General features: G+C 70.1%; 48 protein-coding genes and 1 pseudogene (2 of these 49 running past the window's edge). 30 read left to right on the forward strand and 19 right to left on the reverse strand.

The window, feature by feature from the left end; translation table 11 throughout:
• The 3 genes from ACIQBL_RS15535 to ACIQBL_RS15545 form a co-directional block, all read left to right on the forward strand.
• Positions 1-1,487: the 3' portion of a SpoIIE family protein phosphatase gene (locus ACIQBL_RS15535; protein ID WP_401941453.1), read on the forward strand. It extends 409 nt beyond the left edge of the window; the window shows 1,487 of its 1,896 coding nt (coding positions 410-1,896); the start codon falls outside the window, past its left edge; the stop codon is at positions 1,485-1,487.
• A gap of 160 nt (positions 1,488-1,647) precedes the next feature.
• Entirely contained in the window at positions 1,648-4,611 is a 2,964-nt protein-coding gene (locus tag ACIQBL_RS15540) for an SdrD B-like domain-containing protein (protein ID WP_401941456.1), read from the forward strand.
• Between the two features lie 34 nt (positions 4,612-4,645).
• Entirely contained in the window at positions 4,646-5,308 is a 663-nt protein-coding gene (locus tag ACIQBL_RS15545) for a DUF4232 domain-containing protein (protein WP_401941459.1), read from the forward strand.
• 3 nt (positions 5,309-5,311) lie between these two features.
• Here the strand turns inward: ACIQBL_RS15545 and ACIQBL_RS15550 are convergent, their stop codons facing one another.
• The 5 genes from ACIQBL_RS15550 to ACIQBL_RS15570 all read right to left on the reverse strand — a co-directional run bounded on the left by ACIQBL_RS15550 (position 5,312) and on the right by ACIQBL_RS15570 (position 11,956).
• Positions 5,312-6,688: an alpha-amylase family protein gene (locus tag ACIQBL_RS15550; protein WP_401941461.1), complete on the reverse strand. Its 1,377-nt coding sequence runs from the start codon at positions 6,686-6,688 to the stop codon at positions 5,312-5,314.
• Positions 6,689-6,828: 140 nt separating this feature from the next.
• On the reverse strand, positions 6,829-8,508 hold the full coding sequence (locus ACIQBL_RS15555) for a glycoside hydrolase family 13 protein (protein WP_401942514.1): 1,680 nt from the start codon (positions 8,506-8,508) through the stop codon (positions 6,829-6,831).
• A 174-nt stretch (positions 8,509-8,682) separates the two neighbouring features.
• Positions 8,683-9,555, reverse strand: a complete 873-nt coding sequence (locus ACIQBL_RS15560; protein WP_401941464.1) for a sugar ABC transporter permease — start codon at positions 9,553-9,555, stop codon at positions 8,683-8,685.
• A gap of 13 nt (positions 9,556-9,568) precedes the next feature.
• Positions 9,569-10,573 (reverse strand): carbohydrate ABC transporter permease, encoded by a 1,005-nt coding sequence (locus ACIQBL_RS15565; RefSeq protein ID WP_401941467.1) that lies wholly within the window; start codon positions 10,571-10,573, stop codon positions 9,569-9,571.
• Positions 10,574-10,681: 108 nt separating this feature from the next.
• Complete coding sequence (locus ACIQBL_RS15570) at positions 10,682-11,956, reverse strand: extracellular solute-binding protein (protein ID WP_401941470.1); 1,275 nt, start codon at positions 11,954-11,956, stop codon at positions 10,682-10,684.
• Between the two features lie 385 nt (positions 11,957-12,341).
• Between ACIQBL_RS15570 and ACIQBL_RS15575 the strand changes: the two genes are divergently transcribed.
• Both ACIQBL_RS15575 and ACIQBL_RS15580 read left to right on the forward strand, forming a co-directional pair.
• Complete coding sequence (locus tag ACIQBL_RS15575) at positions 12,342-13,376, forward strand: LacI family DNA-binding transcriptional regulator (protein WP_401941473.1); 1,035 nt, start codon at positions 12,342-12,344, stop codon at positions 13,374-13,376.
• A gap of 131 nt (positions 13,377-13,507) precedes the next feature.
• Positions 13,508-14,368 (forward strand): phosphatase PAP2 family protein, encoded by an 861-nt coding sequence (locus ACIQBL_RS15580; protein WP_401941476.1) that lies wholly within the window; start codon positions 13,508-13,510, stop codon positions 14,366-14,368.
• Between the two features lie 107 nt (positions 14,369-14,475).
• Here ACIQBL_RS15580 and ACIQBL_RS15585 read toward each other — a convergent pair whose 3' ends face one another.
• Positions 14,476-17,475, reverse strand: coding sequence for a bifunctional [glutamine synthetase] adenylyltransferase/[glutamine synthetase]-adenylyl-L-tyrosine phosphorylase (locus tag ACIQBL_RS15585; RefSeq protein ID WP_401941478.1), 3,000 nt, complete (start codon positions 17,473-17,475; stop codon positions 14,476-14,478).
• Positions 17,476-17,683: 208 nt separating this feature from the next.
• On the opposite strand from ACIQBL_RS15585, the gene ACIQBL_RS15590 reads away from it, so the two are divergent.
• The 5 genes from ACIQBL_RS15590 (at position 17,684) to ACIQBL_RS15610 (ending at position 21,995) form a co-directional block, all read left to right on the forward strand.
• Positions 17,684-18,196, forward strand: coding sequence for a pyridoxamine 5'-phosphate oxidase family protein (locus tag ACIQBL_RS15590; RefSeq protein WP_401941481.1), 513 nt, complete (start codon positions 17,684-17,686; stop codon positions 18,194-18,196).
• Between the two features lie 42 nt (positions 18,197-18,238).
• Complete coding sequence (locus ACIQBL_RS15595) at positions 18,239-18,598, forward strand: VOC family protein (RefSeq protein ID WP_401941484.1); 360 nt, start codon at positions 18,239-18,241, stop codon at positions 18,596-18,598.
• 145 nt (positions 18,599-18,743) lie between these two features.
• Positions 18,744-19,634, forward strand: a complete 891-nt coding sequence (locus ACIQBL_RS15600; protein ID WP_401941487.1) for an alkaline phosphatase family protein — start codon at positions 18,744-18,746, stop codon at positions 19,632-19,634.
• A 1-nt stretch (position 19,635) separates the two neighbouring features.
• Positions 19,636-20,979, forward strand: coding sequence for an MFS transporter (locus ACIQBL_RS15605; RefSeq protein WP_401941490.1), 1,344 nt, complete (start codon positions 19,636-19,638; stop codon positions 20,977-20,979).
• Positions 20,976-21,995 (forward strand): TolB family protein, encoded by a 1,020-nt coding sequence (locus ACIQBL_RS15610; RefSeq protein WP_401941492.1) that lies wholly within the window; start codon positions 20,976-20,978, stop codon positions 21,993-21,995. Before ACIQBL_RS15605 ends, ACIQBL_RS15610 begins: the two co-directional genes overlap by 4 nt.
• Positions 21,996-22,056: 61 nt before the next feature.
• Here the strand turns inward: ACIQBL_RS15610 and glnA are convergent, their stop codons facing one another.
• Positions 22,057-23,418, reverse strand: a complete 1,362-nt coding sequence (gene glnA, locus ACIQBL_RS15615; protein ID WP_043682384.1) for a type I glutamate--ammonia ligase — start codon at positions 23,416-23,418, stop codon at positions 22,057-22,059.
• Between the two features lie 352 nt (positions 23,419-23,770).
• On the opposite strand from glnA, the gene ACIQBL_RS15620 reads away from it, so the two are divergent.
• From ACIQBL_RS15620 to ACIQBL_RS15635, 4 genes are all read left to right on the forward strand, one after another.
• Positions 23,771-24,442, forward strand: coding sequence for a DUF3105 domain-containing protein (locus ACIQBL_RS15620; protein ID WP_401941494.1), 672 nt, complete (start codon positions 23,771-23,773; stop codon positions 24,440-24,442).
• Entirely contained in the window at positions 24,439-25,068 is a 630-nt protein-coding gene (locus tag ACIQBL_RS15625; protein ID WP_401941497.1) for a DUF305 domain-containing protein, read from the forward strand. The genes ACIQBL_RS15620 and ACIQBL_RS15625 overlap by 4 nt, the downstream gene beginning before the upstream one ends.
• A gap of 267 nt (positions 25,069-25,335) precedes the next feature.
• Complete coding sequence (locus ACIQBL_RS15630) at positions 25,336-27,249, forward strand: protease pro-enzyme activation domain-containing protein (RefSeq protein ID WP_401942515.1); 1,914 nt, start codon at positions 25,336-25,338, stop codon at positions 27,247-27,249.
• A 101-nt stretch (positions 27,250-27,350) separates the two neighbouring features.
• The gene (locus ACIQBL_RS15635) at positions 27,351-29,387 is read left to right on the forward strand and encodes an NAD(+) synthase (RefSeq protein ID WP_401941500.1); all 2,037 of its coding nucleotides are present in this window, start codon (positions 27,351-27,353) and stop codon (positions 29,385-29,387) included.
• A gap of 139 nt (positions 29,388-29,526) precedes the next feature.
• Here the strand turns inward: ACIQBL_RS15635 and ACIQBL_RS15640 are convergent, their stop codons facing one another.
• The 4 genes from ACIQBL_RS15640 to ACIQBL_RS15655 all read right to left on the reverse strand — a co-directional run bounded on the left by ACIQBL_RS15640 (position 29,527) and on the right by ACIQBL_RS15655 (position 34,372).
• Complete coding sequence (locus ACIQBL_RS15640) at positions 29,527-30,747, reverse strand: MFS transporter (RefSeq protein ID WP_401941501.1); 1,221 nt, start codon at positions 30,745-30,747, stop codon at positions 29,527-29,529.
• Positions 30,748-30,850: 103 nt separating this feature from the next.
• A complete protein-coding gene (locus ACIQBL_RS15645; protein WP_401941504.1) occupies positions 30,851-31,903 on the reverse strand; it encodes an endonuclease/exonuclease/phosphatase family protein in 1,053 nt (350 codons plus the stop codon).
• A 188-nt stretch (positions 31,904-32,091) separates the two neighbouring features.
• Positions 32,092-32,730 (reverse strand): TetR/AcrR family transcriptional regulator, encoded by a 639-nt coding sequence (locus ACIQBL_RS15650; RefSeq protein WP_401941506.1) that lies wholly within the window; start codon positions 32,728-32,730, stop codon positions 32,092-32,094.
• A gap of 52 nt (positions 32,731-32,782) precedes the next feature.
• Positions 32,783-34,372 (reverse strand): MFS transporter, encoded by a 1,590-nt coding sequence (locus ACIQBL_RS15655; RefSeq protein ID WP_401941508.1) that lies wholly within the window; start codon positions 34,370-34,372, stop codon positions 32,783-32,785.
• Positions 34,373-34,562: 190 nt separating this feature from the next.
• On the opposite strand from ACIQBL_RS15655, the gene panB reads away from it, so the two are divergent.
• The 3 genes from panB (at position 34,563) to ACIQBL_RS15670 (ending at position 37,476) form a co-directional block, all read left to right on the forward strand.
• Positions 34,563-35,438, forward strand: a complete 876-nt coding sequence (gene panB / locus ACIQBL_RS15660; protein WP_401941511.1) for a 3-methyl-2-oxobutanoate hydroxymethyltransferase — start codon at positions 34,563-34,565, stop codon at positions 35,436-35,438.
• A gap of 200 nt (positions 35,439-35,638) precedes the next feature.
• Positions 35,639-36,658 carry an ATP-binding cassette domain-containing protein gene (locus tag ACIQBL_RS15665; RefSeq protein WP_401941514.1) on the forward strand — a complete coding sequence of 340 codons (1,020 nt, stop codon included), beginning with the start codon at positions 35,639-35,641 and terminating at the stop codon, positions 36,656-36,658.
• A complete protein-coding gene (locus ACIQBL_RS15670) occupies positions 36,655-37,476 on the forward strand; it encodes an ABC transporter permease (protein ID WP_401941517.1) in 822 nt (273 codons plus the stop codon). Before ACIQBL_RS15665 ends, ACIQBL_RS15670 begins: the two co-directional genes overlap by 4 nt.
• Positions 37,477-37,675: 199 nt before the next feature.
• Here ACIQBL_RS15670 and ACIQBL_RS15675 read toward each other — a convergent pair whose 3' ends face one another.
• Complete coding sequence (locus tag ACIQBL_RS15675) at positions 37,676-41,479, reverse strand: AfsR/SARP family transcriptional regulator (RefSeq protein WP_401941519.1); 3,804 nt, start codon at positions 41,477-41,479, stop codon at positions 37,676-37,678.
• A 223-nt stretch (positions 41,480-41,702) separates the two neighbouring features.
• Between ACIQBL_RS15675 and ACIQBL_RS15680 the strand changes: the two genes are divergently transcribed.
• Positions 41,703-42,503, forward strand: a complete 801-nt coding sequence (locus tag ACIQBL_RS15680) for a site-2 protease family protein (protein ID WP_401941520.1) — start codon at positions 41,703-41,705, stop codon at positions 42,501-42,503.
• On the opposite strand, the gene ACIQBL_RS15685 is transcribed toward ACIQBL_RS15680, so the two are convergent.
• From ACIQBL_RS15685 to ACIQBL_RS15695, 3 genes are all read right to left on the reverse strand, one after another.
• Entirely contained in the window at positions 42,493-42,663 is a 171-nt protein-coding gene (locus ACIQBL_RS15685; protein WP_401941523.1) for a hypothetical protein, read from the reverse strand. The genes ACIQBL_RS15680 and ACIQBL_RS15685 overlap by 11 nt on opposite strands.
• A 91-nt stretch (positions 42,664-42,754) precedes the next feature.
• Positions 42,755-43,495, reverse strand: a complete 741-nt coding sequence (gene npdG / locus ACIQBL_RS15690) for an NADPH-dependent F420 reductase (RefSeq protein ID WP_401941526.1) — start codon at positions 43,493-43,495, stop codon at positions 42,755-42,757.
• A gap of 79 nt (positions 43,496-43,574) precedes the next feature.
• On the reverse strand, positions 43,575-44,648 hold the full coding sequence (locus ACIQBL_RS15695) for an exo-alpha-sialidase (RefSeq protein WP_401941529.1): 1,074 nt from the start codon (positions 44,646-44,648) through the stop codon (positions 43,575-43,577).
• A gap of 117 nt (positions 44,649-44,765) precedes the next feature.
• On the opposite strand from ACIQBL_RS15695, the gene ACIQBL_RS15700 reads away from it, so the two are divergent.
• Together ACIQBL_RS15700 and ACIQBL_RS15705 are read left to right on the forward strand one after the other, a co-directional pair.
• Positions 44,766-45,368 (forward strand): hypothetical protein, encoded by a 603-nt coding sequence (locus tag ACIQBL_RS15700; RefSeq protein ID WP_401941532.1) that lies wholly within the window; start codon positions 44,766-44,768, stop codon positions 45,366-45,368.
• A gap of 90 nt (positions 45,369-45,458) precedes the next feature.
• Complete coding sequence (locus ACIQBL_RS15705; RefSeq protein ID WP_401941533.1) at positions 45,459-46,769, forward strand: MFS transporter; 1,311 nt, start codon at positions 45,459-45,461, stop codon at positions 46,767-46,769.
• Positions 46,770-46,787: 18 nt separating this feature from the next.
• Here ACIQBL_RS15705 and ACIQBL_RS15710 read toward each other — a convergent pair whose 3' ends face one another.
• Positions 46,788-47,018: a hypothetical protein gene (locus tag ACIQBL_RS15710; protein ID WP_200691625.1), complete on the reverse strand. Its 231-nt coding sequence runs from the start codon at positions 47,016-47,018 to the stop codon at positions 46,788-46,790.
• Between the two features lie 58 nt (positions 47,019-47,076).
• Between ACIQBL_RS15710 and map the strand changes: the two genes are divergently transcribed.
• The 3 genes from map to ACIQBL_RS15725 all read left to right on the forward strand — a co-directional run bounded on the left by map (position 47,077) and on the right by ACIQBL_RS15725 (position 49,346).
• Positions 47,077-47,934: a type I methionyl aminopeptidase gene (gene map / locus ACIQBL_RS15715; RefSeq protein WP_401941536.1), complete on the forward strand. Its 858-nt coding sequence runs from the start codon at positions 47,077-47,079 to the stop codon at positions 47,932-47,934.
• A 111-nt stretch (positions 47,935-48,045) separates the two neighbouring features.
• Complete coding sequence (locus ACIQBL_RS15720) at positions 48,046-48,693, forward strand: heme oxygenase (biliverdin-producing) (RefSeq protein WP_401941539.1); 648 nt, start codon at positions 48,046-48,048, stop codon at positions 48,691-48,693.
• Positions 48,694-48,740: 47 nt separating this feature from the next.
• Positions 48,741-49,346 carry a hypothetical protein gene (locus tag ACIQBL_RS15725; RefSeq protein ID WP_401941541.1) on the forward strand — a complete coding sequence of 202 codons (606 nt, stop codon included), beginning with the start codon at positions 48,741-48,743 and terminating at the stop codon, positions 49,344-49,346.
• Here the strand turns inward: ACIQBL_RS15725 and ACIQBL_RS15730 are convergent.
• The gene (locus ACIQBL_RS15730; RefSeq protein WP_401941544.1) at positions 49,333-49,971 is read right to left on the reverse strand and encodes a TetR/AcrR family transcriptional regulator; all 639 of its coding nucleotides are present in this window, start codon (positions 49,969-49,971) and stop codon (positions 49,333-49,335) included. The two genes, ACIQBL_RS15725 and ACIQBL_RS15730, sit on opposite strands and share 14 nt — an antisense overlap.
• 285 nt (positions 49,972-50,256) lie before the next feature.
• On the opposite strand from ACIQBL_RS15730, the gene ACIQBL_RS15735 reads away from it, so the two are divergent.
• Complete coding sequence (locus ACIQBL_RS15735; protein WP_401941547.1) at positions 50,257-50,562, forward strand: hypothetical protein; 306 nt, start codon at positions 50,257-50,259, stop codon at positions 50,560-50,562.
• A gap of 253 nt (positions 50,563-50,815) precedes the next feature.
• Here ACIQBL_RS15735 and ACIQBL_RS15740 read toward each other — a convergent pair whose 3' ends face one another.
• Entirely contained in the window at positions 50,816-51,496 is a 681-nt protein-coding gene (locus tag ACIQBL_RS15740) for an ATP-binding protein (RefSeq protein ID WP_401941549.1), read from the reverse strand.
• 26 nt (positions 51,497-51,522) lie between these two features.
• Here ACIQBL_RS15740 and ACIQBL_RS15745 point away from each other — a divergent pair, with 26 nt between their 5' ends.
• Both ACIQBL_RS15745 and ACIQBL_RS15750 read left to right on the forward strand, forming a co-directional pair.
• The gene (locus ACIQBL_RS15745; RefSeq protein ID WP_401942518.1) at positions 51,523-52,371 is read left to right on the forward strand and encodes a helix-turn-helix domain-containing protein; all 849 of its coding nucleotides are present in this window, start codon (positions 51,523-51,525) and stop codon (positions 52,369-52,371) included.
• Positions 52,295-52,480: a DUF397 domain-containing protein gene (locus ACIQBL_RS15750; protein ID WP_401941552.1), complete on the forward strand. Its 186-nt coding sequence runs from the start codon at positions 52,295-52,297 to the stop codon at positions 52,478-52,480. The genes ACIQBL_RS15745 and ACIQBL_RS15750 overlap by 77 nt, the downstream gene beginning before the upstream one ends.
• 18 nt (positions 52,481-52,498) lie before the next feature.
• Here ACIQBL_RS15750 and ACIQBL_RS15755 read toward each other — a convergent pair whose 3' ends face one another.
• A complete protein-coding gene (locus tag ACIQBL_RS15755; RefSeq protein WP_401941555.1) occupies positions 52,499-53,143 on the reverse strand; it encodes a PhzF family phenazine biosynthesis protein in 645 nt (214 codons plus the stop codon).
• A 215-nt stretch (positions 53,144-53,358) separates the two neighbouring features.
• Here ACIQBL_RS15755 and ACIQBL_RS15760 point away from each other — a divergent pair.
• The 4 genes and pseudogenes from ACIQBL_RS15760 to efeU all read left to right on the forward strand — a co-directional run.
• Positions 53,359-53,499: pseudogene (locus ACIQBL_RS15760) on the forward strand (hemin ABC transporter ATP-binding protein); the annotation flags it as partial.
• Positions 53,500-53,673: 174 nt separating this feature from the next.
• Entirely contained in the window at positions 53,674-54,810 is a 1,137-nt protein-coding gene (gene efeO, locus ACIQBL_RS15765) for an iron uptake system protein EfeO (protein ID WP_401941556.1), read from the forward strand.
• Positions 54,811-54,817: 7 nt separating this feature from the next.
• The gene (efeB, locus tag ACIQBL_RS15770; RefSeq protein WP_401941559.1) at positions 54,818-56,104 is read left to right on the forward strand and encodes an iron uptake transporter deferrochelatase/peroxidase subunit; all 1,287 of its coding nucleotides are present in this window, start codon (positions 54,818-54,820) and stop codon (positions 56,102-56,104) included.
• A gap of 3 nt (positions 56,105-56,107) precedes the next feature.
• Positions 56,108-56,791, forward strand: the 5' portion of a protein-coding gene (efeU, locus tag ACIQBL_RS15775) for an iron uptake transporter permease EfeU (RefSeq protein ID WP_401941561.1). Its footprint extends 189 nt past the window's final position; only the first 684 of its 873 coding nucleotides appear in the window; the start codon lies at positions 56,108-56,110; the stop codon falls past the right edge of the window.

The following is a 56,791-nucleotide window of genomic DNA, read 5'->3' on the forward strand; positions in this document are numbered from 1 at the left end:
TCGTCTCCACCCTCGCCGAGGCCTGGGGTGTCACCTACCGCACCGGCACCAAGACCGTGTGGGCCCGCCTGCCCGCCAACGGCACTCCGGCCGCCGAGGAGTTGGAGACCTACGCCGTGGAGCGCGGCCTCCGCGTCGCCGAGATCCTGGCCCCCGAACCGCAGCGCGCCGAACGCGACCGGGACTGGCTGGGCCGCGGCGCCCTCTCCTTCCTCGCCGAGGCCTCCGACCTTCTCGCCGGACAGCTCGACGAGGACCTCGTCGCCGCGCTCGCCGGACAGCTGATCGTGCCGAGACTGGCCGACTGGTGCGCCGTATGGCTGGAGGACGAGGCGATGGGCCGCGGCGGAGGCTGGGGCGAGAGCGCCGGGGCCGGCGCCGGACCGCGCCTCGCCCGGGTCTGGCACGGCAGCGAGAACCGCATCGAGGAGCTGCGCCGGGCCCTGGAGAAGGACCCGCCCCGCCCGCCGGACTCGCTGCGGCCCGTGTCCTACCCCTGGCCCGCCGACGCCCTCGGCCCGCACGGCACCCACGGCGCGGCGCTGGCGTACCGGCTGATCGCGGGCGGCCGTCCGCTGGGCACGCTGGTCATCGGTCGGTCCGGGCTGCCGTGCTTCCCCGACGAGGTCACCGGCCTGGTCGAGGACCTCAGCCGCCGGGTCGCGCTCGCGATCGGCGCGGCCCGCCAGTACGCCCGCCAGGCCACCATCAGCCGTGTCCTCCAGCGCGGCCTGCTCCCCGGCGCCGTCGCCGAGATCCCCGGTGTGCACAGCGCCCTCGTCTACGAACCGTGCGACAAGGGCGGCCCCAGCGGCGACTTCTACGACCTGTTCCCGGCCGGCGACGGCCGCTGGTGCTTCGCCCTCGGCGACGTCCAGGGCAAGGGCCCCGAGGCCGCCGTGGTCATCGGGCTGGCCCGCCCCTGGCTGCGCCTCCTCGCCCGCGAGGGCTACGGCGTCGCCGACGTCCTCGACCGTCTCAACCAGCTCCTCCTCGACGACGCCACCGAGGCCGCCGACGCGGCGGCCCACGCCCTGGTCGCCGCGGGCGGCATGCCGGGCCCGGTCGGCGACGGCCCCCGCTTCCTCTCCCTCCTCTACGGCGAGCTGGTCCCCTTCGACGGCGGCGTCCGCTGCACCCTCGCCTCCGCCGGACACCCGCTGCCGCTGCTCCTCGGGCCGGACGGCGGCGTCGGTACGGCGGCGCGCCCGCAGACCCTCCTCGGGGTCGTCGAGGACGTGACGTACACCAGCGAGACCTTCGAACTGCGGCCCGGCGACAGCCTGTTGTGCGTCACGGACGGGGTGACCGAGCGGCGCTCCGGCTCCGTCCAGTTCGACGACGGCGACGGGCTCGCGACCGCGCTCGCCGGGTGCGCGGGGCTCAGCGCCGAGCTGATCGCGGAGCGGATCAAACGGCTGGTGCACGAGTTCGGCGGACGCCCGCCGGAGGACGACATGGCGCTGCTGGTGCTCCAGGCGGAGTAACGGGACCCGCCTCCCGCGCACTGGAATCCGGTGGTACGTGGTGATCTGACAACCCATTACCCCTAATGGTCCGATTAGTACATCTTTACCTCTTCTATACATGTATCGGTGGGGGCCGGTCGTACGAGACGAGGAAAGAGTGCTGCACACGGACTGGAGAGTGACCGGGCTGGGCGTGCTCAGCCTGGCCCTGGTGGCGGCGGGCACGTCGGCCGGCGGAGCGAGCGGGCTCGCGTCCGCCGCCGTCGTGCGGGCCGCCGGAAGCGGTGACGGCAAGGTGACCGTGCGGGTCGTCACCGAGGTGAACGCCGACGGCAAGTACGACAGCGTCCTGGAACCCGGCCTGGCCGGAGCCAAGGTCACGCTCACGGACGACGCGGGCGCCGTCCTGACCGCCACGACCGGTGACGACGGCACCGCCGTCCTCACCCCGGCGTCCTCCGCCCTCACCGGCGGCAAGTACCGCGTCCAGGTCGCCAACCCCGCCCCCGGCACCCTGTCCGAGGCCGTCGCGGGCCTCGGCACCGGCGCCGACGTCATCCGCGGCAACGTCGGCTTCGTCGACGTCACCGGCGGCAAGGGCGCCACGTACACCACCGGGTTCTGGGAGCCCGGCGTGTACTGCCAGGAGAACCCCACCCTCGTCACCTGCAACCTCGCCAAGGGCGACGCGACGGGCTACAAGGGCCTGGTGTCCTTCGCCGGGAACTTCTCCAACACGTCCCCCGGCGGCACGGTCACCCAGCTGACCGGCAACACCCAGCAGCAGGCGGTCTTCGGCATCGGGGCCGACCGCACCGGCAACAAGTACATGGGCACGCTGGTCAAGCGGCACGCCGCCTACGGGCCCGCGGGCGCGGTCAACGCGATCTACCGCTACAACGACACCAGCAAGACGGTGACCACCTTCGCCACCCTGCCGGGCACGCTCACCGCGCACGACGCCACCGGCAACTGGCTGCACGACGACGCGGTCTACGGCAAGGTCGGCCGCGAGGGAATCGGCGACGTCGACGTCTCCGGCGACGGGAAGACGCTCTACGCCGTCGACCTCAACAACGCCAGGCTGTACTCCGTGCCCATCCAGGGCACCGGCGACTCCGTCACCGCAGGCACCCAGACGTCGTACGCCATCCCGAGGCCGTCGTCCTGCGTCGGCGAATGGCACCCCTACGGCATCGGCGTGCGCGGCAAGCGGGTGCTCGTCGGCGGGGTGTGCGGCGCGGAGACGACCACGACCATGACCGTTCCGTGGGGTGACCCGGCCCAAGTCACCTCACACGTCTACGAGTTCGGGAGCGGGTCGTTCGCCGAACTGTTCAGCACGGCGATGAACTACCCGCGTGGCTGCGCCTACCGCTTCACGGGCACCCCGGCCACCGCCTACCGCTGCACCGACGCCACCACGGTCGGCCAGGTGATGAGCGCCCGGTGGGAGGCCTGGAACGAGCGGGTGCCCAGCCGTGAGTCGCACTCCTTCATCAGCGCGCCGCAGCCGATCCTGGCCAACATCGAGATCGCCGACAACGGCGACCTGGTCCTGGGCTTCCGCGACCGCTTCGGCGACATGCAGGGCACCGCGACCTACGCCCACGGCGCCGCCGACGGCAGCACCCTCCTCACCGGTATCGCCGCGGGCGACGTCCTGCGCGTGTGCGGGTCCGGCACGAGTCGCACGCTGGAGAACAACGCCGTCTGCGGTTCGCTCACCGGCGCACTGCCCGGCAACAAGCTGGGCCCGGGCAACGGCGAGTTCTACGACGACCTCACGGTCCTGTCGGACGCCCAGCACGACCAGATCACCGAGGGCGGCACGGTCCTGCAGCCCTACCGCAAGAAGCTGTGGAGCACGGCCTACGACCCGTACGACGCGTATCAGCAGGGCGCGCGCCGCTGGGGCTCCGAGACCGGCGTCACGGCGGGCGACCTTCTGATCCAGAGCACGTGGGACAACACGGCCGCCACCCGCGCCAACCTGTTCGGCAAGGCCAACGGCCTCGCCGACCTGGAACTGGTCTGTGACCAGGCGCCCGTCCAGATCGGCAACCGGGTCTGGTACGACTCCGACGGCGACGGCATCCAGGACCCGTCCGAGCCGCCGGTCGCCGGTGTCGTGGTCACCCTGACCGACGCGGGCGGCAAGACGCTGACGGCCACCACCGACGCCAACGGCGAGTACTACATCGGTACGAAGGAAGGCCTCAAGCCCGACACCTCGTACACCGCCGCCTTCGACTACAGCCACATCAACCCGTCGGCCCTGCCCGGCTCCCCGACCCTCGCCCAGCTCAAGTGGACGGTCCGGAGGGCCGGTTCGGACACCGCGATCGACTCGGACGTCGACCCGGCGGGCCGGACCACCGTGGCCGTCGGCGACCCCGGCTACGTCGACCACGCCGTGGACGCGGGCATCGTGGGCCCGGTCAACAAGCTGGGCGACTACGTCTGGTACGACGAGAACGGCGACGGCATCCAGGACAAGGACGAGAAGCCGGCACCCGGCATCACCGTCCACCTGGTCGACCCGTCGACGAACAAGGTCATCGGCACCACGACCACGGACACCCACGGCAAGTACCTCTTCGACAAGCTCGCCGACGGCACCTACAAGGTGTGCTTCGTCAGGCCCGGCGGATATCTGTGGACCAGGCAGGACGCGGGCAGGGTCGGTGACGACTCCGTCGTCGACCCGGCGACCGGGTGCTCCCCGGCCGTCACCCTCGGTCCGGGGCACCGGCAGGACCTGACCCTCGACGCGGGGCTGGTCCGGGAACTGGAGCTGACGGTCCTCAAGACCGACGAGAAGACCCACCGGCCGCTGCACGGCGCGGTGTTCCAGCTGTGGCGCGACTCCAACGGGACGCCCGGTCTGCAGCGCGGCGGCGGCACGAGGGACACCCTGGTGGACGACTGCGTCTCCGGCCAGAACGGCAAGTGCTCCTTCGACCACCTGGCGATCGGCACGTACTACCTCGTGGAGAAGGACGTCCCCGAGGGTTACGTCCTGCCGAGGGACCCGGTCACCGGGCCGTACCACCTCACCCTGAAGAACGGGGTCGAGGGCGACGGGCTGGTCGTGCGGATCGCCAACAAGCGGGGGGAGCCGTGCAAGGGCAAGTGCTGACCGCCCCGCGGGAGTGACAGCTCCGCGAGGGTGAATGTCGGGCGGGGGGCCCCCCCCGGGGGGGGGGGGGGGGGGGGCGCCCCCCCGGGGGGGGGGGGGGGGGGGAGGAGGGGGGCGAGCACTAGGGGGGCGGGGGGGGGGGGGCGGGGGGGGGGGGGGGGGGGGGGGCGGCGGGGGGGGGGGGGGGGGGGTGGGGGGGCCGGGGGGGGGGGGGGGGGGGGGGGGGGGGGGGGCGCCCCCCCCCCCCCCCGCGACCGGCGCCGCGACCCCGACCTGCTCCGCCTCCGCCCTCAAGGCGACCTTCGGCCGGCAGCTCGCCGGTGGCATGAACCACCAGGGTGTCGTCATCACGCTGCGCAACCTCAGCGGCAGGACGTGTGCGCTGCGCGGCTACCCCGGCCTGGGGCTGGAGAACTCCGCGCACAAGAAGCTCACGACCCACACGCACTGGGGCAACACCTGGTACGCGCACGACCCCGGCAAGAAGACCCTCGCTCTGAAGGACGGACAGAGCGCCGAGGCCGTCGTCGCCTGGACCCACGCCAACACCGGCACCTCGGGCGCGGTCCACGCCTCCTACCTGGAGATCACCCCGCCCGGCGCCACCCAGCACAAGACGCTGGCCTTCCCCCAGTGGGTCGACCACGGCGACCTGTCCGTCACCGCGCTGGCCAGGCACATCAGCGTTGCTCCCTGACGGTCAGCAGGCCGACTTGCCCGTGTAGATCGCGAGCGCCGTGTTGGAGCCCAAGGTGGCGGTGAACTGCCCGGCGGAGTTCACCGTCACCGTCGTGTTGTTCTGGACGTTGCAGTACGTGCCCGCGGCCAGTGACGTCTGGTAGGTCTGGGTCAGCGAGTACGACTCGTGGTTGATGGCCACATAGCCCTTGCTGCCGCGCCCGAAGCCGATCGCGTCGTTGCCGTCGTCCCACCAGTTGGTGAGGGACTGGCCGCTCGTCGCGTTGCGGAAGGCGACCATGGACTTGATCTCCGGCCAGGCGTGCTGGCACTTCCAGCCGTCCTGCCAACAGGCGGTCACCGCACCGTTGTTGGGCGGTCCGGCGTCCGTGTCCGACCATTCGTAGCCGGAGTTGATGTCCGGGGCGCCGTAGGGGTAGGCGAGCATGAAGACGTTGGCCAGCGTGTAGTTGGCGCCGTCCTTGTAGTTCAACGTGCTGCCGTTGCGCTCGGTGTCGTGGTTGTCGACGAAGACTCCGGCGACCGAGCTGCTCAAGTACCCCCAGCCTTCACCGTAGTTCTTCAGGTAGGCGAGGTTCTCGTTGTTGAAGACGCGCTTGAGGTCGTAGGCGTAGCGGAACTCCTGGACGTCGCCGTTGCCGGTGTACTCGGTGGGCTGGACGGCCTCGCCGGCGCCGTAGATGACCTCCTGCTTCCAGTACACGGAGGGGTTCGTCAGGCGCGTCTTGATGTTCGCGAGGTCGGTCGCCGGGATGTGCTTGGCCGCGTCGATGCGGAAGCCGTCGGCGCCGTAGCCGAGGAGGGTGTTCATGTAGCCGGCGATGGTGGCGCGGACGTACTCCTCGCCGGTGTCCAGGTCGGCCAGGCCGACGAGTTCGCAGTTCTGGACGTTGGCGCGGTTGGTGTAGTCGCTGACCAGCGACGTGCAGTCGTCCATGTCGTACGAGGAGTACAGGCCGGGGTAGTTGTACTTCGTGTACGACGAGCCGCCGGTGCCGGTGCCGCTGCCCGCCGACATGTGGTTGATGACCGTGTCGACGACGACCTTCACGCCCGCCGCGTGGCAGGTGCTGATCATGTTCTTGAAGGCGGTCGCGTCGCCGAGCCGCCCGGCGATCTTGTAACTCACCGGCTGGTACGACGTCCACCACTGAGAGCCCTGTATGTGCTCGGCGGGCGGGGAGACCTGGACGTAGCCGTAACCGGCGGGGCCGAGGGTGTTGGTGCACTCCTTGGCGACCGAGGCGAAGTTCCACTCGAAGAGGACCGCGGTGACGTCCTTGGTGCCGGGTGGGGAGGCGTGTGCGGTGCCGGGCACCAGGACGGCCGTCGCGGCGGCGAGGGCGACGGCTCCTGCAAGTGATCTGCTGCTGGCCATGTGGGGGTTCCTTCTCCATTGAAGGTTCTTGCTGAAACATGATGGAAACCTTGCGGTGGCCAGATGTTAAAGGCCCGCCGCCCAAAAGGGCAGCGGGCCGTGTGAAGTTGATGCAAGAACTTCGCGTGGCGGAGGGGTGGTTACGGCGTGGTGGTCCACCAGACCGTCGTGTCGGCGGGCAGCTTCGCCTCGCCGTCCGCCTCGGTCACCTCACCGCTGGCGAGCAGGAGACGGCCGTGGGCCGAAGTCGTCACGGACTCCCCGCTCGTGTTGGCGACACACACGAACTCCCCCCGCCGGAAGGCGAGTACGCCCTCGGGCGCCCGCAGCCACTCCACCGAGTCGCCCGCGCCGAGGTCGGGCTGGGTGCGGCGGGCGGCGAGCGCGGCGCGGTACAGCTCAAGCGTCGAGCCGGCCGTCCCCGTCTGCGCCTCGATGCTCAACTCGCCCCAGGCGTCCGGCTGCGGCAGCCAACTCCCGCCGTCCCCGAAGCCGTACGACGATCCCTCGCGGGTCCATGGGATCGGCACCCGGCACCCGTCGCGGAAGCCGTCCTGGCCGGCGCCCCTGAAGTACGCGGGGTCCTGGCGGACTTCGTCCGGGAGGTCCACGACGTCGGGCAGGCCGAGTTCCTCGCCCTGGTAGATGTACGCCGAGCCGGGCAGCGCCAGCATCAGCAGTGATGCCGCGCGGGCCCGGCGCAGGCCCAGTTCCCGGTCGCCCGCCGTGCGGATCTGGGTGCCGAGGCCGGGCGGGTTGGCGAAGCGGGTGGCGTGCCGGGTGACGTCGTGGTTGGAGAGGACCCAGGTGGCGGGGGCGCCGACGGGACGCATGGCCTCCAGCGTCCGGTCGATGACCGTGCGGAGTTCCCCGGCGTCCCAATCGGTCGACAGGTACTGGAAGTTGAAGGCCTGGTGGAGTTCGTCCGGGCGGACGTAGTTCGCGGTGCGCTCGACGGTCGGCGTCCATGCCTCGGCGACGAAGATGCGCTCACCGGCGTACTCGTCGAGGACCGTGCGCCACTGGCGGTACACGTCGTGCACGCCGTCCTGGTCGAAGAACGGCATGACATCGTTGCCCAGGAGCTTGAGCTGGTCGTGCGAGCCGAGGTCGGGCAGACCCTCCGCCTTGACGAGGCCGTGGGCCACGTCGATGCGGAAACCGTCCACGCCGATGTCGAGCCAGAAGCGGAGGATCGAGCGGAACTCGTCGCCGACCGCCGGGTGTTCCCAGTTGAAGTCGGGCTGCTCGGGTGCGAAGAGGTGCAGGTACCACTCCCCCGCCGAGCCGTCCGGTTCGGTGACCCGCGTCCACGCCGGGCCGCCGAAGATGGACTCCCAGTCGTTGGGCGGGAGTTCGCCGTGCTCGCCCTTGCCGGGGCGGAAGTGGTAGCGCTCCCGCAGCGGTGAGCCGGGGCCTTCCCTCAACGCCCGCTTGAACCACTCGTGTTGGTCCGAGGAGTGGTTCGGGACGAGGTCGACGATGATGCGCAGGCCGAGTCCGTGGGCGTCGCGGATCAGCGCGTCGGCGTCGAGCAGGTTGCCGAACATGGGGTCCACGGCACGGTAGTCGGCGACGTCGTAGCCCGCGTCCGCCTGCGGGGAGGCGTAGAACGGGCTGAGCCAGACGGCGTCGATGCCGAGGTCTCGCAGGTACGGGAGTCGGGCGCGTACGCCTTCCAGGTCGCCCATGCCGTCGCCGTTGCTGTCGGCGAAGCTCCGTGGATAGACCTGGTAGATCACCGCGTCCCTCCACCAGTCGCGGCGCTTGGCTGCGGCGGGGTTCGGTGCCGGGGCGATGGCGGAGTGCTGGTGGGTCATGGCGTCCTTGGTGCGTAACGGGGTTCTGGTCATGGGGAGTTGGTGACGAGGCGGCCGTGATGTCAGCGGGGTCGGATGGACGTCACGGCCGCCTCGAGTCTTGGGTGCGGCTGAGTGGGGGCTGGTCGCGCCGTTCCCCGCGCCCCTAAAGGGGCGCTCCAGGAACCGGGGTTTCTAGCCCTTGGTACCGCCTGCCGTCAGGCCGCTTACCAAGTTCTTCTGTACCAGATAGAAGAACGCGGCCACGGGTATCGCGATCAGTACCGCCGTCGCGGCCATCAGGTTGCGTTGCGCGTCGTGTTCGCTGACGAAGGTCTGGAGGCCGACCGCGAACGTGTACTTCGTGTCGGACAGCATGAACGTCGAGGCGAACGCGACCTCGCCGAAGGCCGTGAGGAAGCTGTAGAACGCGGCGACCGCCAGGCCCGGCTTGGCGAGCGGCAGGATCAGTCGCGCGAACGTGCCGAAGGGGTTCAGCCCGTCGACGCGTCCGGCCTCGTCGATCTCGAACGGGATCGTGTCGAAGTAACCCTTCAGCAGCCAGGCGCAGTAGGGCACCGCGGTGGAGCAGTAGACGAGGATGAGACCAAGGTAGCTGTCGATGAGCTGGAGGTCGGCCAGGATCTGGTACATCGGCACGATGAGTACCGCTATCGGGAACATCTGGGTGACCAGCAGCACCCACATGAACTTCCGGTAGCCGGGGAAGCGCATGCGCGAGACGGCGTAGCCGGTGGTCGCCGCGATGGTCACGCCGATGACCGTGGTGCCGAGCGAGACGATCAGCGAACTCTTCAACCAGTCGAAGAACTCGGTGTGTTGGAGGACGAACGAGTAGTTGCCGAACGTCATCTTCTTCCAGATGCCGGCCGGGTGGAGGTAGTCGTCCGAGTCCGGGCCCAGCGAGAGGAAGACCAGCCAGGCGATCGGGAAGAGGGCGATCAGGCTCGCGACGATCAGGATGCCGTGCGAGGTGAGAGCGCCCGCGCGGCTCAACTCGCCCCGGCGGCGCGCCCGTTGGGGCGGGGTGTCGGTCGTGCTGCTCATGGGGGCTCCTGTCTCAGATCGCGAGCTGTTGGTCGTTGCGGTTCAGCCAGCGGCGGTAGAAGGAGGTGAAGACGATCAGGATGGCCAGCAGCAGGATGCCGTAGGCGGCCGACTGGGCGAAGTCGCGCGGCTGTTGGCCGAAGCCGAGGAAGTACGACCAGGTGACGAGGATCTGGGCGTCGGGGGCGGTGTTGCCGAACAGCAGGAAGATGACGGCGAACTGGTTGAACGTCCAGATGATGCCGAGGAGTACGACGGTGGAGCTGACCGACCTCAGGCCCGGCAGGGTGACGTAGCGGAAGCGCTGCCAGGGGCTCGCGCCGTCCATCTCGGCGGCCTCGTAGAGCGAGGTGTCGATGGACTGGAGGCCGCCGAGCAGCGAGACCATCATGAAGGGCACACCGCACCAGGTGTTGACCATGATGGCGGCGAACCGCTGCCAGAACGTGCTCTCCAGCCAGTTCGGTTGGGGCAGATGGAGGCTGTGCAGCGCGGTGTTGATGATGCCGCCGTCGGCGAGCATGAAGCGCCAGCCGAAGACCGTGACGAAGGTCGGGACGGCCCACGGCAGGATGAGGATCAGCCGGTAGAAGGTGCGGGCGCGCAGCTTCTGGTTGAGCAGCAGGGCGAGCGCGAGTCCGACCGTGTAGTGGAGGGCGACGCAGAGCGCGGTCCAGACGATCGTCCAGATGAAGTGCGACCAGAAGCGGTCGTACGACGTCGGGCCGAACAGGATGTCCTTGTAGTTGTCGAGCCCGATGAACTTGTAGGTGGCGTCGATGTGGTTGACGCCGATCGTGCGCGCGGTGTTGAGGCTGTTGGCGTCGGTGAGCGTCAGGTAGAGGCCGTACGCCAGGGGGTAGAGCACGAGGACGCCGAGCACGACGACCACGGGGATGATCATCGCGTACGCGTACCAGTGCTTCTGGTAGCCGTACTTGAGGCGTTGGCCAGGTCCGGGCCGGGGTGCGCGGTCACCGTGGCGCCTGCCGGTCGCGCGGTCGATGGCGACTGTCATGGTTCGTTCGACACCTTCTGGAAGTTCAGGAGTTGGGCCTGTGCGCAGGCCGATGGCCGCCGGATCCGTCCCCCGGGCTGCTCTTCGCGGATCCGGCGGCCACTCGGGCTACTTGCTGAAGTCCGGGACCAGCTTCTGGATCGCGAGTTCGGCGTTGCTCAGGCCCTTGTCGAGGGACTCCTTGCCACCGGCGATCTTGGGCAGTTCGGTGTCCAGCGGACCCCACAGCGAGCTGTACTCGGCGAGCGCCGGGCGCGGCTGGGCGGCGCCGAGGACGCTCTGGAAGCCGGCGATGCCCGGGTCGGCCTTGACGGCGGCGGTGTAGGCGTCGTCGCGGGTCGGCAGCGTCGAGTTCTTCAGGGCGATCTGTGTCTGGGAGGCGGCCGACGTCATGAAGTTGACGAACTTCAGGGCCGCCTGCTGGTGCGCGGAGTCCGAGCCGGCGTAGACCGAGAGGTTGTGACCGCCGGTCGGGGCGCCGGACTTGCCGGTGGAGCCGGCCGGGATCTGGGCGATGCCGAGGTTGGACTTGTCCTTGAAGGCCGAGCCCTTGTAGAAGTTCGTGATCTCCCAGGGTCCCTGGATGATCGCGGCGACCTGGCCGTTGACGAACGCGTCCTGGATGTGGGCGTAGGCGTCGGCGGTGGTGTCGGCGTCGTGCAGGCCCTGGCCGGTGAAGAGGCTCAGCCAGGTGCCGTAGGCCTTCTTCGCGGCGGCGGAGTCCACGGTGATCTTCTTGGCGGCGGCGTCGACGGTGTCGGTGCCCTCGCCGTAGAGGAAGGTCTGCGCGTAGTAGGCCTGGGTGGAGCCCCAGTAGCCGTACACCTTCTCCTTGGCGTCGATCTTGAAGGCGTCGGCCTTCAACTCGTCCCAGGTGGTGGGCGGTTGGGTGATGCCGGCCTTCGCGAAGATCGCCTTGTTGTAGACGAGCGCGAGGGTGTCGGTGACCAGCGGCACGCCGTACGTCTTGCCCTCGTACTGGGCCTGCGTGATCAGGTTCGGCTTGAACTTGGCCTGGTCCGCGAGTGCTTCGGTGCCGTCGAGCGGCAGGAAGTAGCCCTTCTTCGCGAAGGCGGGGGTCCAGCCGACCTCCGAACGCAGCACGTCCGGGGCGCCCTTGGAGCCGGCGGCGGTGTCGAACTTGTTCTGCGCCTGGTCGAAGGGCACGTTGACGTACTTGACCTTGATGTTCTTGTTGGCCGCCTCGAACGTGGAGACGAGTGCCTTGTACGTCGGTGCCTCATTGGTGGCGTTGGAGGTGTCCCACCAGGTGATGGTGACCGGCCCGTCCGACTTGCCGCTGCCACTGTCACTGCCGCCGCAGGCCGTCGCCGCGAGGGCGAGGGACGCCACCAGCGCGGTGGCCGCTATGCCACGCCGCATGAGTTCTCCTTGAGGGTGAAAGCCCGTGTGGTGCAGGGTGCGGGCCCGTCCGCCGCCTCTGCGCCTTGCCGACTGCGCCGGTGGGGTCCCCCCGCTCGAATGGATACGAGCGTGGGGGAGGCCGCCGGGCGTCGCCGAACGTAACAGTGATGCAACCGTTGCGAAAGTCCTTGCTGCAAAAAACTGCAAGAACGGCGGAGAGTTACCCACCCGTGACCTCCTCCTGACCCCCGCGAAACCCGTAGTTGATGCGGCTGAGCGGGTAATGGGACACTTGTGCAAGACTCTGCAAGCTCTTGCCGCATGCCGTACGCCGACCAGAACACGAGGGATCGCGATGACGCAGCAACCCGCAGCGCGCCGACGGCCGGTACAGTCCACTCCCGTGACCACACGGCTTGCCGACATCGCCGCGCAGGCGGGAGTGAGCGAAGCGACCGTCAGCCGCGTCCTCAACGGCAAGCCCGGCGTCGCCGCCACCACCCGCCAGTCCGTCCTCGCCGCGCTCGACGTGCTCGGCTACGAGCGTCCGGTGCGGCTGCGGCAGCGCAGCGAGGGCCTGGTCGGTCTCATCACGCCGGAGCTGGAGAACCCCATATTCCCCGCCCTGGCGCAGGTCATAGGGCAGGCGCTGACGCGGCAGGGCTACACGCCGGTGCTCGCCACCCAGACCCCGGGCGGGTCGACGGAGGACGAGCTGACCGAGATGCTCGTCGACCGCGGGGTCGCGGGCATCATCTTCGTCTCCGGGCTGCACGCGGACACCTCCGCGGACATGCAGCGCTACGAGCAACTGCGGGCGCAGGGCGTGCCGTTCGTGCTCGTGGACGGCTTCTCGCCGAAGGTGCAGGCGCCGTTCATCTCCCCGGACGACCGGGCGGCGATGACCCTCGCCGTCACCCATCTCGTCTCGCTCGGCCACACCCGCATCGGCCTGGCGCTGGGCCCCAAGCGGTTCGTACCCGTACAACGCAAGATCGAGGGCTTCGTCCGCGCGATGCAGGACCAACTGGCGCTGACCGCGCAGGATGTGGAGACCCGGCTCGTCCAGCACTCGCTGTACACCCTGGAGGGCGGGCAGGCCGCCGCCGCCGCGCTGATCGACCGTGACTGTACGGCGATCGTGTGCGCGAGCGACATGATGGCGCTCGGCGCGATACGGGCGGCCCGGCAGCGGGGTCTCGAGGTGCCCCGGGACGTCTCGGTGGTGGGTTTCGACGACTCCCCGCTGATCGCGTTCACCGACCCGCCGCTGACCACGATCCGCAAGCCGGTGCCGGCGATGGGGCAGGCGGCGGTGCGGACGTTGCTGGAGGAGATCGGCGGGACGCCCGCGCCGCACAGTGAGTTCGTGTTCATGCCGGAGCTGGTGGTGCGCGGTTCGACGGCTTCGGCCCCTGGGGACCGGAATCGTCCCTAAGGGGGAGGAAACATGATCGCGTCCAGTGCGCTGGTAGTAGCCGGGGGACTCTTCTCGTCGTAGAACATGCGAGCCGGACCCGACCAGGGGATGATCGGTCGCGGAAGCCTTTTCTGGCAGACTTCGTGTCTATGGGTGAGACCACCGTGACGACATTGGAAGGCCGCGAAGAAGCCGTTCCGAGCCCCGTCGCGGACGCCGCGGGGCCGGGCTTTCTGCGTCGGCTGCGTACCCCGCGCCGCCCACGGTTGTGGTTCGAGATCCTGCTGATCGCGGTGAGTTACTGGACGTACTCACTCATCCGCAACGCGGTTCCGGAACAGAAGGCCGAGGCGCTGCGCAACGCCGACTGGATCTGGCGCGTCGAGAACGATCTCGGGATCGCCGTGGAGCAGTCCGTCAACCACGCGGTCAACTCGGTGACTTGGCTGATCGTCGGCATGAACTACTACTACGCGACACTGCACTTCGTGGTGACGCTGGGTGTCCTCGTGTGGCTGTACCGTAGCCATCCGGGCCGCTACGCGGCGACGCGCCTCGTCCTCTTCGCGACCACGGCGGTGGCCCTGGTCGGTTACTATCTGTTCCCCCTCGCCCCGCCGCGCCTCATGAACGGCAGCCACTTCGTCGACACGGTCATGGTCCACGAGACCTGGGGTTCGATGGCGTCCGGCGACCTGAAGCACGTGTCGAACCAGTACGCCGCGATGCCGTCCATGCACATCGGCTGGTCCCTGTGGTGCGGCCTGACGATCTTCGCCCTGGCGAAACTCCCCTGGGTCCGCGTCCTGGGCCTCCTCTACCCGGCCCTGACCCTGACGGTCATCGTCGCCACCGCCAACCACTTCTGGCTCGACGCGGTGGGCGGCATGCTCTGCCTGGCCTTCGGCTTCACCGTGGCCCGCCTCTGGTACGGCACGTTCCCGTACGCCCTGCCGAGAACGGTGGCGGTACGGGGGACGAGCGGATCCTGGCTGCCCACCAGGGCCTGACCCCCGGCCGATGCCCCTTCGGCAGAACGGCGAGATGACGCGCCCCAGAGGGGCGCGGGGAACTGCGCGCCCAGCCCCCACCGGCGGTCAGCCGACGAACAACCCGCCTAGGCCCCGTAGAACAACAGGTCCACCACACCCCGAGCCCTGCGCGTAGTACGCCGATAATCGTCAAGCATGTCACCCACGTGACCGGGCCCGTACCCCAAGTACCGCCCCACCGCAGCCAGTTCACGCGGCTCAGACGGAAACGTGTCCCCGGCCCGCCCCCGCACAAGCATCACCGCGTTACGAACCCGCGTGGCCAACACCCACGCCTCGTCCAGTATCGCCGCGTCCTCACCGGAGATCAGGCCGGCGGCACACGCGGCGGCGAGGGCAGCCCGGGTACGAGTCGTACGCAGCCCCGGCTCGCTCCAGCCACGCTGCAACTGCATCAGCTGCACGGTCCACTCGACGTCCGAGAGCCCGCCGCGCCCCAGCTTGGTGTGCAGAGTCGAATCCGCGCCCCGAGGCAACCGCTCGGACTCCATCCGGGCCTTCAACCGCCGGATCTCCCGTACGGCGTCGTCACCGAGTCCCTCCGCCGGATACCGCAACGGATCGACCAGCTCGATGAAGCGCCGGCCCAACTCCTCGTCACCGGCGACAGGTTCGGCCCGCAGCAACGCCTGCGACTCCCAAACCAGCGACCACCGGCGGTAGTACGCCTCGTAGGAGTTCAACGACCGCACGAGCGGCCCCGACTTGCCCTCCGGCCGGAGATCCGCGTCGATCAGCAGGGGCGGGTCCGAGCTGGGGACCTGGAGCAGTCGGCGCATCTCGGAGACGACCTTGTTGGCCGCTTCGGAGGCCTCGCGCTCCGGCACTCCCTCGCGGGGTTCGTGCACGAACAGGACGTCCGCGTCGGAGCCGTAGCCCAGTTCGTGGCCGCCGAAGCGGCCCATGCCGATGACGGCGAAGCGGGTGGGGAGGGTGTCGCCCCAGCCCTCGCGGACCACCGCGCGCAGGGTACCGGCGAGGGTGGCCGCGGTCAGGTCGGAGACGGCGCCGCCGACCCGGTCGACGAGGGCGCCCTGGTCGGCCTCGGCGGGCTGGGTCTCGGTGCCGTAGGAGCCGACGATGTCGAAGGCCGCCGTACGGAAGAGTTCGCGGCGGCGGACGCCTCGGGCGAAGGTGACCGCCTGGACGGCGTCGTCGGCGCGGCCCACCGCGGCGAGTATCTCCTGTTCCAGGTGGGCGCGTTCGCGGGGTTCGAGGCCGCTGCCGCCGTCGCCGTCGCCGAGGAGGGCGACCGCTTCGGGGGCGCGCATGAGGAGGTCGGGGGCGAGGCGGCCGGCGGAGAGGACGCGGGCGAGGTTCTCGGCGGCGGCGCCCTCGTCCCTCAACAGCCGTAGGTACCAAGGGGTCTTGCCGAGCGCGTCGGACACCTTGCGGAAGTTGAGGAGGCCCGCGTCCGGGTCGGCGGAGTCCGCGAACCAGCCCAACAGGACGGGCAGCAGGGTGCGTTGGATGGCGGCCTTGCGGGTGATGCCGGAGGCGAGGGCCTCCAGGTGGCGCAGGGCGGCGGCCGGGTCGTGGTAGCCGAGTGCGACCATGCGCTCGCGGGCCGCCTCGGGGCTCAACCGGGTCTCGCCGGGGGCGAGTTGGGCGACCGCGTCGAGCAGTGGGCGGTAGAAGAGCTTCTCGTGCAGGCGTCGTACGACGGTCGCGTGCCGCTTCCACTCGCGGTTCAACTCGGCGACCGGGTCGGTGCGCAGGCCGAGGGAACGGCCCAGGCGCCGCTGGTCGGCCTCCTCGACGGGGACCAGGTGGGTGCGGCGCAACCGGTAGAGCTGGATGCGGTGTTCCATCGTGCGCAGGAAGCGGTAGGCGTCGTCGAGCCGGGCGGCGTCCTCGCGGCCGACGTAGCCGCCGGCGGCGAGGGCCTCCAGCGCGACGAGCGTGGTGCCGCTGCGCAGCGAGGTGTCGGCGCGGCCGTGCACCAACTGGAGGAGCTGGACGGCGAATTCGACGTCCCGCAGGCCGCCCGGGGCGAGCTTGAGTTCGCGGTCGATCTCGGCGGCGGGGATGTTCTCGATGACGCGGCGGCGCATCTTCTGCACGTCGGTGACGAAGTTCTCGCGCTCTGCCGCCGTCCACACGAGGGGTTCGAGGGCGGTGACGTACTCCTCGCCGAGCGCGAGATCGCCGGCCACCGGGCGGGCCTTGAGGAGGGCCTGGAACTCCCAGGTCTTGGCCCAGCGTTGGTAGTAGGCGAGGTGGCTGGCGAGGGTGCGCACCAGCGGACCGTTGCGGCCCTCGGGGCGCAGGTTGGCGTCGACGGGCCAGATGGAGCCCTCGACCGTGGTCTCGGAGCAGATCCGCATCATGTGCGCGGCGAGCTTGGTGGCCGCGCGGAGGGCCTTGCCCTCGTCGGCGCCGTCGACAGCCTCGCCGACGAAGATGACGTCGACGTCGGAGACGTAGTTCAGCTCGTGGCCGCCACACTTGCCCATCGCGATCACCGCGAGCCGGCACAGCGCGGCGTCGTCGGGCGCGGCGGCACCGGCGATGGCGAGCGCGGCGCGCAGGGTGGCGGTGGCGAGGTCGGCGAGCTCGGCGGCGGTCTGGGCGAGGTCGGTGGTGCCGCAGACGTCCCGGGCGGCGATGGACAGCAGGCAGCGGCGGTAGGCGACGCGCAGGGCTACGGGGTCGGTGGCCCCGGCGAGACCCCGCTCGAACTCCTCCACCCCGGGGTGGAGGTCACGCGGCTCGTACATGACGAGGGCGTGCCAGTCGCGCGGATGCCGGGCGAGGTGGTCGCCGAGGGCGGCCGAGGCACCGAGCACACCGAGCAGCCGGTCCCGCAAGGGCTTCGCCGCGATCAGCGTGTCCGTCAGCTCACGCCGGGCGGTGGGCTCGGGCTGCGCCTCCAGGAGTCGTACGAGACCCTGAAGGGCCAGGTCGGGGTCGGCGGTGCCGCCGAGGGCCTCCAGCAGGACCGGGTCGTTCCTTATCGGCGCCAGTTCCGCGCTCTCCAGAAGCCGCTCGGCCGCCGAGGGATCGGTGAAACCGTGCCGCAGCAGTCGCGTGAAGGTGCTGCTCCTGCGCCCCGGCGCCGTCATCCTCGGCCTCCCTCGGATCAAGGTCGTGCGGATCTAGGTCGTAACGTCCCGAGCCTAACCGCAGGTGCGGGCGGGGGCGCCGGGGCGTGCGGCGATGAGTTCCGGAGAGGTACGGCGATGAGTTCCGGAGGAGTACGGCGATGAGTTCCGTAGGGGTACGGGGTCTGTCCTGTGGAAACCGCCGACAGGCAGACGCAGGGAGAAGCCGATGACCCACAAGGAACCGCGCACCCGTCTCGACCCCCGCTACAGCGACCCGGCGGCCACCGCGACCGACTGGGCCGCGGCCGAGGCGCGGCTCTCGGCGGCCGAGCTGTGCTGGATCTCGACGGTACGGCCGGACGGGCGGCCGCATGTGACGCCCCTGCCGACGGTGTGGACGGACGGGGCGCTGCACTTCTGCACCGGCCCCGAGGAGCGCAAGGCGCTCAACCTCGCCGGCAATCCGCACGTCGTGCTGACGACCGGCACGAACACCATCGACACGGGATACGACCTGGTCGTCGAGGGCGCGGCGAGGCGGGTCACGGACGAGGACAGGCTGCGGGAGCTGGCCGCCGCGTGGGAGGCCAAGTACGGCGGCTTCTGGCACTTCGACGTGCGGGACGAGGCCTTCCACCACGGTGCCGGGCACGCGTTCGTCTTCGCTGTGGCGCCCCGCACGGTTTTCGGCTTCGGCAAGGGGGAGCCGTTCAGCCAGACGCGGTGGCGGTTCGAGTGACGCGACGGACGTTCCACTGGTGTACGACAAAGGAGTCAAACCATGGACACGACCCTCGAAGTGATCGTGCTGCCGGTCTCCGACGTGGACCGGGCCAAGGAGTTCTACCGCGACAAGGTCGGCTTCCGTGTCGATCTCGACGGCGAGGTGATGGAGGGCGTGCGGGACGCGAAGGCGGCGTACGACGAGCTGAGCGCGCGTGGGCTCGACGTCAGCGAGCCGGTGCAGTTCGCGCCGCAGGACGGGGCGACGTTCATGTATGTCAAGGACCCGGACGGATGGGGGTCCCCCCGCTCGAACGAAGCCGAGAGTGGGGGAGGGTGGGAGATCCAGGAGTACCGGAAGCGGGGCGCCGAGCCACTGCACCACGTACTGGCTCAACTGGCCGCTTCGCAGCAGTAGTTGGCCACCGGCATCGGTTCACCACCAGCAGTAGTTCACCACTTCTTCATCCATCGGGTTGGACACCGTCGGATGCGGGCATTTTGGCGTGTACATGCTCTGTCCGCACCGTCACCCCCGTTCCTCCCCCCACCCGGAGGTAGAAGTGTCCGGCAGTTCCGTGTACCGCCGCAGTCGCGCCGTCGTGGCGTCCGCACTCGCCTTCTCGGCAGCCGCCGTCGGGGTCTGGACCGGTTTCGGAGGCATCTCGACCGCGCACGCCGCGACCGGGGTGCCCACCCCGGACCACGTCGTCGTCGTGGTCATGGAGAACCACGCCTACAGCCAGGTGATCGGCTCCTCCAGTGCCCCCTACATCAACTCGCTCGCGTCCGGTGGCGCCGCCCTCACCCAGTCGTACGGGATCACCCACCCGAGCCAGCCGAACTACTTCGCCCTGTTCTCCGGCTCCACCCAGGGCATCACCAGCGACAGTTGCTACACGGCGGGCTTCTCCTCGGCCGCGAACCTCGCCTCCGAGGTGACCGCCGCCGGCGGCACGTGGGCGAGCTACAACGAGACGCTGCCCAGCCAGGGTTCGACGACGTGCAGCAGCGGCAACTACGCGCGTAAGCACAACCCGTGGTTCGGTTTCTCCAACGTCGCGACGTCCACCGCGAAGACCTTCGCGCAGTTCCCGACGGACTACACGACACTCCCCGACATCTCCTTCGTCACCCCGAACCTGTGCAGCGACATGCACGACTGCTCGGTGGCGACCGGCGACACCTGGCTGAAGAACAACCTCGGCGCGTACGCGACGTGGGCCAAGACCAACAACAGCCTGCTCGTCGTCACCTTCGACGAGGACAACCTGCTCAGCGGCAACCGCATCCCGACGGTCCTCTACGGCCAGCCGGTCACCGCGGGCGCCACGTCCTCGACCACCTACAACCACTACAACCTGCTGCGGACCCTGGAGGATACCCAGGGCCTCTCCACCCACGCGGGCAACGCGGCGTCCGCCGCCGACATCACCGGCATCTGGGCGTCCTGACATGTACGTCGCGGACAGCCGCGCCGGTACTACGGGTACTACAGGCGCCCCGGACACCAGGGGTACTACGGGTACCACGGCGCGGGTGTCCGCGGTCGCCCCCACGGTCCTGGCGCTCGGCGCGGTCAGCCTGATCACCGACGTGTCGTCCGAGATGGTGACCGCGGTCCTCCCGCTGTACCTGGTGACGGGCCTCGGCCTGTCCCCGCTGGGCTTCGGCCTCCTGGACGGCGTCTACAACGGCTTCTCGGCCCTCGTCCGCCTGGCCGGCGGCCACCTCGCCGACCGGGGCGGCGGCCGGCACAAGTGGGTGGCGGGCATCGGCTACGGCATCTCTGCGGCCTGCAAGCCTCTCCTCCTCCTGGCCCACACCCTCACCCCCATCGGCCTGGTCCTGGCCGCCGACCGCACGGGCAAGGGCCTGCGCACGGCACCGCGCGACGCGCTGATCTCGCTCTCCTCCACCCCGGAGAACCGAGGTCGTGCCTTCGGGGTACACCGCGCGATGGACACGGCGGGCGCGCTGCTCGGCCCGCTGGCGGCGTTCCTGATCCTCCGGGCGACGGTCGACGGGTACGACGCGGTGTTCACGGTGAGTTTCTGCGTGGCCGTGGTCGGGGTGCTGGTGCTGGTGCTGTTCGTGCCGGGCGGCCAGGCACAGGCGTCGGCACCGGCACCGGCACCGGCACCGGCATCAGCGCCAGCACCGGTGTCGGCGCCGGCACCTTCGAGCCGCCCCACCTTGGGCGCGGCCTTCGCCCTCCTCGCCCGCCGCGATCTGCGCCGCGTCACGGTCTGCGCACTCCTGCTCGGCCTGGCGACGGTCAGCGACTCCTTCGTGTACCTGCTGCTGCAACGAAGGCTCGGCGTACCGGACCGCTGGTTCGCACTGCTGCCGCTGGGCACGGCGGCGGCGTTCCTCCTGCTGGCGATACCACTGGGCCGCCTCGCGGACCGTATCGGCCGCTGGCAGGTGTTCCTGGCGGGCCACGGAGCCCTCCTCACGACGTACGCCATATTGCTGACCTCCTGGCACGGCACGGCCCTCCCCTACGCCGTCCTCCTCCTGCACGGCGGTTTCTACGCGGCGACCGACGGCGTGCTGATGGCGGCGGCCTCGGACAGCGTGCCGGCGGAACTGCGCTCGTCGGGACTCGCGCTGGTGCAGACCGGCCAGACGGCGGCGAGGTTCGTCTGCTCGCTGGGCTTCGGGGCGGCCTGGACCCTGTGGGGCGACCGTACGGCGCTCATGGCATCGGCGGTGGCGCTGGCGATCTGCGCGGCGTTCGCCCTGACACTCCGCCCGGGCCGTCCGGCCGGACCAGTTCTGGAGCCTGTTTCATGACCCTGCGCAACCGCGTCCTGGTACTCCTCGCGGCCGTCGCCGCACTCGCCGCGGTGGCGGTGGCCTCGGTCCTGCACGCGTCCGCACGAGCCGAGCGAAGGAACGAGGCGCAGCCCGGCGGCCCCAGAATCACGGCGGGCCGGGTCACGCTCACGACCCCCGCCCGCATGGTGTTCCGCAACATGGCATGGGGCCCGCACCGAGACGAACTGACCACGGTCCCGGCCGCCGACCCCTCCGGCCCCCGCACGGCCTCCGGCCTCAAATGCCTCCGCTTCTACGCCAGTTCGGGCACGGGAGTATGCCTCCAGGCGGTCCACGGGCCGGTCACGGACACCTACCGCGCCCTGATCCTCGACGCCCACCTCAAAGAGACGGCCCACTACGACGTCCCCGGCATCCCCTCCCGGGCCCGCGTCTCCCCCACGGGCCACTTCGCGGCCTGGACGGCTTTCGTCGGCGGCGACTCGTACGCGGGCACGAACTTCTCGACGCGAGCGGCGATCGTGGACACCCGCACGGGTCGGTTCATCCCGACCCTGGAGTCGTTCCGCATCCTCAAGGACGGCCACGTCTACCACGCGGCGGACGTCAACTTCTGGGGCGTGACCTTCGCCGCGGACGACCGCACGTTCTACGCGACGCTGGCGACGAAGGGCAAGACCTACCTGATCAAGGGCGACCTGAGGGCCGGAACGGTGACGACGCTCCACACGAACGTCGAGTGCCCGTCCCTCTCCCCCGACGGCACCCGCATCGCCTTCAAGAAACGGGTACCGGGCCTCCCGAAGGACGCCCCCTGGCACCTCTACGTCCTCGACCTCCGCACGATGCGCGAAACCCCGCTCGCCGAACCCCGCAGCGTGGACGACCAGGCGGTGTGGAGGGACGACCACACGATCGTCTACGCACTGCCGGGCGACTACGGGGCGGACCTGTACGAGGTACCGGCAAACGGCACGGGAAAGCCGCGGCGCATCAGCACCGCGGCGGTGTCTCCCGCGTACGTCAACTAGGGGGCGCCCCCGAAGGGGCGCCGGGAACGGCGCCTGCGCGAACGGCCACGCCTGCGGAGCGCTACAGCACCGGCAGGTTCTTCCGCAGCTCGAACGCGGTGACCTCCGACCGGTACTCCTCCCACTCCTGCCGCTTGTTGCGCAGGAAGAAGTCGAAGACGTGCTCGCCGAGTGTCTCGGCGACCAGGTCGCTGCGCTCCATCAGGGTCAGGGCCTCGCCGAGGTTCTGCGGGAGGGGCTCGATGCCCATCGCGCGGCGTTCCGCGTCGGAGAGGGCCCAGACGTCGTCCTCGGCGCCCGGGGGGAGTTCGTAGCCCTCTTCGATGCCCTTGAGGCCGGAGGCGAGGAGGAGGGCGTAGGCCAGGTACGGGTTGGCGCCCGAGTCCAGGGAGCGGACCTCGACGCGCGCGGAGCCGGTCTTGCCGGGCTTGTACATCGGGACGCGGACCAGGGCGCTGCGGTTGTTGTGGCCCCAGCAGATGTACGAGGGGGCCTCGCCGCCGGCGCCGGCCGTGCGCTCGGAGCCGCCCCAGATGCGCTTGTAGGAGTTGACCCACTGGTTGGTGACGGCGGAGACCTCCGCCGCGTGCTTCAGCAGGCCCGCGATGAAGGAGCGGCCGACCTTGGAGAGCTGGTACTCCGAGCCGGACTCGTAGAACGCGTTCCGGTCGCCCTCGAAGAGCGAGAGGTGCGTGTGCATGCCGCTGCCCGGGTGTTCCGAGAACGGCTTCGGCATGAACGTCGCCTGGACGCCCTGCTCCAGCGCCACCTGCTTCATGACCAGGCGGAACGTCATGATGTTGTCCGCCGTGGAGAGCGCGTCGGCGTACCGCAGGTCGATCTCCTGCTGGCCCGGGGCGCCCTCGTGGTGGGAGAACTCGACCGAGATGCCCATCGACTCCAGCATGGTGATCGCCTGGCGGCGGAAGTCCATGCCCACGTTCTGCGGGGTGTGGTCGAAGTAGCCCGAGTTGTCGGCCGGCGTCGGGCGGGAGCCGTCCAGGGGGCGGTCCTTCAGGAGGAAGAACTCGATCTCCGGGTGGGTGTAGAAGGTGAAGCCCAGGTCGGAGGTCTTGGCGAGGGCTCGCTTCAGCACGTAGCGCGGGTCCGCGAAGGACGGGGAGCCGTCCGGCATGAGGATGTCGCAGAACATGCGGGCCGTGCCGGGGGCCTCCGCGCGCCACGGCAGGACCTGGAAGGTGGAGGGGTCCGGCTTGGCGATCATGTCGGACTCGTACACGCGGGCGAAGCCCTCGATCGCGGAGCCGTCGAAGCCGATGCCCTCGTCGAAGGCCTGTTCCAGCTCGGCGGGGGCCACGGCGACGGACTTGAGGAAGCCCAGCACGTCCGTGAACCACAGCCGTACGAAACGGATGTCGCGCTCCTCCAACGTCCGGAGCACGAACTCCTGCTGCTTGTCCATCTTCCGCTTCCCCATCCTTGCTGGTCAGGCCGCCTGTCCTCGTACCGCAGGAGGCGGTCGGGCACCTGAGCATCCCACCACAACACCATTTCGTGCGCGTTGCCGGCCATGATCGGCCGGCTGTCCTGCGGCTGAACGCCTCGCGTACGGCAGATGTCCTGCGCTGTCGCCCGTCTTCTGACCATCTTGCCTGCTCGGACTGACATTCGTAATGCCTGACCGGGGGGTATCCCGCTCTTCCGTGTCTTCGGCGTCTTCCCTGCGTCTTTGCTGTGGGGGCCCTACGGGAAACCCCCCACCCCCCACTACGATCAGTTGACCCGACCGTCTCTTCCCCCAAAGGACACCATCCATGGGTTCCGCCAAGAACACCGGATCCGCGGCGCGCAAGGCCCGCATCGAGGAGATGCGGCGCGCCGAGCAGGCCCGCGAGCGACGCACCCGGATCGTGAAGATCGCGGCGAGCGCGGTGGTCGTCGCCGGTCTCGTCGTCGGCGGTGTCGCCGTCGTGCACGCGCAGTCCGGCAAGAAGGACAGTTCCGCGAGTGACTCCAAGAACTCGGCTTCGGGGCACTTCGTCGCCGGCGCGGACGGTGTGAACACCTGGAAGGGGACGCTGGGCCGCACCCACGTCACCGGCACGGTGAACTACCCGATGCACCCGCCGGTGGGCGGCAACCACAACCCGGTCTGGCTGAACTGCAACGGCGACGTCTACGCCAAGGCCGTCAAGGACGAGAACGCGGTGCACGCGCTGGAGCACGGCGCGGTCTGGGTGACGTACAACAAGAAGGCCTCGGCGGCCGACGTCACGGCGCTCGCGGCGAAGGTGAAGTCGACGCCGTACTCGCTGATGAGTCCCTACGACAGCCAGAAGGACCCGATCATGCTGTCGGCGTGGGGGCACCAGCGCACCGTGAAGAGCGCGAGCGACCCGGCCGTGAACACGTTCTTCGCGAAGTTCGTGCAGGGCAGCCAGACGCCGGAGCCGGGTGCCGCGTGCACGGGCGGGCTGTCGCAGTGAGGCAGGTGGCACTGATCGCGGGGGCCGCGGCGACGGCGCTCGTCGCGGCCGGCGCGATCACCTACGCGGTCGCCGAGGACACCGGCGGATCGAGCAACTCCCCCACTCCTACGGCGGATTCGGCGGACGCCGGTTTCGCGCGGGACATGGCGGTGCATCACCAGCAGGCCGTCGAGATGTCGTACATCGTGCGCGACCGTACGAAGAACGTGGAGGTACGGCGGCTCGCCTACGACATCGCGCAGACGCAGGCCAATCAACGGGGCATGCTGCTGGGCTGGTTGGACCTGTGGAACCTGCCGAAGGTGTCGGCGGACCCGCCGATGACGTGGATGGGCATGGGTGACATGGCGTCCGGGAAGGACGGCGCGCTGATGCCCGGGATGGCGACCAACACCGAGCTGAAGAAGCTGAGTTCACTGAGCGGCAAGCCCGCCGAGGTGTTCTTCCTGCAGCTCATGACGGACCATCACAAGGGCGGTATCCACATGGCCGAGGGGTGTGTGGAGAAGTGCCGGGTGGGGGTGGAGAAGCGGCTGGCGCAGGGGATGGTCGACGCGCAGCAGTCGGAGATCCAGCTGATGGCCGACATGCTCAAGGAGCGTGGCGCAAAAGCACGTTCGTAAAGCGTCCCGGGTTGTTCGTTACACGCCCGTAAGGAAAAAAGCCCCCAATTCGCCCTGGGTGACGGTTCCTTGGGGTTCTCTTGACTTTCGCGTTCCCCTGGCATGAACGGTTCATCGAAAGAGTGGCCCCCATCGTGTGATCCATCCACGGACCTTCCCGCCGCAGGTTTCGTGTGGATCGACGTCGACCGACCACTCCATGCGTCGAACCGCATAGCAGGGGGTTTTATGAGATCCAATCGCGCCACCATGCGCGCCGGCGTGAGCATGGCAGCGACACTGCCCATGATCGCCGGTGCTCTGGCGCTCGGTATACCCGCGGCGCACGCCGCGGACACCCCGGGCCGGGACTCGCTCGCGGGCACCAAGCCCGCGTGGGCGACGGCCAAGGCGGACAAGGGGGCGACGCCCGACAGCTCCAAGGTGTCCGCCCGGGTCTACCTCGCCGGCCGGAACGCCAACGGCCTGGCGGCGTACGCCAAGGCCGTCTCGGACCCGAGCTCGGCCCTGTACGGCAAGTACCTGAGCGCCAAGCAGGTGCAGCAGCGCTACGGCGCCACGAAGGCCCAGGTGGCCGCGGTCAAGTCCTGGCTGAAGTCCGCCGGGCTGAAGGTCACCGGCACCACCCAGCACTACGTCACGGTCTCCGGTGACGTGGCCGCGGTCGAGAAGGCGTTCAGCACCTCGCTGCACAACTACTCGAAGGGCTCGAAGACCTACCGCGCCCCGTCGAAGACCGCTTCCGCGCCGGACAGCCTCAACGGTGCCGTCCTGACCGTCACCGGTCTCGACAACGCGCCGCACACGGCGAGCCATGACGACACGCTGCCGGGTCCGGACACGGTGTTCAAGAACTCCGGTCCGTTCTCCTCGTACTACGGCTCGAACACCGCGACGACGCTGCCGTCCGCGTACGGCCAGAAGATCCCGTACGCGATCGAGGGCTACACCGGCAAGCAGCTGCGTGCGGCCTACGGCGCGGGCAAGTACACGGGCAAGGGGGTGCGGGTCGCGATCACCGACGCGTACGCCTCCCCGACGATCGCCTACGACGCGGCCACCTACGCCAAGGCGCACGGCGACGCGAAGTACAGCACCAGCCAGCTCAAGCAGGTGCTCCCCGCGAACTACACCAAGACCGTGGAGTGCGGGGCGGCCGGCTGGTACGGCGAGGAGACCCTCGACGTCGAGGCCGTGCACGCGGTGGCGCCGGACGCGAACATCACGTACGTGGGTGCCGCGTCCTGCTACGACGACGATCTGCTCGACTCGCTCAGCAAGGTCGTCGACAACCACCTGGCCGACATCGTCTCCAACTCGTGGGGCGACATCGAGGCCAGCCAGACCCCGGACCTCGCCGCCGCCTACGACCAGGTGTTCCAGCTGGGCGCGGTCGAGGGCATCGGCTTCTACTTCTCCTCCGGTGACAACGGCGACGAGGTCGCCAACACCGGTACGAAGCAGGTCGACACCCCGGCCAACTCGGCGTGGGTGACGGCGGTCGGCGGTACCTCGCTGGCGGTCGGCAAGGGCGACAAGTACCTGTGGGAGACCGGCTGGGGCACCGAGAAGGCCCTGCTGTCCTCGGACGGCAAGAGCTGGACCAGCTTCCCCGGCGCCTTCACCTCGGGCGCGGGCGGCGGCACCAGCAAGACCGTGAACGAGCCCTTCTACCAGAAGGGTGTCGTCCCGGACGCGCTCGCCAAGGCCAACAGCGCCACCGGCAACCGCGTCGTCCCGGACATCTCGGCGATCGCCGACCCGAACACCGGTTTCAAGGTCGGCCAGACGCAGACCTTCCCCGACGGTTCGGAGCAGTACAGCGAGTACCGGATCGGCGGCACCTCGCTCGCCTCCCCGGTGATCGCGGCGGTCCAGGCCCTGGCCCAGGAGGCGCGCGGCGGCAAGGCGATCGGTTTCGCCAACCCGTCGATCTACGCCAAGTACGGCACGAAGGTCTACCACGACGTGACCGACAACCCGACGGGCTCCGGCCTGGCGGTGGCGCGTGTGGACTTCGCCAACGCGTTCGACGCCTCCGAGGGTCTGATCACCTCGGTCCGCAGCCTCGGCAAGGACAGCTCGCTGTCCGCGGTGAAGGGCTACGACGACGTCACCGGCGTGGGCACGCCCGCGGACGGCTACGTCGAGTCGTTCAGCCGCTCGCAGGGTCACCACTGACCTCGTAGCGGTAACCAGTAGTCACCTGTCGATGGGGTGGCGTGGGGTGCACGACACCCCGCGCCACCCCATCGCGTCGCCCTGACGATTAGAGTGGGCGGGTGCCTCCACTGAACTTCTGGTCGATCTATCAGCACGGCTTCGCCCGCGTCGCCGCCTGCACGGGCCACACCGTCATCGCGGACCCGCACGCCAACGCCGCAGCCGTCCTCCGTCACGCCCGCCGCTGCGCCGACGAGGGGGTCGCCGTCGCCGTCTTCTCGGAGATGGGCCTGTGCGGCTACTCCATCGAGGACCTGCTGCTCCAGGACGCGCTGCTCGACCAGGTCGAGGAGGCGCTACGGGACGTGGTGACCGGGTCGGCGGACCTGCTGCCGGTCCTGGTCGTCGGCGCCCCGCTGCGCCACCGCAACCGGATCTACAACTGCGCGGTGCTCGTGCACCGCGGCCGGATCCTGGGCGTCGTACCGAAGTCGTACCCCCCGAACTACCGGGAGTTCTACGAGCGCCGTCAGATCGCCGACGGCGCCGACGAGCGCGACGGTTCGATCCAGGTCGGCGGCGAGAGCGTGCCGTTCGGCGTGGACCTGCTGTTCGCGGCCGAGGACGTCCCGTCGCTCGTGCTGCACGCGGAGATCTGCGAGGACATGTGGGTGCCGGTGCCGCCCAGCGCGGAGGCGGCCCTCGCCGGCGCGACGGTCCTCGTCAACCTCTCCGGCAGCCCGATCACGGTCGGCCGCGCCGAGGACCGCGAACTGCTGTGCCGCTCGGCGTCCGCCCGCTGCCTCGCCGCATACGTCTACGCGGCGGCCGGCCTCGGCGAGTCCACCACGGACCTGTCCTGGGACGGCCAGGCCATGGTCTACGAGAACGGCGTCCTGCTCGCCGAGACCGAACGCTTCCCGCTCGGCGACGAGTACGCGGTGGCCGACGTGGACCTCGACCTGCTGCGGCAGGAGCGGCAGCGGATGGGCACGTTCGACGACAACCGGCGGACCCATCGGGCGCGCACCGCCGACTTCCGGACGGTTTCCTTCGAACTCGCCCCGCCGCTCACCGACTTGGGGCTGCGCCGGCGTCTGGAACGCTTCCCGTTCGTACCGGCCGACGCGGAGCGCCTCGCCCAGGACTGCTACGAGGCGTACAACATCCAGGTGGCGGGCCTCCAGCAGCGGCTCGCGGCGATCGGCGGCCCGAAGGTCGTCATCGGCGTCTCCGGCGGCCTCGACTCCACGCACGCGCTGATCGTCGCCGCCCGCGCGATGGACCGCGCCGGCCGGCCGCGCAGCGACATCCTGGCCTGGACCCTGCCCGGCTTCGCCACCAGCGACCACACCAAGGACAACGCCCACGCGCTGATGCGGGCCATCGGCGTCACCGCGGCCGAGCTGGACATCACGCCGACGGCGCGGCTGATGCTGAAGGAGATGGGCCACCCCTTCGCCTCCGGCGAGCCGGTGTACGACATCACCTTCGAGAACGTGCAGGCCGGCCTCCGCACGGACTACCTGTTCCGGCTCGCCAACCAGCGCAACGGCATCGTGCTGGGCACCGGCGACCTCTCGGAACTCGCGCTCGGCTGGTCGACGTACGGCGTGGGCGACCAGATGAGCCACTACAACGTCAACTCCGGCGTCCCGAAGACCCTGATCCAGCACCTGATCCGCTGGGTCGTCAGCAGCGGCCAGTTCGACGAGGAGACCGGCAAGATCCTCACCGCGATCCTCGACACGGAGATCAGCCCCGAGCTGGTACCGGGCGAGGAGATGCAGTCGACCGAGTCGAAGATCGGCCCGTACGCGCTGCACGACTTCACCCTCTTCCATGTGCTGAGGTACGGCTTCCGCCCGTCGAAGATCGCGTTCCTGGCGTGGCACGCGTGGCACGACGCGGCGGCGGGCGCCTGGCCTCCGGGCTTCCCCGAAGCCAAACGGGTGGCGTACGACCTGCCGGAGATCCGGCGGTGGCTGGAGGTGTTCTGTCGGCGCTTCTTCGCGTTCGCGCAGTTCAAACGATCGGCCATGCCCAATGGGCCGAAGGTTTCGGCGGGGGGTTCGCTGTCGCCTCGCGGGGATTGGCGGGCGCCTTCGGACGGGTCGGCGGAGGTCTGGCTGCGGGATCTGGGGCGGTTCGACTAGCCGCGGCACGCGGAGACGCGCGGCGCCCGGGGAGGGTGGGTCGCGAAAATGTGACACTTCGGGGTCCAAGTGTCACATTTTCGCAAACAGGGTCCCCTCCCGGCCGACGTCGGCGGAGGGGTCCGTCGAAGGCGACAGGTCAGGGGTGCAGTGCCTTCGCCTGGTCCGGTACGTGTGTCGCGACCAGCCGCTCGCGACCGCTCCTCGGGACCCCTCGACGCCGGTCCACGCCCCACGCCGTACCGGCGACTCCCAGCCCCAGCACGGCCAGCACCGCACCGGCCAGCGCCGGCGACGTGGCGCCGAAGCCCGCCGCCAAGGCGAGCCCGCCGATCCAGGCGCCGCCCGCGTTGGCCAAGTTGAACGCCGCCTGGTTCGCGGAGGAGGCCAGCGACGGGCCCGCCGACGCCTTCTCCATCACCATCAGCTGGAGCGGGGAGCCCGTGACGAACGCCGCCACGCCCAGGAGGACGACCGCCAGTGCCGCGCTCCACTCCGTCGTCATCAGGAGCGGGAAGAGGGCCAGGACCCCGGCCAGGGACACCAGGCCGCCGAACAGCGTCGCCCGGAGAGAGTGGTCCGCGAGTCGGCCGCCCACCAGGTTGCCGGCCGTCGCGCCCACGCCGAACAGCGCGAGCAGCAGCGTCACGCTGCCGTCGGCGAAGCCCGCCGCGTCCGTGAGCATCGGGGTGATGTAGCTGTAGGCCGAGAAGAGCGCGCCGAAGCCCGCGACCGTGGTGCCGAGGGCCAGCCACACCGGGAGGGACTTCAGTGCCGCCAGCTCGCGGCGCAGGCCCACGGCGGGTGCGTGCGCGTGGTCGTGCGGGATCAGCAGCGCCAGTGACGCTATCGCCACCAGGCCGATCGCGCTCACGGCCAGGAACGTGGCCCGCCAGCCCAGGTGCTGGCCCATCAGGGTGGCCGCCGGTACGCCCACGACGTTGGCGACCGTGAGGCCCAGGAACATCAGGGAGACGGAGCGGGCCTTGCGTTCCGGCGCCACCATGGTCGTAGCGACCACCGCTCCCACACCGAAGAAGGCGCCGTGCGGCAGGCCGCTCAGGAAGCGGGCGGCCAGCAGGTAGTCGTAGTTCGCGGCGAGGGCCGAGAGGGCGTTGCCCGCCACGAACAGTGCCATCAGGCCGATCAGGACCGTGCGGCGGGACAGGCGGGCGGTGACGGCCGCGAGCAGGGGGGCGCCGATCACCACGCCCAGCGCGTAGGCGGAGACCAGGTGGCCCGCCGTGGGGATCGAGACGTGCAGGTCGTCCGCGACCTCGGGCAGCAGGCCCATGATCACGAATTCGGTGGTGCCGATACCAAAAGCGCCGACGGCCAGGGCGAGCAGGGCCAGGGGCATGGAGGTGCCTGTGCCTTTCAAGGGAGAGCGGAGTTCCGTACAGCTGGGCTTCACTTAAGTTCAGCTACGGAACAAAGACTCCCAGGCCCGCTATTCCACGAGGTTAAGAGCTCGTGTCGAGGTTCACACGGGCGGCGATCGGGAGATGGTCGCTGCCCGTCTTCGGGAGGGTCCACGAGGTGACCGGTTCCACACCCTGGACCATGATCTGGTCGATCCGCGCCATCGGGAACGACGCCGGCCAGCTGAACCCGAAGCCGTCGCCCGCCGCGCCCTGCGTCGAGCGCATCTGGGACGTGACGGCGTTCAGCGAGCGGTCGTTCATCGTGCCGTTGAGGTCGCCGAGGAGGATCTTCCGCCGGAGCGGCTCGGCGGCGATGGCCTCACCCAGCGCGTCGGCGCTCGTGTCGCGCTGCCGGGCGGTGAACCCGGCCTCCAGCTTCACCCGCACCGAGGGGAGGTGGGCGACGTAGACCGCGATCCGGCCCTCGGGGGTGGTGACGGTGGCACGCATCGCGCGCGTCCAGCCCAGCTTGATGTCGACGGCCTTCACGGAGCTCATCGGGTACTTGCTCCACAGACCGACCGTGCCCTCGACCGCGTGGTACCTGTACGTCGTCGCGAGGGCCTTCTCGTACGTCGGGACCGCCGACGCCGTCAGTTCCTCCAGGGCGAGGACGTCCGCGCCGGACGCGGCCACGTCGCGGGCCGTACCGGCCGGGTCGGGGTTCTCGGCGTTGACGTTGTGCGTGGCCACCGTCAGGTCGCCGCCGGTGCCGGTCTTGTCGCTGAGCAGGAGGCCGCCGAAGAGGTTCAGCCACACGACCGCCGGGAGGACGACGGCGATGAGCGCGGTCGCCGACCTGCGGACCAGGCCGAGGACCAGGAGCACCGGGATCATCAGGCCGAACCACGGCAGGAACGTCTCCGTGAGACTGCCGAGGTTGCCGATCCGGTTCGGGATGCGGGAGTGCAGCAGCATGACGAGGGAGAGGAGGATCGCCAGCGCGGCGAGGATCAGGCCCCGGCGCCAGATCCTCGGATCGCCCCGCCAGCCGTCGAGCAGTCTGTTCCGCAGGCGCCGAAGTCGGTTTCCCCGCTGCTCGTCGCCCGAGCCGCCGTCGTCCGTCTCCGCCACATACGCCTGCTGTGCCATACCGTCGCCTCACTACCTGCCGTGCACACCATCGTCCCCGCGCCTACGACCCTAGGGGATGATCGGTTCCGATCCGCCGTCACATGACGGCCGTACGGGCACGAGGACGAACAAGCCGGTGTCCGGAGTTCCGAACACGCACGACGGCAGCGCCTTCTGTGACGGAACGCGCACATTCCGACGGAGGCTCAGACGGCGGGCCTGACGGGCCGTAGGGCCACCAGCACGGTGTCCACGAGCAGTTCCGACAGGCCCTCGGGGAGGTCGGCGTCGGCGCGCATGACGGTGCGCAGGAGCATCGGGCCGACGAGCATGTCGTTCATCAGGTCGGCGTCGATGTCGGTACGGAGTTCGCCGCTCTCCTGGCCGCGGCGCAGGAGGTCCACCTGCTTGCGGCGGCGGGGTTCCACGACGGTCGCGTGGTACGCGGTCCACACCTTCGGGGCGCTCTTCATCTGCGCGTACACGTTGTGCAGGAGCGCCGAGGACCGGGTCATCAGGCCGCGCTGGCGCAGCTGTTCCATCATGGCCACGAGGTCGTCGCGCAGGGAGACGCCGGGCAGTTCGGGGTCCTGCGGCTCGGCCTGGCGGACGACGTCGACGAACAGCTCCTCTTTGCCCGGCCAGCGCCGGTAGATGGTGGCCTTGCCGACACCGGCGGTGCGGGCGATGCGCTCGATGGAGAGTTCGGCCAGGGGCACGCCTTCCTCCAGGAGCTTCATCACGCCCTCCGTGATGGCGCGTTCGACGGCCTCGCTGCGCGGGCGTCCCCTGGTGGGGGCGTCCTGCCGAGTCCCGCTGTCGGTGCCGCTGCCGGCAAGGCTCACTTCACTCCGTCCCTTCGCTCTCCCCCGGTTCCGTATCGGACGATTGTCGTCGCTACTCCCCTACGACGACCAACTCCGGCTCCTCCTTGCCCTCCTGAGCGACCGGCGGCCTGCCGGGCAGGAAGAGGAACGCCACCACCGCGCCCACGACCGCGACGCCCGCGCCGCACAGGGCGGTGACATGCATGGCGTGCAGGAACGCGTCGTTGGCCGGGGTGACCAGGGCCCTGCCCTGCGGGCCGAGCTTCGCGGCGACACCGAGGGTGGCCTCGATGGACTCGCCGGCCGTGTCCCGGAGGGCGGCCGGTACCGAGCCGAGCTTGCCCTCGATGCCGTTGCGGTAGGCCGTGGAGAGCACCGAGCCGAGGACGGCGATGCCGAGGGCGCCGCCGACCTGGCGGAAGGTGTTGCTCAGCGCGGACGCGGAGCCCGCCTTCTCGCGCGGCAGGGCCTGCATGATGACGACGCTGGTCGGGGTCATGACGTGGGCCATGCCGGCGCCCATGAGGAAGAAGACGACCTCCAGGATCCAGATCGGCGTGTCCGCCTCAAGGGTCGCGAAGGCGCCGAGCATCCCGGCGAGCAGCACGAGACCGACACCGGTCGTGATCTTGTTGCCGAACCGGTTGACGACCAGCCGGGCCCGCGGCGCGAAGACCATCTGCGCGGCGGCCAGCGGCAGCATCAGCAGACCGGTCTGCAGCGGGGAGTAGCCGCGCACGCTCTGGGTGTAGAAGACCGAGAAGAAGGTCACGCCCATCAGCGCGAAGAAGACCAGCGCGATGGCGGCGATCGCGGCCGAGAACTCCTTGTTCTTGAAGTACGTGACGTCGATGGACGGGTGGTCGCTGCGCTTCTCGAACCACACGAACCCGGCGAGGACGACGACACCGGCGATGATCGTCGACAGCACCTTGGGCGCCGTGAAGTCGGCGAGTTCGCCGCCCTCGATGATGCCGTAGACAAGGAGCACGAGGCCTACGACGGACAGGACGACGCCGACCGGGTCGAGGCGGCCGGGCTTCGGGTCGCGGGAGTCGGGGACCAGCCAGATCATCAGGGCGAGCGCGAGCAGCACGATCGGCACGTTGATCAGGAAGACCGAGCCCCACCAGAAGTGGTCGAGGAGCACACCGCCGGTGATCGGGCCGATGGCGATGGCGAGGCCGACGCCGCCGGCCCAGATACCGATGGCCTTGGGCTGCTCGTCGCGCTCGAAGACGTTCATGAGGACGGCGAGGGTGGCGGGCATCACGAACGCGGCGCCGAGGGCCATCAGGGCGCGGAAGGCGATGAGTTGGGCCGGCGAGCCGGACTCGGCGGCGAGCACGGAGCCGACGCCGAACACGACGAGGCCGCCGAGCAGGACCTTCTTGCGGCCGATCCGGTCGCCGAGGAGGCCGGCGGTGAACAGCAGGCCGGCGAAGACGAGGGTGTAGGCGTTGATCGCCCACTCCAGCTCGCTCTGTGTCGCGCCCAGGCCGGTGGGGGCCGGGGTGGAGATGGTCTTGATGGCGACGTTGAGGATCGAGTTGTCGAGCACCACGATCAGCAGGCTCAGCATCAGCACGCCGAGGATGGCCCAGCGGCGACGGTGCACCGCTTCGGGTATCCGGGTGCCCGGGACGGGTGGAGTGGTCATGCCGTCCAGACTAGGGAACCGCGGGCCCATTCCGATACGAGACCGTGCCGTATCGTAATTATTTTACTCAGGCCTTACTTCGGCCGACGTGACGGGGTTCCCTCTGGCCCTCCGTGGCACGAGGTGCCACCATGGAGGGGATCCGGGGACGCCGTGAGGGTGCCTCGAGATGACTGAAGGAGCCGTTGCAATGACGCAGCTTTCGGCTGCCCAGACTGTGCAGAACAGTTCCTCCGACGGCAGCAAGGCGCTGTACGGAGGCAAGGGCACACGCCGTATCACCGTTCGCGACATCGCCCTCGCCAAGGACCGCGGCGAGAAGTGGCCCATGCTCACCGCCTACGACGCGATGACCGCGTCCGTCTTCGACGAGGCCGGTATCCCGGTCATGCTCGTCGGCGACTCGGCGGGCAACTGCCACCTCGGGTACGAGTCGACCGTGCCCGTCACGCTGGACGAGATGACCATGCTGTCCGCCGCGGTCGTGCGGGGCACGAACCGCGCCCTGATCGTGGGCGACCTGCCCTTCGGGTCCTACCAGGAGGGGCCGGTACAGGCGCTGCGCTCGGCGACCCGGCTGGTGAAGGAGGCCGGGGTCGGGGCGGTGAAGCTCGAAGGGGGCGAGCGGTCGCACGAGCAGATCCGGCTCCTCGTCGAGTCCGGTATCCCGGTCATGGCGCACATCGGTCTCACCCCGCAGTCCGTGAACGCGATGGGGTATCGCGTGCAGGGGCGCGGCGAGGAGGCGGCCCAGCAGTTGCTGCGCGACGCGAAGGCCGTGCAGGACGCGGGGGCGTTCGCCGTCGTTCTTGAGCTGGTTCCGGCGGAGCTGGCGGCCGAGGTGACCCGGGTGCTGCACATTCCCACGGTCGGGATCGGGGCGGGCGCCGAGACCGATGCCCAAGTCCTGGTGTGGACCGACATGTTGGGGCTGACGGGCGGGAAGATGCCGAAGTTCGTGAAGCAGTACGCCGATCTGCGTCAGGTCATGGGCGACGCGGCGAAGGCGTTTGCGGAGGATGTCGTCGGCGGAACGTTCCCTCTTGAGGAGCACTCCGTCCACTGAGCCATTGCGGCACCATGGCAGCCCGCCGATCTTCCCCCGTCGGCGGGCTGCTTCCTTGTCGCCTGCCGCCCGTCTCGGGCGTTTTAGCGGGTCACCTTTTGACCGACAGCAAACGGGTGGTCGGTGGGCGTAGGCCGGTTGTCGGTGGCTGTCGGTGGGATGTCGGCGTTCTGTCGGCAGGCCCTGGCACTGTCGTCCCCATGACGCGAATCGACAAGAATTCCGGCGGCACGGCGGTGACCGTGCGGGGGCTGGTCAAGCACTACGGCGAGACCAAGGCGCTGGACGGCGTCGACCTGGACGTCCGGGAGGGCACCGTGATGGGTGTGCTCGGGCCGAACGGTGCCGGTAAGACCACCCTCGTACGCATCCTGTCCACGCTGCTCGCCCCGACCTCCGGCGAGGCCACCGTCGCCGGCTACGACGTCCTGCGCCAGCCCCGCCAACTACGCCGCGTGATAGGCCTCACCGGCCAGTACGCCTCCGTGGACGAGAAGCTCCCCGGCTGGGAGAACCTGTACATGATCGGGCGGCTGCTCGACCTGTCCCGCAAGGACTCCCGTGCCCGTGCCGACGAACTGCTGGAGCGGTTCTCGCTGACGGAGGCGGCCAAGCGGCCGACGAGCACGTACTCCGGCGGTATGCGGCGGCGGCTCGACCTGGCCGCGTCGATGATCGGGCACCCGCAGGTGCTGTTCCTCGACGAACCGACCACCGGTCTCGACCCGCGCACCCGCATGGAGGTGTGGGACGAGGTGAGGTCCATGGTCGGCGGCGGCGTGACCGTGCTGCTCACCACGCAGTACATGGAGGAGGCCGAGGCGCTCGCCTCCGAGCTGACCGTGGTGGACCACGGCAAGGTCATCGCGAACGGCGCCATCGATGAGTTGAAGGCCAAGGTCGGGGGGCGGGCGTTGCGCATCCGGCCCGCCGATCCGCTGCAACTACGGCCACTGGCCCGCGCGTTGGACGAGCTGGGCATCACCGGGCTCGCCACCGTCACCGTCGACGTGGAGAGCGGCACGGTCCTGGTGCCGATCCTCAGCGACGAGCAACTGACCGCCGTGGTCGGCGCGGTGACCGCGCGCGGCCTCACCATCGCCTCCATCAGTACCGAACTGCCCAGCCTGGACGAGGTGTTCCTGTCCCTCACCGGCCACCGCGCCGGCGCCCCGCAGGACACCGTGCCCACCACCGACCGCGAGGAGGTCGCCGTATGAGCGCCGTCACCGTGAACTCCGCCGGCTCGCCGGCGGACCCCCGTATCCCGCTGCGCAGCCATCTGCGCCACACCGGCGCCCTGATCCGCCGCAACCTGCTGTGGATCCGCCAGGACCCGGAGTCGATGTTCGACGCGGTCCTGTTCCCGGTCATCTTCACGCTGCTGTTCGTGTACGTCTTCGGCGGCTCGATCGGTCAGTCGCTGGGCGGCGGACAGCACGCGTATGTGCAGTACGTCGTGCCCGGCCTGCTCGCCATGATGGGCATGAACATGGCCCAGGGGGTGGGCACCGGCTTCAACACCGACTTCCACACCGGGGTCATGGACCGGTTCCGGTCGCTGCCCATCGGGCGCGGCTCGGTGCTGATCGCGAAGATCGTGGTCGAGATCATGCGGATGCTGGTCGCGTGCGCCGTGCTGATGGTCGTCGGCGTCCTCGTCGGCTTCGACATCCACCGCTGGGGCGGCATGTTCGCCGCGATCGGACTGTCCGCGGTGTTCGGCTCGGCCCTGATGTGGGTGTTCATCACCCTCGGCGTGACCATGAAGAGCGCGCAGTCCGTGCAGGCCATGGGCTTCCTGTTCCTGATGCCGCTGCAGTTCGGCTCGTCGATCTTCGCGCCGACCGGGTCGATGCCGGGCTGGCTGCAGAACTTCACCGACTACAACCCGCTGTCCTCCCTGGCGGACGCGGCCCGCGGGCTGATGGTGGGCGGCCCGGTCGCCCACGGGGTGCTGCTGACGCTGGCCTGGTCGGTGGGGCTCACCGCGGTGATGGCCCCGATCGCGATCCACAAGTTCCGCACCAAGACCTGACCGGCCCGCCGGGCCCGCCGGGTCCGCCCGGTCCACCAGGTCCACCAGGTCCACCGGGTCCACCCGGTCCACCGGGTCCACCGGGTCCACCAGGTCCACCAGGTCCACCAGGCCCGCCCGGTCCACCAGGCCCGCCCGGTCCACCCGGTCCACCCGGTCCACCCGGTCCGCCGGGTCCGCCCGGTTCACCGGGTTCGTGTCAGCGCCGGACCAAGGCGGCGGCCTCCCCCGCGGAGAGGCCGCCGCCTTCGGCGTGCGCGGCCTCGTACGCCTCGTCGCCGAGCGCGCCGCGCGTGTGCCGCTCGGCCTGGTCGTACACCTCGCGCTCCATCGACGCCGCGACATGACCGGGGGGCAGCAGCGCCCGCGCGGCGCCGAGGCAGCGGGCGGCGTCACCGGCCCGGCCGCCACCGTCGGCCTCGGCCATGGCGATCGCGGCCATGCCCAGGTACAGGGAGCGCATGTGCGGGGCGATGGCCGCGGACAGCGGGTCACCGGCCCGTGGCAGCCCCTCCAGGATCTTGTCCATGGCGATCCCGTAGTTGCCGTCGAGCGCCTCCACCCAGGCCTCCGAGCCGAGGATGAACGCGTCGAAGACGACGAAGTGGGAGATGTGGAACTCCTCGCGCAGCAGCCGCAGTTGCTCGCGTGCCTCCTCGAACCTGCCGGTCAGGGCGAGCCGCCCCACGAGGGCGATCCGGGCGGCGGGCATCGCGTCGTTGCCCACGCCGAACGGCTTCTCGATCACCTCGCGCAGGATGCGCTCGCCCCGCTCGAACTCGCCCGCCTCGATGAGCGCGCTGCCGAGCCGGGCGCCGAGCACGGTCGTCTGGGCGTGGGCGTCGAGCCGCTCGGCGTGGACGGTGGCGGCCTCGTAGTCGGCGGCGGCGAGCCGGTACTCACCGATGCGTTCGCGGGCCTCGCCGCGGGCGGAGAGCGCCTCGGCGGTGCCCCAGGCGTCGCCGAGGCGGCGGAAGATCTCCAGCGACTCGTCGGCGTCCCGGGTCGCGTCGCCCGCCCAGTCGCTGCGGTTGGCGAGGAGGTTGGCGCGCATCTGGAGGGTGGTCGCCAGCTCCCACTCCATGGCGGGGACGGCCCGGCAGGTCGCGACGCCGGCGTCGAGGATCACGGGCAGCAGGTCCGTCTTGCCGCTCAGCATCACGGCGTAGAACCAGAGCATGCCCGGGGAACGGCAGGTCTGCGGGAGACCGGGTTCGTAGACCTCGGTGATGAGGCGCAGTTTCTCCTTCGCCTCCGGTGACTCCCAGGCCTCCAACTCCGTGTCCATGCAGGCCAGATGGGCGAGGTGGACACCGCGGCGGGCCTCGGCGAGGAGTTCGCCGGTGAACGGGGGCGGGACGTCGGTGACGCGCTGGTGGACGGGGGCGGCGCGGCGGACCGGGGCGGCGAAGGGGTCGGGGCCCAGGGCCATGACCTCGGCGCACCAGTTGCGGGCCTCGATACGGACGTCGCGCATCTGCCAGTACCAGACCAGCGACAGGATCAGGCACAGACCCTCCTGCTCGTCGCCCTCCGCGACGGCGTGCCGCAGGGCGGTGCGGAGATTCTCGTACTCGCGCTCCAGCTTCTCCACGGCGGCGAGTTGGCCGGGACCGCGCAGCAACGGGTCGGTGGTGCGGGCGAGTTCGCGGTAGTACGTCAGGTGGGCGCGCTCGGCGCGGGGGCGGCGGCCGGACTCGTCGAGCCGTTCGGCCGCGTACTCGGCGACGGTCTCCAGGAGCCGGTAGCGCATCTCCCCGTCGCCCGAAGGGGCCGCCACCACAAGGGACTTGTCGACGAGGGAGCCGAGCGTCTCGAACGCGACGGGCCCGCACACGGCCTCGGCGGCGGCGAGGTCGCAGCCGCCGGCGAAGACGGACAGGGTGGTCAGCACCTCCCGTTCGTCCGCGTCGAGCAGGTCCCAGGACCAGTCGACGACGGCCCGCAAGGTCTGCTGGCGGGGCCGGAGGGTGCGGCTGCCGGAGGTGAGGAGGCGGAAGCGGTCGTCGAGCCGGTCGGCGATCTGACGCGGCGTCAACATCCGTAGCCGGGCCGCCGCCAGCTCGATCGCGAGGGGCAGCCCGTCGAGCCGCCGGCAGATCTCGGCGCAGGCGTCGGGGTCGTCCTCGACGCTGAACCCCGGGCGGGCGGCGGCCCCTCGGTCGGCGAGGAGCCGTAGCGCGACCGGGTCGGGCAGGGGTTCCACCGGGCGCAGCAACTCCCCCGGTACGCCCAGGGGTTCACGGCTGGTGGCGAGCACGGTGAGTTCGGGGCAGCGCTCGAGCAACGCCTCCACCAGCCGGGCGGCGGCGTCCACGACGTGTTCGCAGTTGTCGAGGATCAGCAGCATCCGGCGCCTGCCGAAGTGTTCCGTGAGCCGCTCGACGGGGTCGTCGTGCCGCTCTCCCCCGGCGGCCCGGATCGCCTCGGCACCGGCGCCGTACATCACGGTCTCGCGCGCCCCGACCGCGGTGAGCACGGCGGTCGGTACGGCGTCGGGGTCGTCGACGGGGGCGAGTTCGGCCAGCCAGACCCCGTCCGGCGCCGCGTACCGCACGCCCTCGGCGGCCTCCTGCGACAACCGCGTCTTCCCGGCCCCGCCCGGCCCGAGCAGGGTCACCAGCCGGGCCGCCGCGATGTCACCCCGGATGACGTCGATGTCGGCTTCCCGGCCGACGAAGGAGGTCAGGCGGGCGCGGAGGTTGCCGGGGGGTGAAGTGGGTTGGTGGGAGGGGGTGTTGGCGGGGGCGAGGGTGCTGTGGGTGAGGGTGGGGGTGGGGGTGGGGGTGGGGGTGCCGCGGGCGGGGGCGAAGGTGCCGGCGTCGGTTCCGGGGGCGCCGCGATCGGCGTCGCCGAGAGGCTCCCGGTGATCGGCGTTGCCGACTGGTCCGCGGTCATCGGCGTCGCCGGCGGACCCGCGGTGATCGGCGTCGCCGGCGGACCCGCGGTGATCGGCGTCGCCGACGGGCCCGCGGTGATCGGCGTCGCCGGCAGACCCGCGGTCATCGGCGTCGCCGACGGACCCCCGGTGATCGGCGTCGCCGGCAGACCCGCGGTCATCGGCGTCGCCGGCAGACCCGCGGTCATCGGCGTCGCCGACGGACCCCCGGTGATCGGCGTCGCCGGCGGGCCCGCCGCTACCACGGGGTCCGTCGCCGTCACTCCGTGCGCCGGGGCCGCCGTAGACGCCAGGGCCGCCGGACCCGGCGCGACCGCCACGCCCACCGATCCCTCGGTACCCGCTGTCCTCTCCGTTCCCGCCGTACCCACCGTCCCCCGGGCTGAGCAACTCCCTATGCAGCGCCCGCAGTTCCGGCCCGGGGTCGGAGCCGAGGCGGTCCGCGAGCAGCTTCCGTATGTCCTCGTACGCGGCCAGTGCCTCCGCCGTGCGGCCGGTCGCGCGCAGGGCCCGGAGGCGGAGGGACTGGAGGGGTTCGTCGAGGGGGTGGGTGTCGCAGAGGGCCGTCAGTTCGGGGAGGGCGGTGTCCGCTTCACCGAGGGACAGGGCCGCTGTCAGGCGGGCGCGGCGGGCGTCCAGGTGGCGGGTCTCGCAGCGGGACGCCTCCGCCGTGCGGTCGGGGAGGTCGGCGAGAGGCGGGCCGGTCCACAGGGCCAGCGCGTCGTCCAGGGCCTCCGCCGCCTTCGCGGGGTTGCCGTCGGCCAGCGCCCGCAGCCCCTCCGCGGTGAGCCGCTCGAAACGGTGCAGGTCGATGTCGTCGGGGGCGGCGGCGAGCCGGTATCCGTTCTCCGCCGAGGTGATCGCGTCGGCGCCGAGTACCCGGCGCAGCCTGCCCACCAGCGCCTGCAGCGCGCCCGTCGCGTCCGCGGGCGGGTCACCGGCCCACACCTCGTCCACCAGGAGGCTCGCCGGTACGGCCTTGCCGGGCCGCAGGGCGAGCACGGTGAGCAGGGCACGCAGCCGCGCCCCGCCGACCGGGACGGGGGTGCCGTCGGGGCGGAGTGCCTGGGTGGTGCCGAGGATGCGATAGCGCACGGGGTCCATTGTCTCCGGTGGCGTGGAAAGCGGTCACGGGGTTGCGACGGCGCGGCGCCGGGCACGGCGTGACGAGGGCCGCCGCCCCCGAGAGGTGACGGGGTCGCAGAACGCGTGCCAGAGTCCCATGTCCCCACCTTCCCCGGAACCGACGTCCGCTCGCGAGACGTTTTCGCCTACGCCCGGTACCGTCGGGCTTCGCGTCCACCGACCCAGCAGGGAGCCCGCCCCCATGACCGCCACCACCACCCGCACCGGCGACCGGCGGATCAGTCCCGTCTTCGTCGGGATCCTGGCCGTCACGGCGGTGACCGGCTGGGCCACCTGGACCGGGTTCGCCGAGAAGCCCGGCATCGCCGTGTTCCTGTTCGTGACGGCGGCCTGGATCGTCTCCCTGTGTCTGCACGAGTACGCGCACGCGCGCACCGCCCTGCACAGCGGGGACATCTCCGTCGGCTCGAAGGGCTATCTCACCCTCAACCCGCTGAAGTACACGCACGCGCTGCTCAGCATCGTGCTCCCCGTGATCTTCGTCATCATGGGCGGCATCGGTCTGCCCGGCGGCGCGGTGTTCATCGAGCGGAACCGGATCCAGGGCAGGTGGAAGCACAGTCTGATCTCGGCGGCGGGGCCGCTGACGAACGTACTGTTCGCGGCCGTCTGCACCGCGCCGTTCTGGCTGCACTCGCTCGACGGGGTGCCGCGGGACTTCCGGTTCGCGCTGGCGTTCCTCGCGCTGCTCCAGGTCACGGCCGCGCTGCTGAACTTCCTGCCGGTGCCGGGCCTCGACGGCTACGGCGTGATCGAGCCATGGCTGTCGTACAGCGTCAAGCGGCAGGTGGAGCCGTTCGCGCCGTTCGGCCTGCTGTTCGTGTTCGCGCTGCTGTGGGTGCCGTCGGTCAACACCCACTTCTTCGACGCGATCGACGCGATCCTGCGCGGCCTCGGCATCGGCAACGACGACACCTACTGCGGGCAGAACCTGTACCGCTTCTGGCAGAGCACCGACCAGTACTGCTCGATCAGCCAGTGACCGGCCTGCCCCGCTTCAGGTAGTACCAGCACATGTTGGACGAGAGCCCCGCGAGCAGTACCCACACGATCCCGAGCCAGCTGCCCTCCACGAAGGAGACGACCGCCGCGGCCACGGCGAGCAGGCAGACGACGAGGGCGTAGACGGCGAGGCGGGGCATGGGAACGGCTCCTGTCGGCAGAACAAGGGGACATCAAGGGGGACGACAAGGGGGACACTGACGGCTTGCTGTCATCAGTGTCCCCCACCGCTCAGACGTCCGTGACGCGCAGGCCCGCGTGTGCCTTGTAGCGGCGGTTGACCGAGATCAGGTTCGCGACCAGGGACTCGACCTGGTGCGCGTTGCGCAGCCGGCCCGCGAAGACGCCGCGCATGCCGGGGATACGGCCGGCCAGCGCCTGCACGATCTCGACGTCTGCGCGCTCCTCGCCCAGCACCATGACGTCCGTGTCGATCTCGGCGATCTCGGTGTCCATGAGCAGCACCGCCGACAGGTGGTGGAAGGCGGCGGCGACGCGCGAGTCGGGCAGCAGGGCGGCGGCCTGTTCGGCGGCGCTGCCCTCCTCCGGCTTCAGCGCGTAGGCGCCCTTCTTGTCGAAGCCGAGCGGGTTGACGCAGTCGACGACGAGCTTGCCGGCCAGTTCCTCGCGCAGCGACTCCAGGGTCTTGCCGTGGCCGTCCCAGGGCACGGCGACGATCACGACGTCGCTGCGGCGCGCGGTCTCGGCGTTGTCGGCGCCCTCGACTCCGTGGCCGAGTTCGTCGGCGGCGGCCTGCGCGCGGTCGGCGGCGCGGGAACCGATGATCACCTTCTGGCCTGCCTTGGCGAGCCGGTAGGCGAGGCCCTTGCCCTGCGGCCCGGTCCCGCCGAGCACGCCGACGACCAGTCCGGAGACGTCGGGGAGGTCCCACGGGTCCTTGGCGGGGGCCTTCGCGGGGGCCGTCGTGGCGGTCGTCGCGGGGGGCTGTGCAGCACTGTCGGTAGAGGTCATGGGGCGACTTTACGTCCGCCTCCGCACCCGTATCGGGTCAGGTGAGGACCGTCACGGGTGAGGAGAGGGCCGTCGCGGCTCAGGTGAGGTCCGTCACGGGCACCCGTCGGAACGTGATCGTCTCGTACGGTCCGAAGTCCCCGGTCTCGTAGAGGAGTCCGACCGTGTCGTCGTCGATCCGTACGAGGTCGGAGTAGGCGGCGGGCAGGCCGTCGACCGTGTGCACGGGGCGCCAGGTGGTGCCGGCGTCGGTGGAGGCGCGCAGGGTCATCAGGGCGCGGGCGGCCGGGTCGCCGGGGCCGGAGTACAGGAGCACGTCGGGGTCGCGGAGTTGGAGGACGCTCGCCTCGCAGACGGGGGCGGTGAGGCCGGTCTGCGGGCGGAAGGGTTTCACGAGGGTTCTGCCGCCGTCCTCGGAGTACGCGTCGGCGCGGTTGCCGGGGGACGGGGAGTCGTTGCGGGTGTTGAAGTAGACGCGCCCGTCCGGGAGTTCGGCGGCGGTGGTCTCGTTGCCGTTGATGCAGCCGTCGGTGTTCTCGTCGACGTAGCCGAGGTACCAGGTCTCGCCCTTGTCGTCGCTGAGCAGGCAGTGGCCGCTGTTGTACTTGGCCTCGTTGCCGACGTCGGTGCCGGTCGGCGGGATCGTGTGGTTGGCGGCGACGACCACGCGGCCGGTGCCCAACTGGAGCGCGTGCCCGGGTGTGGTGGCGTACCAGCGCCAGTCCGGCTTCTTCACCTGCTCGGTGATCTCCCGCGAACTCGACCAGGTGACACCGTCGTCGTCGCTGTACCGCACCCAGATCCTGCGTCCGTCGGCCGGTGTCACCTCGCCGCGCAGGATGGCGTCCTCGGTGGCGCCGGCGGTCGAACGGACGTAGACGAGCAGGACGCGGCCGGTGTCGAGGACGACGGGGGCCGGGTTGCCCGCGAGGTGTTCGCCGTTGGTGGCCGCGGTGGCGAGCGGGCCCCAGGTCCGGCCGCCGTCCGTGGAGCGCCGTAGGACGATGTCGATGTCGCCGTGGTCGCTCGCGGAGTCGACCCGCCCCTCGCAGAACGCCAGGACGGTACCGGCGCCGGTCACCACCACCGCCGGGATCCGGTAACTCGCGTAGCCCCCTTCGCCCGCGCGGAAGGGAACGGTGACTTCTGTCATGAGGCGACTCCCCAGGTGACTCTCTGTGTGTCCTATGGGCCCGCACCATCCCCAAGTTGGGCGAATTCGTGGTGAACTCCGCGTCACGAAGGGCCCGTTGCGGCAGGATGCGCGGACATGGACGCCGTACGGGTCGCGCTGTTGCGCGAAGTGCTCGCCGGGACCGAGTGGTTGGGGGCCACGCGACGGTTCGCGGGGGTGCTGCGCGGGTCCGTGGTGTCGCACGGCGGCGGGCTGCTGCTGGTGGGCACGCCCGCGTACGAGCCCTGGCATCTCGCGGCCCATCTGGTCGACGAGGCCGCCTGGTCGGGTACGCCCGAGTTGGCTCCGACTCTCGTACGGCATGACGCGCGGCCCTCCGATCCCGCCCATCTGGCCGTCGGGCTGGGGCGGATCGAGGCGGCCCGGCGTGGCGAGACGCTGTTGGTCGTGTCGCCGGAGGGTCCCGGTGATCCGCTGCTGGAGCGGGTGTCCGACGCGCGGCGGGCCGGGGCGACCGTCCTCTCGCTCGGCTCGGAGGACCGTGAACTGGCGTCCCTGGCCCACGAGTCGCTCGCCGTACCGGAGGGCATGGATCTGGACCTGGACACCGTGCAGCACCTGGTGAGCGCGGCGGCCGGGGAGAATGTGTTGCCGGCGGCGCGGGGGCGGCGGCGGTTCCGGGACCGGGTGTCGTGGCTGACCGAACAGTTGACGGCACCGCCGCCGGCCCGCTGGTAATTGTTTTCCCGCCCACCCGTCTCGGTCGGTCGAGAGGCGGACGAGAAAAGCGGTTGCCTCGCCCCCGCCTCCGGGTGATCGTGGCCCGTTGTGACCGCCGACTCCCCCACGCCCCGCCTCCGCGCCCTCCTCCCCGATCTCGCCCCCTGGCACGCCTCCGCCGACTTCCGCAGGCTCTGGCTCGCGGGGCTGATCTCGAACTTCGGCAACTTCCTGACGTTCGTCGCGCTCCCGGTGCAGATCAAGGAACTCACCGGCTCCGCGGCGGCGGTGGGCGCGGTCGGCGCCGTAGAACTGGTGCCGTTGATCGTGTTCGGGCTCTACGGCGGCGCGCTCGCCGACGCGTGGGACAAGCGCAAGCTGATCGTGTGGACCGAGGTCGGACAGGGCGTGCTGTGCGGGGCGTTGCTGTTCAACTCGCTGTTGCCGCACCCCGCCGTATGGCCGCTGTATGTGATCGCCGCGCTGACCTCCGTGCTCGGTTCGATCCAGCGGCCGGCGCTGGACTCGCTGTGGCCGCGGATCGTGGCCCACGACCACATGACGGCCGCGTCCGCGCTCAACTCCCTGCGCTGGACGGTCGGCGGGGTCACGGGACCGGCCGTGGCGGGTGTGGTGGTGGCGTTCGCGGGGCTGCCCTACGCGTTCGCGGCGGACACGCTGACGTTCGCGATCTCGGTCGCCCTGATCGTCCGTATCGCTGCCTCCCCCGGCACCCACGAGGCGCGGAAGCCCTCGCTGCGGTCGATCGCGGAGGGCGCCCGGTACGCGTGGAGCCGCAAGGAACTCCTCGGTACGTACGCCGTCGACCTCGCGGCGATGTTCTTCGCGATGCCGCTGGCGGTGCTGCCGTTCCTCGCGGACGACCTGCACGCGGAGTGGGCGCTGGGGCTGATGTACTCGACCGTCCCGGCCGGTGCCCTGCTGGTGAGCGTGACCAGCGGCTGGACCTCGCGGATCCACCGGCACGGGCGGATGGTGGTGCTGTCGGCGGCGCTGTGGGGCGCGGCGATCGCCTGCGCGGGTGCCGTGGGCAACGTATGGCTGGTGCTGCTGTTCCTCACCGTCGCGGGCGGCTGCGACATGGTGAGCGGCATCTTCCGCGGGGTGATGTGGAACCAGACGATCCCGGACGAGCTGCGCGGCCGGCTCGCCGGGATCGAGCTGCTGTCGTACTCGGTGGGCCCGCAGCTGGGTCAGGTCCGGTCGGGCGGCATGGCCGCGTTGACCGGGGTGCGGACGTCGGTGTGGGCGGGCGGGCTGATGTGTGTGGGCGCGGTGGGGCTGCTGGCCGCGGGGCTGCCGAAGCTGATGTCGTACGACGCGCGGACGAACGAGCACGCGCTGCGGCTGAAGGAGCGGCGGGCGACGGCGACGGCCACGACGGCGGCCGAGGTCTGATCAGTTGCCCGTGCCTGATCAGTCGTCCTCGGCGCTGCCCTTCGTGGCGTCGTGCCACTTGGGGTCGGTCTCCCACTCCAGGTTGCGCTCGCGGGCCGTCTCCATCGCGTGCTCGGCCTCCGCGCGGGTGGCGTACGGCCCGAACCGGTCCTTGGCGGGGCACTCGGGCCCCTCCTCGACCTTCTTGTGTTCGAGGCAGTAGTACCACTCGCCGGGCTTCCCGACCGTGCGCTTCTTGAACAGGGCCATCAACGGCTCCTTTCCCTACGGCCATGTTCCCCCATGACCGCTGGTTAGACTCGCTGGCATGTCTGGCCAGTCGCTGCTCGTACCAGGGGAGCTCTCTCCCACCCGTTCCGTGCCCGGAAACATCCGTCGCCCCGAGTACGTCGGCAAACCCGCGCCGACTCCGTACACGGGGCCGGAGGTGCAGACCCCCGAGACGATCGAGGCGATGCGGATCGCCGGGCGGATCGCCGCGCGGGCGATGGCGGAGGCCGCGAAGATCATCTCGCCGGGGGTGACCACGGACGAGATCGACAAGGTGGCGCACGAGTACATGTGCGACCACGGCGCCTACCCGTCCACGCTCGGCTACCGCGGCTTCCCCAAGTCCCTGTGCACCTCGCTCAACGAGGTGATCTGCCACGGCATTCCGGACTCCACGGTGCTGCGCGACGGCGACATCATCAACCTCGACGTGACGGCGTACATCGGCGGGGTGCACGGCGACAACAACGCGACGTACCTGGTCGGCGACGTCGACGAGGAGAGCCGGCTGCTGGTGGAGCGCACCCGCGAGTCCCTCGACCGCGCGATCAAGGCGGTCCGGCCCGGCCGCCAGATCAACATCATCGGCCGGGTCATCGAGTCGTACGCCAAGCGCTTCGGGTACGGCGTGGTCCGGGACTTCACCGGCCACGGCATCAACTCGTCCTTCCACTCCGGCCTGATCGTCCCGCACTACGACAGCCCGCACGCGACGACGGTCATCCAGCCCGGGATGACGTTCACGATCGAGCCGATGCTGACGCTGGGGACGTACGAGTACGACATGTGGGACGACGGGTGGACGGTCGTCACGAAGGACCGGAAGCGGACGGCGCAGTTCGAGCACACGTTGGTGGTGACGGAGACGGGGGCGGAGGTTCTCACCCTCCCGTAGCACGTCAGGACCCGTCCTCTGCTGAGGGCGGGTCCTTTCTTGTACGCTTTTACCGACAGGATGTCGGCAACCCGTTGACTTAGGTAAGGCTTGCCTTAGAGGATAGGACTCATGGACTCCTTCTCGACAGTCATCCGCACCGCGTCCCACGAACAGCACGTGGAGGCGGAGACCTCCACGTTCATGAGCGATCTGCTCGGCGGCCGGCTGGGCGTCGAGGCGTACGCCCGGTACACCGAGCAACTGTGGTTCGTCTACGAGGCGTTGGAGACCGGCGCGGAGCGCCTCACGGCGGATCCGGTGGCCGGGGCGTTCATCCGGGCCGAGTTGTTCCGGCTGCCCGCGCTGGAGCGGGACCTGGAGCATCTGCGGGGTGCGGACTGGCGGGAAGGATTGACTGCGCTTCCTGCGACGCGGGCCTATGCCGAACGGGTGCGCGAGTGCGCGGAGTCGTGGCCGGCCGGGTACATCGCCCACCACTACACGCGTTACCTCGGGGATCTCTCCGGCGGGCAGATCATCCGGGACAAGGCGGAGCGGACGTGGGGGTTCGCGCGGCGGGGGGACGGAGTGCGGTTCTATGTGTTCGACGGGATCGGGAACCCGGCGGCGTTCAAGCGGGGGTACCGGGAGCTGTTGGATTCCGTGCGGGTCGATGACCTGGAGAAGCAGCGGGTCGTGGCGGAGTGCAAGCGGGCGTTCGCGTTGAACACCGGGGTCTTTCGGGCGCTGGGCGAGGAGTTCCCGCTGTCGGCGTGAACTCCCTGCGCTCAAAGGCGTAGAGGGGTCCTCGGGGGAGGCAGGGCATGGCCATTGAACTGGCGATCGCGCTGGGTGCTCTCGTGGCACGCACGGCGGTCGCCCGGCTGATCGCCGGTCAGGCCATGGACAACGCGGCCTGGGCCGGTGCGGCGAGTCAGGTCGTGGACGTCTTCGTCGGCACGGCGACCCGGCGGGAGTCCGGCTTCCAGCAACTCAGCCAGGGATTCGAGGTGTTGGGGCGGAAGACCGACGCCGTCGGCAAGCAGGTCGGTGACATCCCCGGGCGCGAGTTCGAGGAGTACATGGCCGCCGGACGCAGATACGTGCGCGACCTGCCCGACACCTGGCGGAGCGCGAGAGACCGCCGCGGACTGGTCCAGGACGCCCGCCGCGAGTTCGTCCATGCCTACGGCATCGCCGAGCACATGAGGTCACCTCACCGTCAGGCGCCGGCGGACGTGGCGATCGCCGGCTGTTGGCTGTGGGTCCCCTCACCGCCGGACGCGCGGAAGACGATCGGGGCGGCCCGGCAGATCCTGGAGACGGAACTGTTCCGCGGCTCGACGCTGCCCACCAAGTCGTCCGCGGACGTGCTGTACCGGTGCCGGTCCTACGGCGAGCAGCCGCGCACGGCCGTCAGCCGGCGGTGAGCCAGGTGGTGAGCAGGGCGTCCAGCAGGGCGTCGAAGTCGGGCCAGGGGACTGTGGGGCGGGCGGCTCGCAGCGTGATCAGGCCGTGGACGGCGGCCCAGAGGCAGAGGGTGGCGGGGTAGGGGTCGACGGGCTGGATGAGGCGGGCGTCGATGCAGCGGGTGATCACGTTCTGGACGGTCTGGATGACGGCGGCTCCGGGGCGTTCGCCGTCAGGGATGGCAGGGATGGCGCGGCGCGGGTTGGTCGTGGTGGGGACGGTGAACATGACGTGGTAGGCGTCGGGGTGGTCGGTGGCGAACTGGTAGTACGCCTGGATGGCGGCGCGCAATTGCGCGGCGGGGCTGGTGTGCTGGGCTACGGCGTCGTCCAGTTGCCGGGCCAGGTCGGCGAAGTGCTGCTGATAGACGGCGAGCAGCAGCGCGACTTTGTCGGGGAAGTGCAGGTAGACGCTGGTGGCCGCGATGCCGACCTCGCGCGCGACGGCGCGCAGGGACAGTGACTCGTGGGTGGCGCCGTTCTCCAGCAGCCGGTTGGCCGCGCTGATCAGGTCCTGGCGCAGCCGCTCACCCTTTCCGCGGGGGTTGCGGGTGTGGCGCGGGGTGTCGCCGGGTCGTGATGTCACGGTTGTTCTCCAGAAAGTGCGAGCCGAACGGGTTCCTGTGGGGCGGCCCCTTGACATCGGGCCGTCTGCCCTTGAGGCTACACATGAGGGTACTTCGTAGCGATACACGTAGCCTCACATGATAGGTCAGTGAGCCGAGGGGGCTGCACCGAAGGTGCGAACGGCTCGCGGACGACGGGGGTTCTTCGCAAGGCGCACGACGATCGCGTGCATCCTTCCGGTCATCCGCGATGGGTGAAGTCTGTCCCGGCCCGAAAATCCGAGCGGAAAAGGGAAGTGATTCACATGGCGGAATCGGTCAGCGTGTGGGGCATCGTGGCCAAGGACGGCTCGATTCTCTCCGGAACAGGGTTCAAGGTGGACCGCGTGGGAACGGGCGTGTACACCGTCTTATTCGACAGGACGTTCGTCGGGGTGCCGTCCGTCGTCACGACGCAGGTGTACCCGAACGACACCAGCTCCACCGGCGGGGACGTCCTGGACAACAGCGTCGTGGTCGGCATAAGCAGCGACCGCTTCCGGTCCATCACCGGCTCCTCGGCCAACGTCAAGGCCGACCGCGACTTCTCGTTCATCGCGATCGGGCACTGAGCACACCGGCTGAACGATCCACCGGGGGCTCCGCGCCACCGCACGCGGGGAGCCCCCGGGCTGTTGCCGGGAATCTGAGGAGTTCATGGCGCACGACGCACCGCCGGACGCGCTGTCGGCCGGCGGTGCGTTCACCGTCCGTTTCCGGTTCGTGTATTCCGGCGTGGCGCGTGCGGTTCCGGGGATGTTCCGACGCGCGAATCCATGGTCGGCGGCAGTCCGCTGAGGCGCTCGATGGTGACGGCGATGGCCGTCAGGACGTGCTGAGTGTGGGCCTTTCAGCAACGCGATGCTCACGTACCCAAGCCCCATGCGCGTATCCCACGGGGTTCAGGTACTGGCTCACTTCCATGGGCGTGACGTATGTACCACGCTCACCGGTCACGCCGACCCGCCGGGCCCGCGTCAGTCCGGCCGGCGACTTCCCTTTCTCCAGCCGTGTGACCGTGTCCATGAACACCACGTCCTGGGAAGCCTCGTCCAGCAGCGAGGCCGGCACGACCGGAGAGTGGGAGGTGCCGATGATCTGGCGGAGGGCGCCACGATCGCCTTTGTCGGGCGTGCGCCAGGCGCCCCACACACGCTTGCTGTGACCGGGTCGGACCATGACCGCGGCCATGTCGCGCACGCTGGGCTCGGCCACGATGTCCGGTGCCTTCAGCTCCGCGAACACGGTTTTGCCGACGCCGCCCGCACGCTTCTCCACGCCCCAGCGGTGGGCGAACGCCTCGACCCGTACGCCTACCTGCCGATCACTCGGCACGGGTACGCGCAGCGCGTTGGTCACGAGTTCCGAGAGCACCAACTCGGCGTTGCCCAGGACCTCTTGATCGACACCCCAGTCACCGAGCACCGCGAGCAGCGCAGCCCGCGCTCTGGGCACGCTGCGATGGCAACGGGGCAGCCGGAAGGTGACTTCGTTCGGTGCGGCCATGCGGTGGCCTCCTCGGGACTCGGCGACTGTGGCGAACTCCCCGCAGTGCGGCTCCGCGTCACCGGGAAGCCGCGGGCCTGTCCACCACCGAGGCCGCCGGCGCGCTCGACTGCACCAAGGGCAAGATCAGCCGCATGGAGAACGGTCACGTTCTGGTGCGTACACCGGATGTGGTCGCATTGCTCCACGCGTACGGAACCGACGACTCGGAGACCCTGGAGCGGTTGACCCGCCTCACCCGGACCGCCAACCGCCGCCGCCGCCGTGAGGGTTGGTGGCATCAGTACGGCTCAGTGCGGGCCGATACGTATCGGGACTACATCGAGATGGAGTCCCTCTGCGAAAGCGTCCGCACCTTCCAGGCGCAGCTGATCCCAGGCCTTCTGCAAACCGCACAGTACGGACGAGCGGTGACTGTCGCCTCGCGTGCATGGCAGTCGTCCGAGGAGATCGACCAGTTCGTTCAGGTACGGCTCTCTCGGCAGCAACGGCTCCTCGACGAGCCCAGGTTGGCATTCTGGGCGGTACTCGCAGAGGGAGTGCTCCGCCAGGAGGTCGGCGGGCCCGACGTCCTGCGTGCCCAGCTGGAACACGTCGCCGAGATGGCGGTGCGCCCCAATATCACCGTCCAGGTCCTGCCGTTCTCGCGCGGGGCGCACTCAGGCATGTTCGGGCCGTACCTGTTGATGGGCTTTCCGCAGGTGACGGCACAGGATCTCGTACTGACGGAGACTCCCACGGGCAACACCTGGAGGGAGCGAGAGCTCGAAGTCGCCCGCTATCGGGCGCTCTTCGACGATGCGCGCACCGCTGCGCTGCCGTCGACGGAATCACTCGCACTCATCCGTCGCACTGCCAAGGAGTACGGTCCATGACCCACGAACGCCACGAAGCCTCTCGTCTCGGGACAGCAGGACCCCCACCGGGCCGGTCATAGCCTTCGGGCGTACCGCTTGGCGGGCCTTTGTCGCGCAGGTCGAGTAAGCCTGTTCCCGGAGACGTTCAGCGTTCCAGGAACACCCGGCCCCCGACCTCCACCCATCCCCCGGGCTGCGGAGCGGTGAGTATCTGGGAACCCGCGCCCTGTGTGATGTTGAGGGCGCGGCCCAACTGGTCGGTCAGCAACAACGCCGCCGCGCCCGTCGCCTCGTCCTCGTGGATGCCGTCGTCGCGGCCGGGGAAGGCGCGGGCGCGGACGCGGCCCGCTGCCTCGTCCTCCCAGGCCCAGGCGTAGATCCACTCGCCGAGTGGGGGCACGGGCAGGTCGTCGACCTCGGCGGCGGTGGCGTATTGGCGCAGGGTGCGGGGCGGGGCCCACTCCGGGAGGGCCTCGATCCAGCTGAACTCGCCGTCCAGGCGGGCGCCCACGATGCCCGCGGGGGTGACCAGTTCGGGTATGTCCAGGAGCCAGGCCGTGCCGACGCAGGGGTGTCCGGCGAAGGGCAGGCGCGTGGTCGGGGTGTAGATGTCGATGACTCCGCGCTCGGGGTCGTCGACGAACACGGTCTCGCTGAAGCCGAGTTTCCCGGCGAACACCTGCCGCTCGTCCGGGTCCGCCATGACGGAACCCTCGCGGACGACGCCGAGTTCGTTGCCGTATCCGCCGCTGGGGCCGCAGAAGACACGCAGCACGTCGTAATCAGTCACGGGGGCATTCAAACATCCCACCGGTGGCCGGGTCGTCCCAGGCGACGGAGCCGACCGAGGAAGGGTGCCCTGAAAAAATGTGACACTCGCAGGTGCGAGTGTCACATTTCCGCAGACCAGGTACCCCGCCGGCCGCCCGCGCCCGCCGCCACGGTGATCGCCGCCGCCGTGCCCAGCGCCGCCGCCGGTATGCCGGAACCCGTCGAGGCGAGGGAGCCGGTCGCGCCGCCGCCGACGGGCCGCCGGGGGAGGTCTTCACCGAGGAGTTGCTGTCGGACGTCTACGACCAGCCGGTCGAGGTCTTCCCTCATCCGCGCACGGGAGCGGTCGTCGTGGCCCCGCATCGCCCGACTTGACCTCCCCTTGACCCTCCCTTGGTGTGTGTTTTTCGCCATCGAGATCGAGCCGTGTCTGTGATTTTCCCGTGGACAGTGAATACCCACCCAGGCGGGTATGACTGAGGTAAGCCTCAGGTAAGTTAGGGCAGCCTCACCACACTGCCTCACCACACACTCCCGCTTGGAGCCTGCATGCGTGCCGTCCGACTCCCCGTCGTCACCGCCGTCGCCGCCGCGGCGGCCCTGACCGCCGTCACGGCGTGCACCGCGAAGAGCGACGCCAAGGACGGCGACGCGATCCAGGTGACCGCGGCCGACTCCAAGTGCACGACCTCGACCAAGTCGATCCCGGCCGGACAGGTCACGCTGAAGATCGAGAACACCGGCTCGAAGGCGACCGAGGTCGAGATCCTCTTCCCGGACGACCGGATCGTCACCGAGAAGGAGAACATCGGGCCGGGGACCAAGTACACGCTCACCGCCGAGGTGAAGGCGGGGTCGTACGAGATCGCCTGCCGGCCCGGTATGAAGGGCCACGGCGTCCGGCAGAAGCTGACCGTCACCGGTGGCTCGGTCGCCAAGCGCGACCCGAAGCTGGACGCGGCCGTCGCCGCCTACCGCGAGTACGCGCAGAACGAGGCCGACGCGACGATCCCGAAGGTCGAGACCTTCGTCAACGCCATCAAGGCGGGCGACCTCACCGCCGCCAAGAACGCCTACGCCCCCTCCCGCGTCGGCTGGGAGACCACCGAGCCGATCGCCGAGTCGTTCGGGGACATCGACCCCAAGACCGACACCCGCGTCAACGACCTGGAGAAGGGCCAGAAGTGGACCGGCTGGCACGCGCTGGAGAAGGCGCTGTGGCAGGACAAGAAGATCGGCGCCGAGCAGAAGGCCCTCGCCGACGAGCTGCTCACCGATCTGAAGGACTGGCAGAAGCGGGTCGGCAAGGCCGAGATCACCCCGACCTCCATGGCCAACGGCGCCAAGGAACTCCTCGACGAGGTCGCCACCGGCAAGGTCACCGGCGAGGAGGACCGCTACTCGCACACCGACCTGAGCGACTTCAAGGCCAACGTCGACGGCGCGCAGAAGGCGTACGAGCTGCTGAAGCCGGTCGCGCAGAAGAACGACGCGGCGCTGACCGCCGAGCTGGACAAGCAGTTCGCCGCGATCGGCACGCTGCTCGAGAAGTACCGCTCGACTTCGACCTCGGACGGCTTCGTGTCGTACGACAAGGTCACCAAGGACCAGCGCAAGGAGCTGTCGGACGCGGTCAACGCCCTCGCGGAGCCGCTGTCCAAGCTCGCCGCCGCCGTTGTGAAGTAGGCCTGAAATGACCGAAGTTCAGGAGAGCGAAGTCCAGCAGAGCGGTGCTCCGTCCCGCCGTTCGCTGATCGGCTGGGGCGGTGCCGGGCTCGCGCTCGGTGCCGTCGCGGCCGGTGGCGCGGTGGCGATGACGCGTGTCGGTGAGGACGTCGATCCGGCGGGCGCCGAGACGGGCGCCGCGGTCGCCTTCCACGGCGCCAACCAGGCGGGCATCGCCACGCCCGTGCAGGACCGGCTGCACTTCGCCGCGTTCGACGTGAAGACCGACGACCGCGCCGAGTTCGTGCGGATGCTGAAGGACTGGACGGCCGCCGCCCGCCGGATGACCGGCGGGCACGCGGTCGGCGAGGGGGCCTACGGCGGGCTCGCCGAGGCGCCGCCGGACGACACCGGTGAGGCGCTGGGGCTGAAGCCGTCGCGGCTGACCCTCACCATCGGCTTCGGGCCGTCGTTCTTCGAGAAGTTCGGGCTCGAGGACGCTCGCCCCGACGCCCTCGTCGACCTTCCCCAGTTCCCCGGCGACAACTTCGACAAGTCCCGTACAGGCGGCGACCTTTGTGTGCAGGCCTGTGCGGACGACCCGCAGGTCGCCGTGCACGCGATCCGCAACCTGGCCCGTATCGGCTTCGGCAAGGTCGCCATCCGCTGGTCCCAACTCGGCTTCGGGAAAACGTCGTCCACGACCCCCGGTGCCCAAACGCCCCGCAATCTCATGGGGTTCAAGGACGGCACCCGCAACATCGCGGGCACCGAGACGGACCGGCTGAAGAAGTTCGTGTGGGTCGACGAGGGGGACGTCGGCACGAACTCGGCCTGGATGACCGGGGGTTCGTATCTCGTCGCCCGGCGCATCCGGATGAACATCGAGACCTGGGACCGGACCTCCCTCCAGGAGCAGGAGGACGTCTTCGGCCGGGACAAGGGCGAGGGCGCGCCGGTCGGCAAGGCGAAGGAGCACGACGCGCCGTTCCTGAAGGCGATGAAGCCCGACGCGCACGTCCGGCTCGCGCACCCCGAGTCCAACGGCGGGGTCACGATCCTGCGCCGGGGCTACTCCTTCACCGATGGCACCGACGGCCTCGGCCGTCTCGAAGCGGGCCTGTTCTTCCTGGCCTACCAGCGCGACGTCCGCAAGGGATTCATCCCGCTGCAGCGCAGGCTGTCGGCGACCGACGCGCTCAACGAGTACATCCAGCACGTGGGTTCGGCGGTCTTCGCCGTCCCGCCGGGCGTGCGTGACAAGGACGACTGGTGGGGCAGCACGCTGTTCTCCCAGGACGCGAAGGAGTCGTAGACCGTGTTCTCCAACTATCTGATCGGTCTGCGCGAGGGGCTGGAAGCCAGCCTCGTCGTCTGCATCCTGATCGCCTATCTGGTCAAGACGGACCGGCGGGACGCGCTGAAGCCGATCTGGATCGGCATCGCCGTCGCGGTGCTCATCGCGATGGGCTTCGGCTGCGCGCTCGAATTCGGCTCCCAGGAGCTGACGTTCGAGGCACAGGAGGCGCTCGGCGGTTCGCTGTCGGTCGTCGCGGTCGGTCTGGTGACGTGGATGGTGTTCTGGATGCGGCGCACCGCCCGGCACCTGAAGTCCGACCTGCACGGCAAGCTGGACGCGGCCCTCGCGATGGGTACGGGCGCGCTGGTCGCCACCGCGTTCCTCGCCGTCGGCCGCGAGGGCCTGGAGACCGCCCTGTTCGTATGGGCGTCGGTGCACGCGGCGAGCGACGGCACCCCGCGCCCGCTGGTCGGCGTGGCCCTCGGCCTGGCCAGCGCCGTGTTCCTGGGCTGGCTGTTCTACCGCGGCGCGTTGAAGATCAACCTCGCCAAGTTCTTCACCTGGACCGGCGCGATGCTGGTCGTCGTGGCGGCGGGCGTGCTGGCCTACGGCTTCCACGATCTCCAGGAGGCCGACTGGATCCCGGGGTTGACGAACCTGGCGTTCGACATCAGCGGCACGATCCCGCCGGACAGCTGGTAC

Origin of the sequence: Streptomyces sp. NPDC088350 (assembly GCF_044753545.1) — a bacterium.
Lineage (GTDB): Bacteria > Actinomycetota > Actinomycetes > Streptomycetales > Streptomycetaceae > Streptomyces.

Bases quoted from the DNA above. Each gene is read 5' to 3' on its own strand.
- ACIQBL_RS15545 (WP_401941459.1), top strand. From the start codon at position 4,646: ATGTCGGGCGGGGGGCCCCCCCCGGGGGGGGGGGGGGGGGGGGCGCCC.
- ACIQBL_RS15550 (WP_401941461.1), bottom strand. From the start codon at position 6,688: ATGGCCAGCAGCAGATCACTTGCAGGAGCCGTCGCCCTCGCCGCCGCG.
- ACIQBL_RS15555 (WP_401942514.1), bottom strand. From the start codon at position 8,508: ATGACCCACCAGCACTCCGCCATCGCCCCGGCACCGAACCCCGCCGCA.
- ACIQBL_RS15560 (WP_401941464.1), bottom strand. From the start codon at position 9,555: ATGAGCAGCACGACCGACACCCCGCCCCAACGGGCGCGCCGCCGGGGC.
- ACIQBL_RS15565 (WP_401941467.1), bottom strand. From the start codon at position 10,573: ATGACAGTCGCCATCGACCGCGCGACCGGCAGGCGCCACGGTGACCGC.
- ACIQBL_RS15570 (WP_401941470.1), bottom strand. From the start codon at position 11,956: ATGCGGCGTGGCATAGCGGCCACCGCGCTGGTGGCGTCCCTCGCCCTC.
- ACIQBL_RS15580 (WP_401941476.1), top strand. From the start codon at position 13,508: ATGGGTGAGACCACCGTGACGACATTGGAAGGCCGCGAAGAAGCCGTT.
- ACIQBL_RS15585 (WP_401941478.1), bottom strand. From the start codon at position 17,475: ATGACGGCGCCGGGGCGCAGGAGCAGCACCTTCACGCGACTGCTGCGG.
- ACIQBL_RS15590 (WP_401941481.1), top strand. From the start codon at position 17,684: ATGACCCACAAGGAACCGCGCACCCGTCTCGACCCCCGCTACAGCGAC.
- ACIQBL_RS15595 (WP_401941484.1), top strand. From the start codon at position 18,239: ATGGACACGACCCTCGAAGTGATCGTGCTGCCGGTCTCCGACGTGGAC.
- ACIQBL_RS15605 (WP_401941490.1), top strand. From the start codon at position 19,636: ATGTACGTCGCGGACAGCCGCGCCGGTACTACGGGTACTACAGGCGCC.
- ACIQBL_RS15610 (WP_401941492.1), top strand. From the start codon at position 20,976: ATGACCCTGCGCAACCGCGTCCTGGTACTCCTCGCGGCCGTCGCCGCA.
- glnA (WP_043682384.1), bottom strand. From the start codon at position 23,418: ATGGACAAGCAGCAGGAGTTCGTGCTCCGGACGTTGGAGGAGCGCGAC.
- ACIQBL_RS15620 (WP_401941494.1), top strand. From the start codon at position 23,771: ATGGGTTCCGCCAAGAACACCGGATCCGCGGCGCGCAAGGCCCGCATC.
- ACIQBL_RS15630 (WP_401942515.1), top strand. From the start codon at position 25,336: ATGGCAGCGACACTGCCCATGATCGCCGGTGCTCTGGCGCTCGGTATA.
- ACIQBL_RS15640 (WP_401941501.1), bottom strand. From the start codon at position 30,747: ATGCCCCTGGCCCTGCTCGCCCTGGCCGTCGGCGCTTTTGGTATCGGC.
- ACIQBL_RS15645 (WP_401941504.1), bottom strand. From the start codon at position 31,903: ATGGCACAGCAGGCGTATGTGGCGGAGACGGACGACGGCGGCTCGGGC.
- ACIQBL_RS15655 (WP_401941508.1), bottom strand. From the start codon at position 34,372: ATGACCACTCCACCCGTCCCGGGCACCCGGATACCCGAAGCGGTGCAC.
- panB (WP_401941511.1), top strand. From the start codon at position 34,563: ATGACGCAGCTTTCGGCTGCCCAGACTGTGCAGAACAGTTCCTCCGAC.
- ACIQBL_RS15665 (WP_401941514.1), top strand. From the start codon at position 35,639: ATGACGCGAATCGACAAGAATTCCGGCGGCACGGCGGTGACCGTGCGG.
- ACIQBL_RS15670 (WP_401941517.1), top strand. From the start codon at position 36,655: ATGAGCGCCGTCACCGTGAACTCCGCCGGCTCGCCGGCGGACCCCCGT.
- ACIQBL_RS15675 (WP_401941519.1), bottom strand. From the start codon at position 41,479: ATGGACCCCGTGCGCTATCGCATCCTCGGCACCACCCAGGCACTCCGC.
- ACIQBL_RS15680 (WP_401941520.1), top strand. From the start codon at position 41,703: ATGACCGCCACCACCACCCGCACCGGCGACCGGCGGATCAGTCCCGTC.
- ACIQBL_RS15685 (WP_401941523.1), bottom strand. From the start codon at position 42,663: ATGCCCCGCCTCGCCGTCTACGCCCTCGTCGTCTGCCTGCTCGCCGTG.
- npdG (WP_401941526.1), bottom strand. From the start codon at position 43,495: ATGACCTCTACCGACAGTGCTGCACAGCCCCCCGCGACGACCGCCACG.
- ACIQBL_RS15695 (WP_401941529.1), bottom strand. From the start codon at position 44,648: ATGACAGAAGTCACCGTTCCCTTCCGCGCGGGCGAAGGGGGCTACGCG.
- ACIQBL_RS15700 (WP_401941532.1), top strand. From the start codon at position 44,766: ATGGACGCCGTACGGGTCGCGCTGTTGCGCGAAGTGCTCGCCGGGACC.
- ACIQBL_RS15710 (WP_200691625.1), bottom strand. From the start codon at position 47,018: ATGGCCCTGTTCAAGAAGCGCACGGTCGGGAAGCCCGGCGAGTGGTAC.
- map (WP_401941536.1), top strand. From the start codon at position 47,077: ATGTCTGGCCAGTCGCTGCTCGTACCAGGGGAGCTCTCTCCCACCCGT.
- ACIQBL_RS15720 (WP_401941539.1), top strand. From the start codon at position 48,046: ATGGACTCCTTCTCGACAGTCATCCGCACCGCGTCCCACGAACAGCAC.
- ACIQBL_RS15725 (WP_401941541.1), top strand. From the start codon at position 48,741: ATGGCCATTGAACTGGCGATCGCGCTGGGTGCTCTCGTGGCACGCACG.
- ACIQBL_RS15735 (WP_401941547.1), top strand. From the start codon at position 50,257: ATGGCGGAATCGGTCAGCGTGTGGGGCATCGTGGCCAAGGACGGCTCG.
- ACIQBL_RS15740 (WP_401941549.1), bottom strand. From the start codon at position 51,496: ATGGCCGCACCGAACGAAGTCACCTTCCGGCTGCCCCGTTGCCATCGC.
- ACIQBL_RS15750 (WP_401941552.1), top strand. From the start codon at position 52,295: ATGCGCGCACCGCTGCGCTGCCGTCGACGGAATCACTCGCACTCATCC.
- efeO (WP_401941556.1), top strand. From the start codon at position 53,674: ATGCGTGCCGTCCGACTCCCCGTCGTCACCGCCGTCGCCGCCGCGGCG.
- efeB (WP_401941559.1), top strand. From the start codon at position 54,818: ATGACCGAAGTTCAGGAGAGCGAAGTCCAGCAGAGCGGTGCTCCGTCC.